46 protein-coding genes (1 of these 46 running past the window's edge) are annotated in these 57,671 nt (G+C 40.2%); 24 read left to right on the plus strand and 22 right to left on the minus strand.

The features are described from left to right. Positions 1-311 precede the first annotated feature (311 nt). Entirely contained in the window at positions 312-827 is a 516-nt protein-coding gene (gene dps, locus CWC16_RS10840; RefSeq protein ID WP_055016379.1) for a DNA starvation/stationary phase protection protein Dps, read from the minus strand. Positions 828-1,427: 600 nt separating this feature from the next. On the opposite strand from dps, the gene CWC16_RS10845 reads away from it, so the two are divergent. Continuing rightward, the gene (locus CWC16_RS10845; RefSeq protein ID WP_138541550.1) at positions 1,428-2,207 is read left to right on the plus strand and encodes a nucleoside-binding protein; all 780 of its coding nucleotides are present in this window, start codon (positions 1,428-1,430) and stop codon (positions 2,205-2,207) included. Between the two features lie 87 nt (positions 2,208-2,294). Here the strand turns inward: CWC16_RS10845 and CWC16_RS10850 are convergent, their stop codons facing one another. Further along, on the minus strand, positions 2,295-3,074 hold the full coding sequence (locus CWC16_RS10850) for a DUF2189 domain-containing protein (RefSeq protein ID WP_138541551.1): 780 nt from the start codon (positions 3,072-3,074) through the stop codon (positions 2,295-2,297). A 256-nt stretch (positions 3,075-3,330) separates the two neighbouring features. On the opposite strand from CWC16_RS10850, the gene CWC16_RS10855 reads away from it, so the two are divergent. The 3 genes from CWC16_RS10855 (at position 3,331) to CWC16_RS10865 (ending at position 7,020) form a co-directional block, all read left to right on the plus strand. Further along, positions 3,331-4,149 carry a mechanosensitive ion channel family protein gene (locus CWC16_RS10855; protein WP_138541552.1) on the plus strand — a complete coding sequence of 273 codons (819 nt, stop codon included), beginning with the start codon at positions 3,331-3,333 and terminating at the stop codon, positions 4,147-4,149. 235 nt (positions 4,150-4,384) lie between these two features. Then, the gene (locus CWC16_RS10860) at positions 4,385-6,457 is read left to right on the plus strand and encodes a catalase (protein ID WP_138541553.1); all 2,073 of its coding nucleotides are present in this window, start codon (positions 4,385-4,387) and stop codon (positions 6,455-6,457) included. Between the two features lie 89 nt (positions 6,458-6,546). After that, positions 6,547-7,020, plus strand: a complete 474-nt coding sequence (locus CWC16_RS10865; protein WP_138541554.1) for a VOC family protein — start codon at positions 6,547-6,549, stop codon at positions 7,018-7,020. Positions 7,021-7,054: 34 nt separating this feature from the next. Here CWC16_RS10865 and CWC16_RS10870 read toward each other — a convergent pair whose 3' ends face one another. After that, a complete protein-coding gene (locus CWC16_RS10870; protein WP_138541555.1) occupies positions 7,055-8,650 on the minus strand; it encodes a nicotinate phosphoribosyltransferase in 1,596 nt (531 codons plus the stop codon). A 10-nt stretch (positions 8,651-8,660) separates the two neighbouring features. Further along, entirely contained in the window at positions 8,661-9,515 is an 855-nt protein-coding gene (prs, locus tag CWC16_RS10875) for a ribose-phosphate diphosphokinase (RefSeq protein WP_138541556.1), read from the minus strand. A gap of 185 nt (positions 9,516-9,700) precedes the next feature. Here prs and CWC16_RS10880 point away from each other — a divergent pair, with 185 nt between their 5' ends. From CWC16_RS10880 to CWC16_RS10890, 3 genes are read left to right on the plus strand one after another with little or no spacing between them, the layout of a single operon-like run. Beyond that, on the plus strand, positions 9,701-10,399 hold the full coding sequence (locus CWC16_RS10880) for an NUDIX hydrolase (RefSeq protein WP_138541557.1): 699 nt from the start codon (positions 9,701-9,703) through the stop codon (positions 10,397-10,399). Between the two features lie 19 nt (positions 10,400-10,418). Continuing rightward, positions 10,419-13,115, plus strand: coding sequence for a DEAD/DEAH box helicase (locus CWC16_RS10885; RefSeq protein ID WP_249929235.1), 2,697 nt, complete (start codon positions 10,419-10,421; stop codon positions 13,113-13,115). Positions 13,116-13,132: 17 nt separating this feature from the next. Beyond that, positions 13,133-13,651, plus strand: coding sequence for a hypothetical protein (locus tag CWC16_RS10890; RefSeq protein WP_138541559.1), 519 nt, complete (start codon positions 13,133-13,135; stop codon positions 13,649-13,651). Between the two features lie 81 nt (positions 13,652-13,732). Here the strand turns inward: CWC16_RS10890 and CWC16_RS10895 are convergent, their stop codons facing one another. From CWC16_RS10895 to CWC16_RS10905, 3 genes are all read right to left on the minus strand, one after another. After that, entirely contained in the window at positions 13,733-14,500 is a 768-nt protein-coding gene (locus CWC16_RS10895; protein ID WP_138541560.1) for a DUF6515 family protein, read from the minus strand. 406 nt (positions 14,501-14,906) lie between these two features. Continuing rightward, complete coding sequence (locus tag CWC16_RS10900; RefSeq protein WP_138541561.1) at positions 14,907-16,205, minus strand: YHYH protein; 1,299 nt, start codon at positions 16,203-16,205, stop codon at positions 14,907-14,909. A 308-nt stretch (positions 16,206-16,513) separates the two neighbouring features. After that, positions 16,514-17,410: a LysR family transcriptional regulator gene (locus CWC16_RS10905; RefSeq protein ID WP_138541562.1), complete on the minus strand. Its 897-nt coding sequence runs from the start codon at positions 17,408-17,410 to the stop codon at positions 16,514-16,516. Positions 17,411-17,567: 157 nt separating this feature from the next. Here CWC16_RS10905 and CWC16_RS10910 point away from each other — a divergent pair, with 157 nt between their 5' ends. The 5 genes from CWC16_RS10910 to CWC16_RS10930 are packed head-to-tail and all read left to right on the plus strand — an operon-like array spanning position 17,568 to position 25,228. Further along, a complete protein-coding gene (locus tag CWC16_RS10910; protein WP_138541563.1) occupies positions 17,568-18,929 on the plus strand; it encodes a TolC family protein in 1,362 nt (453 codons plus the stop codon). Beyond that, positions 18,926-20,071, plus strand: a complete 1,146-nt coding sequence (locus CWC16_RS10915) for an efflux RND transporter periplasmic adaptor subunit (RefSeq protein ID WP_138541564.1) — start codon at positions 18,926-18,928, stop codon at positions 20,069-20,071. The genes CWC16_RS10910 and CWC16_RS10915 overlap by 4 nt, the downstream gene beginning before the upstream one ends. Further along, positions 20,071-23,256 carry an efflux RND transporter permease subunit gene (locus CWC16_RS10920; RefSeq protein ID WP_171037646.1) on the plus strand — a complete coding sequence of 1,062 codons (3,186 nt, stop codon included), beginning with the start codon at positions 20,071-20,073 and terminating at the stop codon, positions 23,254-23,256. Before CWC16_RS10915 ends, CWC16_RS10920 begins: the two co-directional genes overlap by 1 nt. Beyond that, positions 23,256-23,939 (plus strand): response regulator transcription factor, encoded by a 684-nt coding sequence (locus CWC16_RS10925; protein ID WP_138541566.1) that lies wholly within the window; start codon positions 23,256-23,258, stop codon positions 23,937-23,939. Before CWC16_RS10920 ends, CWC16_RS10925 begins: the two co-directional genes overlap by 1 nt. Next, positions 23,936-25,228 carry a sensor histidine kinase gene (locus CWC16_RS10930; RefSeq protein ID WP_138541567.1) on the plus strand — a complete coding sequence of 431 codons (1,293 nt, stop codon included), beginning with the start codon at positions 23,936-23,938 and terminating at the stop codon, positions 25,226-25,228. Before CWC16_RS10925 ends, CWC16_RS10930 begins: the two co-directional genes overlap by 4 nt. Before the next feature lie 214 nt (positions 25,229-25,442). Here CWC16_RS10930 and CWC16_RS10935 read toward each other — a convergent pair whose 3' ends face one another. The 3 genes from CWC16_RS10935 to CWC16_RS10945 all read right to left on the minus strand — a co-directional run bounded on the left by CWC16_RS10935 (position 25,443) and on the right by CWC16_RS10945 (position 28,691). After that, complete coding sequence (locus CWC16_RS10935; protein WP_138541568.1) at positions 25,443-25,673, minus strand: hypothetical protein; 231 nt, start codon at positions 25,671-25,673, stop codon at positions 25,443-25,445. 167 nt (positions 25,674-25,840) lie between these two features. Further along, positions 25,841-26,698 (minus strand): MBL fold metallo-hydrolase, encoded by an 858-nt coding sequence (locus CWC16_RS10940; RefSeq protein WP_138541569.1) that lies wholly within the window; start codon positions 26,696-26,698, stop codon positions 25,841-25,843. Between the two features lie 109 nt (positions 26,699-26,807). Further along, positions 26,808-28,691: an AMP-binding protein gene (locus tag CWC16_RS10945; protein WP_138541586.1), complete on the minus strand. Its 1,884-nt coding sequence runs from the start codon at positions 28,689-28,691 to the stop codon at positions 26,808-26,810. A 184-nt stretch (positions 28,692-28,875) separates the two neighbouring features. Between CWC16_RS10945 and CWC16_RS10950 the strand changes: the two genes are divergently transcribed. Beyond that, positions 28,876-29,280, plus strand: coding sequence for a nucleotide triphosphate diphosphatase NUDT15 (locus tag CWC16_RS10950; RefSeq protein ID WP_055015074.1), 405 nt, complete (start codon positions 28,876-28,878; stop codon positions 29,278-29,280). Here the strand turns inward: CWC16_RS10950 and CWC16_RS10955 are convergent. From CWC16_RS10955 to CWC16_RS10970, 4 genes are all read right to left on the minus strand, one after another. Beyond that, positions 29,270-30,358 (minus strand): polysaccharide lyase family 7 protein, encoded by a 1,089-nt coding sequence (locus CWC16_RS10955; RefSeq protein WP_055018433.1) that lies wholly within the window; start codon positions 30,356-30,358, stop codon positions 29,270-29,272. The genes CWC16_RS10950 and CWC16_RS10955 overlap by 11 nt on opposite strands. Positions 30,359-30,485: 127 nt before the next feature. After that, complete coding sequence (locus CWC16_RS10960; protein WP_138541570.1) at positions 30,486-31,481, minus strand: alpha/beta fold hydrolase; 996 nt, start codon at positions 31,479-31,481, stop codon at positions 30,486-30,488. A gap of 82 nt (positions 31,482-31,563) precedes the next feature. Further along, entirely contained in the window at positions 31,564-32,268 is a 705-nt protein-coding gene (locus tag CWC16_RS10965) for a substrate-binding periplasmic protein (protein ID WP_502705074.1), read from the minus strand. 123 nt (positions 32,269-32,391) lie between these two features. After that, positions 32,392-33,387 carry an AraC family transcriptional regulator gene (locus CWC16_RS10970; protein WP_138541571.1) on the minus strand — a complete coding sequence of 332 codons (996 nt, stop codon included), beginning with the start codon at positions 33,385-33,387 and terminating at the stop codon, positions 32,392-32,394. Positions 33,388-33,484: 97 nt separating this feature from the next. Here CWC16_RS10970 and CWC16_RS10975 point away from each other — a divergent pair, with 97 nt between their 5' ends. Beyond that, entirely contained in the window at positions 33,485-33,931 is a 447-nt protein-coding gene (locus tag CWC16_RS10975) for an SRPBCC family protein (RefSeq protein WP_138541572.1), read from the plus strand. Continuing rightward, positions 33,928-34,773, plus strand: coding sequence for a sterol desaturase family protein (locus tag CWC16_RS10980; protein ID WP_138541573.1), 846 nt, complete (start codon positions 33,928-33,930; stop codon positions 34,771-34,773). Before CWC16_RS10975 ends, CWC16_RS10980 begins: the two co-directional genes overlap by 4 nt. A gap of 42 nt (positions 34,774-34,815) precedes the next feature. On the opposite strand, the gene CWC16_RS10985 is transcribed toward CWC16_RS10980, so the two are convergent. From CWC16_RS10985 to CWC16_RS11010, 5 genes are all read right to left on the minus strand, one after another. Then, a complete protein-coding gene (locus tag CWC16_RS10985; RefSeq protein WP_138541574.1) occupies positions 34,816-37,005 on the minus strand; it encodes a fasciclin domain-containing protein in 2,190 nt (729 codons plus the stop codon). A 1,045-nt stretch (positions 37,006-38,050) separates the two neighbouring features. After that, on the minus strand, positions 38,051-39,883 hold the full coding sequence (locus CWC16_RS10995; protein WP_138541575.1) for an Lnb N-terminal periplasmic domain-containing protein: 1,833 nt from the start codon (positions 39,881-39,883) through the stop codon (positions 38,051-38,053). 80 nt (positions 39,884-39,963) lie between these two features. Further along, entirely contained in the window at positions 39,964-40,446 is a 483-nt protein-coding gene (locus CWC16_RS11000; RefSeq protein WP_138541576.1) for a DUF3015 domain-containing protein, read from the minus strand. Between the two features lie 165 nt (positions 40,447-40,611). Continuing rightward, positions 40,612-40,995, minus strand: a complete 384-nt coding sequence (locus tag CWC16_RS11005) for a hypothetical protein (protein WP_138541577.1) — start codon at positions 40,993-40,995, stop codon at positions 40,612-40,614. Then, positions 40,992-41,297 carry a hypothetical protein gene (locus tag CWC16_RS11010; RefSeq protein ID WP_055018457.1) on the minus strand — a complete coding sequence of 102 codons (306 nt, stop codon included), beginning with the start codon at positions 41,295-41,297 and terminating at the stop codon, positions 40,992-40,994. Before CWC16_RS11010 ends, CWC16_RS11005 begins: the two co-directional genes overlap by 4 nt. A 271-nt stretch (positions 41,298-41,568) precedes the next feature. Between CWC16_RS11010 and CWC16_RS11015 the strand changes: the two genes are divergently transcribed. Further along, positions 41,569-41,988 (plus strand): VOC family protein, encoded by a 420-nt coding sequence (locus tag CWC16_RS11015; RefSeq protein WP_024033213.1) that lies wholly within the window; start codon positions 41,569-41,571, stop codon positions 41,986-41,988. 152 nt (positions 41,989-42,140) lie between these two features. Next, the gene (locus CWC16_RS11020) at positions 42,141-42,926 is read left to right on the plus strand and encodes a hypothetical protein (RefSeq protein ID WP_249929236.1); all 786 of its coding nucleotides are present in this window, start codon (positions 42,141-42,143) and stop codon (positions 42,924-42,926) included. Between the two features lie 25 nt (positions 42,927-42,951). On the opposite strand, the gene CWC16_RS11025 is transcribed toward CWC16_RS11020, so the two are convergent. After that, positions 42,952-44,559, minus strand: coding sequence for a sensor domain-containing diguanylate cyclase (locus CWC16_RS11025; protein WP_138541578.1), 1,608 nt, complete (start codon positions 44,557-44,559; stop codon positions 42,952-42,954). A gap of 277 nt (positions 44,560-44,836) precedes the next feature. Between CWC16_RS11025 and CWC16_RS11030 the strand changes: the two genes are divergently transcribed. Next, complete coding sequence (locus CWC16_RS11030) at positions 44,837-45,283, plus strand: DoxX family protein (RefSeq protein ID WP_138541579.1); 447 nt, start codon at positions 44,837-44,839, stop codon at positions 45,281-45,283. Between the two features lie 69 nt (positions 45,284-45,352). Here CWC16_RS11030 and CWC16_RS11035 read toward each other — a convergent pair whose 3' ends face one another. Continuing rightward, positions 45,353-48,448 carry a beta-galactosidase gene (locus CWC16_RS11035; RefSeq protein ID WP_138541580.1) on the minus strand — a complete coding sequence of 1,032 codons (3,096 nt, stop codon included), beginning with the start codon at positions 48,446-48,448 and terminating at the stop codon, positions 45,353-45,355. Positions 48,449-48,559: 111 nt separating this feature from the next. On the opposite strand from CWC16_RS11035, the gene CWC16_RS11040 reads away from it, so the two are divergent. The 5 genes from CWC16_RS11040 (at position 48,560) to CWC16_RS11060 (ending at position 55,573) form a co-directional block, all read left to right on the plus strand. After that, positions 48,560-49,378 carry an AraC family transcriptional regulator gene (locus tag CWC16_RS11040; protein ID WP_138541581.1) on the plus strand — a complete coding sequence of 273 codons (819 nt, stop codon included), beginning with the start codon at positions 48,560-48,562 and terminating at the stop codon, positions 49,376-49,378. An 80-nt stretch (positions 49,379-49,458) separates the two neighbouring features. Further along, positions 49,459-49,767 carry a hypothetical protein gene (locus CWC16_RS11045; protein WP_055015085.1) on the plus strand — a complete coding sequence of 103 codons (309 nt, stop codon included), beginning with the start codon at positions 49,459-49,461 and terminating at the stop codon, positions 49,765-49,767. 150 nt (positions 49,768-49,917) lie between these two features. After that, a complete protein-coding gene (locus CWC16_RS11050; protein ID WP_138541582.1) occupies positions 49,918-51,180 on the plus strand; it encodes a TolC family protein in 1,263 nt (420 codons plus the stop codon). Then, positions 51,177-52,424, plus strand: a complete 1,248-nt coding sequence (locus CWC16_RS11055) for an efflux RND transporter periplasmic adaptor subunit (RefSeq protein WP_138541583.1) — start codon at positions 51,177-51,179, stop codon at positions 52,422-52,424. Before CWC16_RS11050 ends, CWC16_RS11055 begins: the two co-directional genes overlap by 4 nt. Before the next feature lie 8 nt (positions 52,425-52,432). Continuing rightward, positions 52,433-55,573 (plus strand): efflux RND transporter permease subunit, encoded by a 3,141-nt coding sequence (locus CWC16_RS11060; RefSeq protein ID WP_138541584.1) that lies wholly within the window; start codon positions 52,433-52,435, stop codon positions 55,571-55,573. Between the two features lie 74 nt (positions 55,574-55,647). On the opposite strand, the gene CWC16_RS11065 is transcribed toward CWC16_RS11060, so the two are convergent. Beyond that, positions 55,648-56,883 carry a TMEM143 family protein gene (locus CWC16_RS11065; protein ID WP_138541585.1) on the minus strand — a complete coding sequence of 412 codons (1,236 nt, stop codon included), beginning with the start codon at positions 56,881-56,883 and terminating at the stop codon, positions 55,648-55,650. Positions 56,884-57,226: 343 nt separating this feature from the next. On the opposite strand from CWC16_RS11065, the gene CWC16_RS11070 reads away from it, so the two are divergent. Continuing rightward, positions 57,227-57,671: part of an Ig-like domain-containing protein coding region (locus CWC16_RS11070; protein ID WP_249929237.1), annotated on the plus strand (this coding region is incomplete at its 3' end). The annotated region continues 2,076 nt past the right edge of the window; the window shows 445 of its 2,521 annotated nt.

Raw genomic sequence — 57,671 nt, forward strand, 5'->3', positions numbered from 1 at the left:
CCATGTAGGCAACAAGGAGTTTATCGTCCCTAGAAAGAACCCAAGGGGCAGCGCATGTTTGGCATTTATGCTGCGTTATCGCCTATTTATGGGGAATAACCACACTTCATAGACTCTGCCTTGGCTAAAAACCAAACATGCTGCTGCAAATTCAATCATCCTTGGTGCATTTACTACATCCTTTATATAATAAGTAACGGGTCCTTGTAGTTTGCACTTCATCCTGTACCAACTTATGTAACGTATCCTTGTATGATTATTAGTCCCTTAACACTTATTAACACTCCTTGTATGGCAAAGTAGGTAATCAATTAATGATTTAGTTTACCTGCAGACGATTCAATGTGAGCACGTACAAACCATTGAAATTGCTCCAAATCGCCAAGCTGGCTGGTGATCATGTCTTCAGATACAGGGTCTAATTCAGACAGCGTGCTAATGGCATTACGATGATCGGCGTTTACGCCACTGTATACTTTGTCTAATGCGCCCAAATGTTCAATTACAAAGGCTTTACCTAATGAGTATTCATCCCACGTGCGGCGATCTACAATTGACTTAGGTGTACCTTGTGGCGTACCGCCTAATGTAGCAATACGCTCTGCGATGGTGTCGGTCATTTCGCGAATAGCATCCACCTGCGGGTCTAACATTTCATGAACACCAATAAAACTAGGGCCCACTACATTCCAATGAATATGCTTTAAAGTAAGTTGTAAATCTAAAAGAGATACAAGTCGATTATCGAGTGTTTCAATTGTTTTTTTTGCTGTTTCGTTATCCATACCTGGGGCTGTAAATTCAATTGGGTGTTGTGAGTTACTCATAATGTCTCCCGTTATATAATGTCTTGTATGTAGCCATTGCTACTATTTAACTTGCAATACATGAAGCAAAGCCTATGCCTATTAGATTTGTTTGTATAAACCATTGATAATTAATGTTTTATTTTGGATTCTAGTGTAAGGTGAACAAAAGGAAGGGCGGATATTATGAATTTTATGCACTGATTTTTGTAAATTCTGCATACTAGCAATAAAGTCGGGATGCGTGTGGTACGCGTTTAAATTAGACGGCGTTTAGAAAGGCATAATCGGTGTAGTGCAACTATTTTGCGTACTTAGTAGTTAATTTAGACCCGCATTACATGAGCTTTAAAAGTTAGCTTTAGGGCACACGCGTTTCAATATTTAAGTAAGACATGATTTATAAACTAAGCAGCTATATCTAAAAGGGGCCAATTGTGTACCTATGTTAAATTAGCACTCACACTTTATATTCATACAAAGCCTGTACAGTTCTTTGATTGCTGCACTTAACTGCCTAAATTTAAAAAATCATTCTTTATACTTATTTAATCTCTTTAGTTGGTGAATGCTCACTGATATACTCCTGCCGCATTTTAATTGGGGTTATGTAAATAAATAATGAATTTTTTTAAAGCACTGTTTACAACATCTATACTGCTTTTGTCTCACTCAGCTCTAGCAGAAAATTGGAGCATCACACAGCTTCACACAAACTTTGGCGATGCCTTAAATCCTTTTACTGGGGAGTCGTCATTTACACGCACCTACACCATAGAGCATGCCTCAGAGCATGACTTGGGTGATAACTACTTTTTTATCGATTTTTTAAACGACAGTCTTAGTGATGGTTTTCAAGATACGGGTATTTATGGCGAGTGGTACACAACACTTAGCTTATCAAAAGCCTTAGAGACTTCTTTAAAATACGGACCAATAAAAGACACAGGTTTAGTGTTTGGTATAAATGCCGGTGAAGAGGGATTAATGAAATACACCCCAGGCATAAAGCTCAGCTGGGATGCGCCAGGCTTTGATTTTTTAACAACCACTTTTGCAGGCTATATTGATGCCAATGGTGGCGTTCAAAAAGATCTGTTAGCTAAACAAGATAACAGTATTTTTATAGACCTTGCTTGGGGTGCTCCTTTCTCGTTAGGTAGCCAAGCTTTTTACTTTACCGGCCATGTTGAATACATCTCTGGGCGTAATGATGAGTTAGACAATAAAGTTAATGAATGGCTACTTGCGCAGCCTGCAGTTTATTGGGATGTTGGGCAAAACTTTAATTTAGATGCTAAGCAATTAATGGTGGGAGCTGAATGGCGTTATTGGTACAACAAGCTTGGTACGGCTGACATAGAAAACCAGCCCTTTTTACATGCTATTTGGGTATTTTAAGCAAAGCATGCTTTGCTAGGCTGACAAAAAAATAGCGCCTTTTGGCGCTATTTTTTTCAGTGTGGTTGGAACTATAAATGGTTGGTTTTACTCGTAACCACGAGGTTTTTTGGTTTTTATTACTGCGATGTAAGCATGCCAGCTGGCATAGCTTAGCAAAGGCATAATTACAATAAAGCCCGCGGCGCCGGTAGCAAAGCCGATGGCTACGAGTAAAAATATACAAATAGACCACACCACCATAGCGGCAAAGTTAGTTTTAACAGCGTTCATAGAACTTATGACTGCGGTCATAATATCTACTCGGCGCTCCATCATTATTTGCGGAGCAAAAGCAGAAAGCGAAAATACAGTTACAAGCAATACACCACCTATTAAACTGCCTAGCGATAAAAACGCTGATAATTCTTCAAAGGTGGGATTGGCATGGCTAGGATATAAAGCATGCACAAGCGCGGCTAATCGCATCCAAGCTATCATGATCACCATTAGCATTATTGCAAAACCCCATTCGCCTGCAGGGTTTCTAAACATCGACTTAATAGAGTGGCTTAATGTGGGTTTATGCCCTTTCTCAAGCTCCCATGCTACATCGTAAAGACCTGCCGCAAAGGCAGGGCCTATTAATGCAAATGCCACGGTGGCGGGCAGTATCACTAAATAGGTCCCTGTAAACATTGCCGAGTAAATAATAGCTACAGGAATTAGGGTAAATATAACCCCGTAAATTAGGCTCAATATGGGCGCACGGGTCATGTCTTTAAACGCCAGTGCGAGCCAGTGAAAAGCTGCAAATGTGTTTACCTTATTGCATTCAATGCAGCGGGCAAATTCAGAGTGTTTATTAATCGTATTTGTTGTTGGCATAACAACGCTCCTTAACAAGGTGTCTTTTAAAGGTTTAGAACACATTGGCTTTATTTACAAATAGAACAACATATACGCAACAAAAAATATTTTCGGTCAATTTATATACTAATTTGGTTTTGACAGCTGCTATTGGTGAGAAAAGTTAAAGGCTAATTCAGTAAGTAGGTATAAATTTGCAATTTGGTTAATAAAAAGTTAACAAGCGGTGCTGGTAAGCTTTTTTAATTACAACCAGTCTAACAGGAATAATAAAATGGACGAGATAATACATAATATTGATGTAAATCAGTATTTGCCCGCAGCAATAATGTGGGCAACAAATATTCTAATGGCAATCGTTATATTACTAATAGGTTCATGGCTTGCAGGCAAAGTGCGTAATATGATTGTAAGTTTATGCCATAAATACACTCATTTTGATGACACACTATTTAGGTTTTTAGGTAGCATGGCGCGCTATGTTATTTTAGCGTTTGTATTTATTGCCGTGTTAAACCGCTTTGGTGTGCAAACAGCTTCAATTATTGCACTATTAGGTGCAGCAGGCTTAGCTATAGGGTTAGCACTGCAAGGTGCTATGTCTAACTTGGCTGCTATATTCAGACCTTATAAAGTAAACGACTTTATAGAAGCTGCAGGGCGCTTTGGTAAAGTTACCGAGGTTGATATGTTTACCACTATTTTGCAAACGTTCGATAATCAGCAAGTGATTATCCCCAATAGCCAGATTTGGGGAGCGCAGATTATTAATCATTCGCACCATCCTATTCGCGGCGTAGATATGAATTTTGGTGTGGCATACGATGAAAACACCGATGCGGTTCGCAAGGTTATTGATAGCGTGCTTGAGGCTCACCCACATATTTTAAAAGACCCAGCCCCCTTTGTTGAAGTAGAAACACTTAACAATAGCTCGGTAGACTTTTTAGTAAGGCCGTTTTGTAAAGGTGAGCACTACTTTGAAATTTTATACACAGTGCCCGAGCTGATTAAAAAAGCCCTTGATGATAACAATATCGAAATTCCATTCCCGCATCGTAAAGTTATTTTAGTTAACGAGAATAAAGACTAATATAAATCCTTTTTAAAAAGAGCACTTTTAAGTGCTCTTTTTTTGTCTGAAAAAGTTACATGCTTGTGTAAATTTTACTTTTATAAATTAGCCAAAATACGACTTTGTTACCTTTACCCTCCTTTTTTACTAGGTTAGTAGGCTGGTCTTGATATTGCATTTGCAAGGCCACTTTTAGTTTTAAAGCTTATAAAAACTATTGACCCATTAAATCAAATTGTATGAAGGACTAAACATGGCTGAATCATTTAAATACGCAGGCAATAAAGGGCATGGCGGCGAGTTGCATCAAAAAGCGTCGGATGAACACCCTACCATGACCACCGCGCAGGGCTGCCCTGTAAGCGACGACCAAAATTCATTGCGTGCGGGCAAGCGCGGCCCAGGGCTTCTGGAAGATCACGTAATGCGCGAAAAATTATTTCACTTTGATCACGAACGCATTCCTGAACGTGTGGTCCACGCAAGAGGGTACGGCGCACACGGATATTTTGAAACTTACGACACGCTTGAAGATTTAACCTGTGCAGATATTTTTCAGCGCAAAGGTGAAAAAACTCCAGTGTTTGCACGATTCTCAACTGTGGCAGGAAATAAAGGGTCTCCCGATTTAGCACGTGATGTTCGCGGCTTTGCTGTTAAATTTTACACCAAAGAAGGAAACTGGGATTTAGTGGGTAACAACATACCTGTATTTTTTATTCAGGATGCGATGAAGTTTCCTGATTTAATTCACTCTGCTAAGGCTGAACCAGACCGTGGTTTTCCGCAAGCACAAACCGCGCACGATAACTTTTGGGACTTTGTAAGTTTATCGCCCGAGTCGGTACATATGCTCATGTGGGCCATGTCAGATAGAGCTATACCGCGTTCTTTACGCTTTATGGAAGGCTTTGGTGTTCATACCTTTAAATTTATTAATGCCAAAGGGGATGAGAAATTTGTTAAGTTTCATTGGAAACCAAAAGCCGGCATGCAGTCAGTTGTGTGGAATGAAGCACTTAAACTGAATGGCGCCGATCCTGACTTTCATCGCAGAGACATGTGGGAGTCTATTGGTAAAGGCGACTTCCCAGAGTGGGAGCTAGGCGTACAGGTGTTTGACCAACAATTTGCAGATGAATTTGAATTTGATGTTTTTGATTCCACTAAACTTATACCGGAAGAGCAAGTGCCCGTAAAAATTGTTGGGCGCATGGTACTTGACCGCGTAGTCGACAACTTTTTTGCCGAAACAGAGCAAGTTGCATTTTGTACACAAAACATTGTACCGGGGCTTGATTTTACACCCGACCCATTACTGCAAGGACGTAATTTTTCGTATTTAGATACGCAAACCAAGCGCTTAGGCGGCCCTAACTTTACGCATATTCCGGTTAATGCGCCTAAATGTCCGATGCGCCATTTTCAACAAGATGGTCATATGGCAATGCATAACCCTAAAGGGCGTGTTAACTACGAGCCAAACTCGTGGAGCGGCGATGAACATAACCCACGCGAATGCCCGGTGCATGGCTTTAAAAGCTCAAGCGAGCCAGAAGTAAGCGGTGGAGATAAGCTGCGTTATCGCTCAGAAACATTTAGCGATCACTACAGTCAAGCTCGCCAATTTTACTTAAGCCAAACAGAAGTAGAGCAAGCGCACATTCAATATGCGTTTGTATTTGAGCTTTCAAAAGTAGAGCATGTGCCGATCCGTGAGCGAGTGGTTTCGCATTTATTAAACGTAGACAAAACATTAGCGCAAGAAGTGGCTAAAGGTCTCCGCCTGCAAGACATGCCAGAGCCTGCAGAAGCGGCTATGCCAACGCGTAACGATTTACCTGTGTCGGATGCACTTAGTATTTTAAAAAATGCGCCTAATACCTTTAAAGGTCGTAAATTAGGTATTTTAGTAAGCGATGGTTTTGATGCCGATATTTTCAACTCAGTTATAAATGCCTTAGACGCTGAAGGCGCTAACTACGAAATTGTGGCCGCACAAGTGGGTGGAGCATGTTGTAGTAAAGGTAAGCATGTAGCAGCTGATCAAGTAATTAATGGCGGCCCTTCGGTACTTTACGATGCGGTGATGGTACTTGCAACGCAAGAAGGCGCTAAGAAGCTTGCCGGTATTCCTGAGGCTAAGGACTTTGTAAGCGATGCATTCGCGCATATGAAATACATTGGCTTTACGCCAAACGCGGATCCGCTGTTTAAAGCTGCAGGGCTTGAGAATAAAAAAGATGAAGGATGGATTGATTTAGATAAAGTATCTAGCGATGGCTTTGTTAAATCGTTGCGTAATCTTCGCTTTTGGAAGCGTTAAGTAAAATTTTGCGCATTGTTTAATGTTAGTTAATCTCAGTTCAGGTTAACTAACATACCTAAATTAGCGCAAAACAAAGGATAACTGTTATGACCTTTTCAGCCATGTCAAAAGAGCACAATACGATAATACCTTTTTTAATTATGGATGATGCACAGCAAGCCATTAGTTTTTACAAGAAGGTATTTAATGCCGAGCTAATTTCGCAAATGCCTTTGCCTGAAGGGGGTATAGCGCAGGCTGAAATAGCTATTGGTAATACACCATTAGTTGTAGCTGACGCTTGTCCACTAGAAGGCCACCACAGCCCGCATAAAATTGGAGGCTCACCCGTAAACCTAATACTTTATGTTAAAGATGTTGATAGTGTATTTAGTCGCGCGCTAACGCTAGGCTCTAAGCTCGTTAGACCCATACACACGCAATTTTATGGTGATCGTGCTGGCACATTTGAAGATCCGTTTGGCCATATATGGACAGTGGCAAATCAAAAAAAAGATGTGAAGAAGGAAAGTATTGAACAACGAATGGCTAATTTAATGACAAAAGAGCAAGACGCCTAATACGGCTTGCTCTTTAAAGTTAAAAGTAATCTAATTAAATTTGTTGATCTATAATCGCTCTAATTTCACTAAGCGTGGTTTCTTTTTCAAGTTTGCCATCTTCAAAAACAACCTCTAACAGTCCCTGTGCTTCTTCTTGTTCGGTTACGTCATCAAATAAAGTGAGCTCGCCATTAACTCGCTCTATTTTTAGAAGCCCTTTTGCCGACTTTTTCTTTGAATCAGTTTTTGGGTCTTTAAAAATAGCCAAGCGTTCACCTGCTTTAACTACGCTAGTGGCTTTTACAGCTGAGCCATGAGTATCACGCGTTACATATTGATAGCTGTAAGAGCCAATTCCAAGCACTACTTTTGATGCAAACCCTTTATCCATTAGGCGTTGTAGTATTTGGCGCTGACGTGTAAGAGTAATAGCATCGCCGTAAATAGCGCCAATGTGGTCATCGAGCAATTTATAGCCTTTTGATGTTGTTGTACCGCCAAATATATCCCATAGACACTCTATAAGCCCTTTAACTTCACATTCCGTAAGTTCAATGGTGTTGTTATCTTCAAAACCATAATAGTGTCCGTTAAACCGGTATGCTTCATAGCCATTTTGAATTACTTCTTTTTCAGCTTCTTTTTGTGTTTCGTGTAACTCATTGTAATCAGATACAGGTGAAATATTATAACCTGTTAATACTTTAACTGGGTCACCCGAGTCAGGACGAATAACTAAGGTCCCGTCTCGTGCCATTATTTCATTTTTTAGTTGCGGTAAATAATCAGTCACTAATGTCCAAAAATCCCACGTGTCAGATACAACACTTAAGATGCCTTTAGGTGATTGTTCTTTCATTAAATATTTGAAAAACTCAATTTCACCTTCCATTATCCAAGAGCACGTAACTGAGTGCTCTGTTGCGTCTACAGAGCAGCCCACGAGTTCTTTATCAACATTTGCACCATAGTATTTTTCTGCAAATAAGACCGCCGGAATAGTGTCTGTCCCTACAAGCCCAGATGCTAAGTGACCAAATCCACTCATTGCTGCAGCGTGTTTTCCAAACATTCCTCTAAAGCTAAAGTCATGCCCTTGAAACGGCACAAACTCCATAGGCATTCCTGTTTTTTGTGCAAACTCTTTAAACACTTTTAAGTAGGCAACAGAGGTTGTTGTGCTGGTTTGTATAGGCCAGTTCTCACAACTTAATACGGTTTCAATCATATTTGTTAACCATTGAAAACCCGCTTTGGTGTTTACAATAGTCATGGGTGGTACTAAGTAAGGTACCAATGTTCCCTCTGGTAAGGCTTTAATTTTTAATGGTAAGTAACCTAAGTCATGTAAGTCTTCTAAGTATTTTACATCAACTGTATAGCCAAGCATTGAGCTCATAATACGTTTGTGATTGGCAACGGCTGTTGCTCTGTCTGCTTTAAAAAACTCACTCCATTCTTCTAAAAGATAACTTTTAATAAAGTATTGAAGACCAACAAACGCCACCTTATCGTTATTTTCTACGTTGCTCAGTTTTCCGCTACGTGATGTGAAGTTTGCATATACTTCACTTACATCAGGGTGATAAGCACGGCTATGAAATTCTTTATAAACATCTTTTTGCATGCTTGCAGCTGTAATAGTCATCGTGTTTTCCTTACATCTCAATTACTGTTAAATCTATTTTTGAATTAGCTTGGTATTCATAAGCCGGTTTGAATGAGTCAGTTGTATAAATTTTATCTATGAGACCTTCAAATACATCAAGTCCTTTTGAAAAAATGCCATGAGTAATAAAGAGAGAAATCTCAACAGCACCATTATTTTTTAAGACTTTAGCCAGTTCGATAAAGGTCCTACCGCCATCACATATATCATCGGCAATAAGTACGCTTTTACCTTTAACGTCACCAATAATTTCTGTTTTTACTATTTCACCTGTTTTTAAATTTCTTACTTTTTGAGCTTGAATAACCTCAGGCATACCATCGAATTTTTCTGAAATTTTAATGGTTTTTTTACTTGCTCCAGCATCTGGAGAAATAAGCGTAAGTTCACCATTTGATAAACGTTGGCTAAGCTCTTGGCAGCGCGCAAGTAACGAAATCTGTTCAACATTAGTTACTCTATTAATTAAAGCGGGAGATACATCGCTATGCGCATCCCAAATAGTTACCTTTGAAAAATTTAAGCTATTAACAAAGTTTGCCATAACAGCTGCACCTAGCGCTTCGCCTTCAACGCATACTCGGTCTTGTCGTGCGTAAGGGAAGTAGGGAATAACAAGCTCGATAGGCGTACTTTCATTGGTTAATCTTTTTAGTGCATCGACAGCAATCATTAATCTAACCATTTTTGTAGAGTTGGTTAGTCGTTCAAAAATCTCTATTTTAGTAGAGCCAGAAAAAGTAGTTGAGTTGAATCTCACGTGCTCTTCACCACCAGAAAAAGTAAAGTGCTCATAATCGACTAACGATTTACTTCCAGTTGAGTCATAACTATATATTTTCATTTTTTGTCCTTATTAATGTTTGTGTCTTAGCGACACAAATAAATTATCAAATGTATTTTTAGTAATCAAGCTATTTTTTAACTAAACATCTGAATTTATTACAAGCTTGCAGTCGTTCGGCAGGTTGAAATTAAAATACGTTTGATTTATTGTGTCACTAAGACATTAAATCTGTTGGGCGTGCAATGACTAATCATTACGATATTAGCGAATATAAAAATCCATTATTTACAGTCGACAGTGTACTGTTTACGGTTAAAGACGGTACTTTAAAAGTGCTCATGGTAAAGCGGGCAAGTGAGCCTTTTGCTAGTCGCTGGGGATTGCCAGGTGGGTTCGTTGATGTAGATATTGACGATAGTGTAAGCATGACGGCACTTAGAAAGCTCAAAGAAAAAACCAGTGTCGCACCTCAATATTTAGAGCAGTTGCAAACATACTCCGGTATTAATCGTGATCCGAGAGGGTTTAGTGTCACTTTGGTCTATTTTGCCTTAGTTGCCGAGGCGCAAGTATCAACTCACATTGAAACAGTTGATGATGCTAAATGGATAGATTTAGATGAAGTAAATAATCTCCCTGTGGCTTTTGATCACAAGTATATTATTGAGCAAGCTAAAGCGCGTTTAAAACAAAAAGCATTATACTCAATGGCGCCGGTTTTTTGTTTGCCAGAGCACTTTACTGTAGGGCAGTTTAAGTCCGTAATTGAAACCATTATAGGTAAGCCTGTTCAACGTAAAAGTATTATTAGACGTATTGAAGCTGCTGATATGTTTGAAGCACTCGATGAAAAAGTTAAATCGGGCGGACGCTTAGCGCAGTTATACAAGGTAAAAGACGGTGTTGATATTGTTAATTTTGAGCGTAATTTAAGTGTTTAATTTTAAATGGAATTAAATTTTGAGCAGTAAAGATGTACTTTCTTATTATCGTGATTGCTATAGAGAAGATAGCGCGGATTTAAATTTATGGAATTTAAATAAATTAAAAAAAGAAGATCGTCTGGTGCTTGAAGGGCGTGATGATTTAGGTTCAGGCTTTTTGCCACGCCTGCCGCTTCCTTTAGAATTTGCTGAGCAAATGATGAAACGTGTTGAGGTATATCAGCGAGAACGAGTGTTACTTTATGCTCGTTTTATATTCATAGGCAACATAGAAGTTAAAGGTGAGGTAAAACAGGTTGTTTCACCTATCTTATTTAATGAAGCTGTTATAGAAAAAGAACAGGGTGACTATTACTTTTCTTTAAATGAACATCACCCCGATATAAACGAATCATTAACGTCGCTTTTAATACCAGATGTGAATAAGCTTACACGTATAGATGAAACGGATGACATTCAATCTGCTTATTTTTGGACTTCATTATTAAAAGAAAGCCCAGTAAACATAAACGTACTTGAGCTTTTAAGCTACCCCGAACTTGCTAATTACGACGAAATAAAAAAAGCAATAAAAAGTAATAAAGCGACACTACTGCCCGTCTCTATGCTCGTTTTTGTTGAGCGTTCAAGCAGTAGTCGTGGTGTACTTCATGAGTTAGAAGAGATTATTGAAACAAATAAACTACCGCCTCCTATAAATGGTTTAATTGCGGCTGTGCAGCCAATAATCGAAAATAAAAAACTAAAGTATGATTACTTACCGGGTTTACTGTCGGGTCCGCAAAAGAAAGTAATTTCGACGGCTGCAAATATTAGTTTAGGGTGTGTTTCAGGACCGCCCGGTACAGGTAAGAGTTACACCATTGCGGCGATTGCGGCTGAGCATATGGCGCGAGGAGAGTCGGTGCTTATTGTTGCAAACAACAACCCCGCACTGGATGTAATAGCCGATAAATTAGATAAAAGTTTTGGGTTAAGCGACGTGTCTATTCGCGCTGGGCAAAAAGAGTTTTTAAAAAAATTAAAAGATTATATTGCCGATTTATTAGCAGGGTACTTAGTGGATGAACAAGATAACCCCGCGCTTATTGAGTCTGAACTAAACGAATTAAATACCTCATTAAATGAATTAGAACTGCGCTTTAGTCAGTTTTGCCACCGAGCCATAATTAGAGGTAAAAGACTTAAAAACCTTGAAGATAAGAATATCGAATGGCTTAGCAATTTATACATTAAATTTGCTCGTCGTGGTATTAAACAATTAGCAAAGCAGTGGTCTTCGTTAGAGCAAATAAATACTCAACAACTTAAAAGAGAAAAATTGGCGAGTAGTTATTTAAATGCCTTAAAAAATAAAAATCTTAACTCTTTGATTAATACACAGCGTAAATCGCTCAACGCTTTTAACCAAGCTATTCGCAGTCGTACATCTAAAAGGCAGTTTGAGCTTTTTGATAATATAGAATATGAGTCTTTATTATCAGCTTTTCCGGTGTGGTTGGTTAGTTTAAATGCTTTGTATAGAGTATTACCGTTAAACGCTGAAATGTTCGACTTAATTATTATTGACGAAGCGACACAATGTAACATCAGTAGTTGTTTACCTGCACTTTATCGCGCAAAAAGAGCGATTATTGTCGGTGATACTAAGCAGTTAAAACATTACTCTTTTTTGGCAAAAAACAAAGAAGCCCAGCTTATGTCTAAGAATAATGTGAGCTTTAGCGATAAAGGCGTTATGAGCTATCGTGATAACTCTATTCTAGATCTGACCTTAAATGCATTAAACGATAATAAACAACTGGCATTTTTAGATGAACATTTTAGAAGTAAGCCTGAGTTAATTAATTTTAGTAACGAACATTTTTATCAATCAAAGTTAAAAATAATGCAGCACAGACCTTGTACAAGTACGGGTAACTTACTGGTACAACGCGTTAATGGAACTCGAGATAGTTCAGGTATTAATCATCTTGAGGCGGACAGTATTATAAACACGATTAAGCAACAAATTGATGATGATAAAAGCGCAGGGATCAGCCATAGCATTGGGGTTGTTTCGCCTTTTAGAAACCAAGCTGATTATATTACCAAAGAGATAGAAATTCACTTTAATGAAGCTGAGATAATAAAGTATAAACTGAGATCTGCCACTCCATTCGGTTTTCAAGGCGAGGAGCGAGACATTATGCTTATCTCTTTTGCGCTAGATAATAATGCTAAAAGAGCTGCGGCTTATATTAATAAAGCAGATGTATTTAATGTGTGTATTACACGAGCGAGGCAAAAACAATGTGTATTTTTATCAATAGATGAAACGCAATTGCCAGCGCATTATTTACTAAGACGTTATATAAGTTCAATAACGCAGTTTGAAGCAACTCACAATGTAACCTCTGATATTGATAAATTTCAGCAAAGTGTTATCTGTGAATTAACTAGTTTAAAAATAGAAACGTGGGCTGGTTACACGATAGCGGGAACGGATGTTGATATTTTTTGTCGGTATAATGGTCGATATCTTGCGATTAATTTAATTGGCTTTCCAGGGCCATGGGCTGATTTTTTTGAGCTCGATACCTATAAATTATTTAGCCGCGCTAACATTAATATACTGCCAATAAGTTATGGATTATGGGTTGTAGATAAAAGTACGTGTGTACAGCACATTATTAGTAAGCTTAGGGTGTGTGGAACGTACTCAATAATGTAAAAGGAATTAAAATGTTTATGTCTTTGTTTAAGCCTGAGTATGGGTACTATGGATTTTTATTTATGACCTTATTGACTTTGTGTGGGGCAATAGAAGGATATTTACTGTCTTACAAGCAAAAAATTATAGATAAAAGTATTTCTAATAACGCTAAAAAGATGAACATATCATTAGAGGAATCCACACAGCAAGATAATATAAAATACCGCAGGAAATTGGCTAAACGAGGGTGGGGGAAAGCATCACTAATATTTATATACGAAACAAGCTCATATCTTTTTGTTCTTTTTTTGTTGATATTTCCTTTTATTTTAGCAGCTTATATCCCCATAGTTTTATTTCTTGTAGATAATTACTTTTATCAATTTTTCATTTACTTTATTATTTGGGTGGCTTATTTTTTTCTATTCGTTTTATATTTAAAGTTAAATGATAGTGGTGGAATTCTTCTTATTACAGGCATTACGGCATTTGCGGGCTTTTTTCTAGCTAGTGCATTAGCTGTCGCAGTTAGGTGGCTAATGGGCGTGATTTAGTAATTAAGGTGCACCCTAGATCGGGTTACATTAAATAAAAAGCTCAGCAGTTAAGTGCTGAGCTTTTAAAGTTTATTACAATTAACCTAAATTTATAGCTAAATATTTTATTTGGTCACCATTTATTTGCGGTAAAAAATAAATATCTTGGTACTTAAAATATTGTTGCCTGTTAATAGTGACAGCCTCTGCCGAAATAGGGAGAGTATCGTAGGTTTGACCTAAATCGTAATTTTTAGCACTGCCTACTTTTATAGCCTGATTAACAACTATTTTAGGCTCATCAACTACTCTATAACCATTATTGTCTGCCACGTAATATACATTTTGGTAGGTGTAGTAAGTGGTATTATGGAGCTTAAAATGCGAGTAGTGCCTAGGTAATGAGCGTATTCTTAAACCTCTTGGTGGCTTAACAACATGGTAGCCTCTTTTCGCTTTACGATAATAAATACCGTCACTAAAGGTAAACGAAATACCATTAAATCTAATTGATGCACTGTTACGCGGTAAATGATTAAAGTAGCGCCCTGGTCTGTAGGTAACTACATTGTGGCGGTTATTTTTTATGTAGGTACGTTTGCGTTTTTCTTGCTTGTAATGCACTACTTTGCGTTTTGTTTCTTTACGCTTTTCGCGTTTCTCTTGTTTGCGATCTTCTCTTTTGTTTTGTTTATATTCAATTCGTCGCTTTTTATCTTCACGGCGTTCATCGCGTTTGTACTGAATACGTTTAGCACGGTCGTTATTAAAATTTTTGTTGTTCTCTCGCTCGTTTGGTGCTCCAAGCGCAGAGCCAGATACTGCGCCTAATGCAAGTAGGGCTGGGAGTAAAAAAGTGAGTTTCATAATATTGCCTCGTGTATGTTTTTACATAACTGGGTTCAATACTAGCGCTTTAAACTGAATGGTAACTGATATGTAACGGCTAATAAGGGGATGTTTACAGCTTTTTACTAACGTTTACTATTCTTGACAAAAGCCAACGCTTTCTCACATTTTTGGCGATTTTAGGAACTTTTGTAGGCTATAAGTCGCGTAACTAATTGTTACAGCAAGTGCTTTTAACACTTGCCGTAATTTGTATTTAACCTGAACTTTAGATAATAAATTTATCGCGAGCAGCTATTTTCAGCGCTAACAGCGTTGAATTTACTGAAAATCTCTGGCTAGAGAGTAAACCTAAATATCATCATGGTTCAATATGTTAGTAAATCTCTTAACCAGAGTTTAGGTTAATTAGCGTTTTGGTTAATTAGCGTTTTGGTTTTTCGGGTAGGGCTGCTTTTAATTGCTCCAATGGTACGTTAAGTGCTTTTGCTACAACCGCTAAATCAGCATTGGGGCCGCCAGCGTCTTGCATAGCTTGATTAAGCGCCTTTTCGCTAACGTCTAGCTCTTTAGCTGCTTGTGCAAACCCAGGTGGTGACATGCCGCCGCCATTAGGACCACCTGCTTTTGGGCCACCGCCACCAGGTGGTTCATGGCGAGTTATTTCAGTACCTTCAGGCGGTTTAGCACCTACGCCAGCTTGTGCTGTGGTAGTAAAGTTGTTTTGTGCAACCACGCCTTTTAAGCACTTAGGTAAATTAGGGAACGTATTACTGGCATGATAGTGGTAAGTAACTATGCCGTTTTCACCCGTAGGGCCTGTGTGGCCATTACAGCTATCTAGCTCGGCAGGTGTTGTACCATCAACTTCTTGGCTTCCGTAAATTGGGTAGCCATCAAAGCCATAACCAAATAGGGCGCTTGGCTTTTGCGCTAAGTTATTACAGTTAGCGTTTACATGTTCGTGTTTGTATACGCTATCTATATCACTTGCTGTGCCGTGATAGTGGTACCAACCACCAGGGTCAATATGGCCTGCGCAGGTGTCTAGCGCTGGTAAATGCCCAGTTCGCTGCACACTTGGCGCATCTGAAAATATAGGTACACCCGCAAGCGCTATACCCACCTTAGATACTGTGCCCAACGCTGTTGATTGCTCAGACATAACAGGGTACAGTGGTAAAAGGGCGGTAATTTCTACGCTTTTATCTACCGATACATTAATACATGCATGATCAACTGTTGGGCGAATAGTCGCGTTATCAACAATATGCACGTTGCCGTCTTCATCGTAAAAGGTAAAGCCTTGCTCGTTAAGCATGGTTAAAAATGCGTTATCTAATCTGTATAGGCCTGCGTCTGTGCCATCCCAATCCCAAATTCCGCCAACGTCGTCGAGCGTTTCTGGGCAAAAAGGGCCGACTTCAATGTTGTCGGGCTGATATTTTAAAACAACTTGGGCACACTGGGTTTGTAAGCCGTTTTCAAGCGTACACCCAACAGTTTGTGGCAGCTTTACCATGGCTTTAATATTAAAATCATCGGTATTAATAAGTGTGTTTTTGGCCGTTTTTTCTTGGGAGGTAGCTGCAGTATTATCGTTTTGGGCGTGTTCGCCACATGCAGATAAAAGTACAGCGCTACTTAATATACAAAGTGTTAGCTTAGCTTTTTTTGCGTTAATGCTACTTGCCACCGTTTGAGTGACTTTGGTTAAGCTCATACTTACCCCAAATACTGTTTAATTTCGTGTACCTAAGTATGGCAATAAATTGTGCAAATAAAATGAAAGTTTTAAAAGAGTTATTGATATGTCTAAGATGCATGGCTGGCTTTTAATTAACATTATTGAGCGTGGTTATTAAGTTATTCAATAAAATTACACGATTAAATACAAAGTATAAAAGTACAAGTTAATTACTGCTGTTTTTACTTGCCCAAGGTTTACCTAATAAAGCTCCTTATAATTAGAGTTCAAAACGCAAAAAGCACAAACCTAGGTTTGTGCTTTTATATTTTACGGTTAAATAATTATATTTTTTCCCAGTAGGGGTCGTCACCAAAGTAACCGCTAAAGTAGTCTATAAAGGCCCTTACTTTTGGCGCTAATAAACGCGAACTAGGGTAAACACTCCAAATAGCGGTGTCGGATGCAAGTGGGTAGTTTTCTAAAATTTGTACTAGTTCGCCACGTTGTAATTTTTTATACGCACACCAGCTCGACATTAAGGTAATACCTAAGCCTTGAGCGCAAGCGTCGCGCACAGCTTCACCGTTATCAGCGAGTAATACATTGTTAGTTTTTATATTTTGTAAACCTCGGTCTGTATTGAACGACCATGTTGTTAAGCTATGCAAATTAACACAGGTATGATTTTTTAAATCTTGTGGTGTTTTAGGCGTGCCATGCTTGGCAAGGTACTTAGGGGAGGCACAAATTAAGCGTTTATCGCGTGTTATTTTTTTGGCTATAAGTGTTGAATCTTCCAATGCGGCATCGCGTATTGCTATATCAAACCCTCCAGCCACCATATCAATAATGCTATCGCTTAGGCGCAAATCTATAGTTAGATCGGGGTATTGAGTAATAAACCCTTCTAACGCAGGAATAATATGCATTCGTCCAAATGAGGCTGGGGCGGTGATGCGTAATTTTCCTTGCGGCGTAATACTGCCAATACCGACCGATGCACGGGCTAATTCTACATTAGCTAACACTTCTTCAGCATGAGGTAAAAAAGCTTGCCCTTCTTCGGTTAATGACACTTTTCGGGTGGTGCGGTGCATTAACTTAACGCCTAAGGTTTCTTCGAGTTTGTTCATTTGTGCGCTAGATACCGCAGCAGAAAGCCCAAGCTCTTTTCCTGCAAGGCTAATATTATGCGTGTTAGCAATTCTGACAAATAGATTTAAATGGGCAATATTCATTATCAATTTTTTTTATAAAAAATAGTGTAAATTAATATATTATCAAAGAGGAGTGCAGTAAACGTTACCTTACTATTTTTTGATTAATCCCTGTTAACCCACTCTTAACCCTCGCCTTAATATACTGCGTGCAATGATGTAAATTAGGCATAATTAAATGGTTTATTTTAAAAAGCACTCAACAGTTTTATTGCTTGCACTTAGCTGTACGCTTGCCGCGTGTAGTAGCCAGCCAAGCTATACAGGTAATAGCACCGAGCAATCGCTAAAGCAGCATTCAAATTGGCAATACACACAAGATGATGCAACCGAGGTGAGTTATATTACTGATTTAGTGAATATAGCGGGGCTTGATGCGCTTATAGAGCAAGCCGTTGCAAATAACCCATCATTTAATCAAGTGTATGTTGCTTTAAAACTTGCTTATGCGCAGCGCGATGTCACTGCTGCAAGCCAGTGGTTTAGCGTTAGTGCTGATTTTGATGCACAGCGCAATGAAACTACCGGCACGCAGTACAGTTCATCGGTAGGTGTGAGCTGGGAGGCCGACGTGTGGCAAAAAATTGCAGATAATGTGGCCGCGCAAGATATGAACATAGCCAGTAATCAAGCAGCATATCAAAGCGCTAAAGATACATTAGTAGCAAGTGTCATTCGTACTTATTTAAATATTATTTTGCAGCAAGATTTACTCAACATAGAGCAGCAGCGTTTAACGGTTTTAGAAAATAACGAACAAAATATCGTAGAGCGTTACCAATATGGATTAGGCGATTTAGAGGCTTTAGATACCGCACGTACCAATACCGCCTCTACCCGAGCCACTATTGCCGATTACCAAGAGCAAATAGCCCAAGCTAAACGAGCACTCGTTTTATTAGTAGGCGTTGATAAACTTAAAAACTTACCGACAACATCAACGTTTCCTGACGTTATTGAGCCACTTAGCGCCTTACCAGTGCAAGATTTAGCACGCCGGCCTGATTTACAAAGTGCTTATTATAATATTCAAGCAAAACGTTATTTAGTTGATGTGGCCTACAAAGACTTACTGCCAAGTATTTCGCTTTCAGCTTCTTTGAGTGATTTGGCCACAACACCAAGCCAAGTATTGTTAACAAGCCCTGTGTGGAATTTATTAGGCAGCTTAAGTGCGCCATTATTTGAAGGCGGAGCACTGCGTGCGCAAGTTGATGTAGCTAAACTCAATGCTGAGCAAGCTTATTGGCAATACCAAGACACGCTACTCAGTGCGGTAAACGAAGTAGAAAACGCGTTGGGTCAAGAGCAGTCATTAACGCAGCAGCAACTTCAAATAAGCAAAGCACTTACCAGCGCAAAGCGCAGCTTTAGTAATTACCAAAGTAAGTATCAACAAGGTTTGGTTGATATTTTAGACTTACTCACCGTGCAACAACAAGTGTACGACCTGCAAGCTCAGCTTAGCCAAATAAATTACACTCTTTTAACTAACCGTATCGATTTAGGTCTTGCTTTAGGCCTTGGAGTATCATCATGAAAATTTCCCCAATACCTGTTGTTGTAACCCTTATTGCAGTGGTATCTATAGGGATTGCTGTGGCATATAACAGTCATAAAATTGCGCAGCAAGCACGTGGCTCTAAACCTGCTCAAGTTGATGCTATAGCACCGAATGTGTCGGTAATTAACGCGATACCCGGTACTTATCAGGCATATGTTAGTGGCCACGGTGAAGCAAAAGCACACTGGACATTAACGTTAAAAGCGCAAGTTAAAGGCGAAGTCATCAATATGAGTGAGCAATTTGCCACTGGTAATTTAATTGCTAAAGACCAAGAGTTTGCACAAATTGATAACACCGAATACCTACAAGCCCTCGCAAGTACTAAAGCCGCACTTGCTGATGCAAAATTAGCGTTACAAGAAGAGCAAGATTTAGGAAGCCAAGCAAAGCGGGAGTGGGAACGCTCAGGGGTAACACAAGCACCTAGCTCGCCACTGGTATTTAGAACGCTTCAGCTAGAGGCCGCACAAGCCACACTTGATAACGCCCAATATGCACTGCAAACCGCCCAGCGTGATGAGAAAAACACCCATATAAGTGCGCCATTTGATGCTGTGGTATTGTCTCGCGATATTGACCTTGGAACATACGTAAATATTGGCGATACCCTCGCTACATTAAACAGTACCGACAAAGTAGAGATTAGCGTGCCGCTTTCATTGAATCAGTGGCAAAACCTAGCAAGTGATAAAAGCAAAGAGGTTATTTTAAGTGATGTCACAACCCAAAATCAGTGGCAAGGTTATATTGCACGATTTGAGCAGCACCTTGATGATAGTTCACGCCAGCGCAGCGTAGTAGTTGCCCTCGATAAACCTTTTGAACAAGCAACTCCTTTGTTACCCGGTACTTTTTTAGCGGTACAAATTGCCGGTAAAACGCTTGATAATGTTATTAAACTGCCAGCATCGGCTATTTCACAAGAAGGCTTAATTTGGTATGTCAGTGAACAAAATACATTAGTAAGTACCACTGCAAATAAGGTTTTTGAGCGCGATGATTATGTTTATATATCGCCAATTGATGGGCAAAGTAATTTACGTGTAGTGGCGCGCCCATTAGTGAGCTACCTAAACGAAATGCGGGTAAACCCCATTGTTGAGGAGATGCCATAATGAGCCCGCATCAAGCACCACAATCGCCTAACTCACATAACCCGCTGCATGGCATTATTAATTGGTTTGCAAATAACTCAGTGGCTGCCAACTTATTACTGATAAGTGTTATTGTTATGGGGGTTATGTCTTTATCTACCTTACGTAAAGAGGCATTTCCTAGCCTTGAGCCTGATACCATTTCGGTATCTGTGGTTTATGATAGCGGTGATGCCCTGCAAGCAGAAGAAGGCATAGCCCTAAAAGTAGAAGAAGCACTCGAAACCGTACCCGGTATTAAGCGTATTACCTCAACATCAGATGCTAGTGGCAGCCATGTAAGTATTGAGAAAAAAACGGATTACTCGCTTGATGAGCTACTTACTGATGTAAAAACCCAAGTTGATGCTATAAACAACTTTCCGGTAGATGCCGAGCAACCTGTTATAGATAAAGCTCGTAGGCAAGATCACGCATTATCGTTACAATTATTTGGTGATGCCGATCGTCATACGTTACAAACCTTAGGTGAACAGCTTAAAGCCGATTTACTTGCTGAGTCAGGAATAAGTGACGTTACGCAGTCAGGTGTATTAGATCCTATGATGTCGATAGAAATCGACGAAGGTAAATTACAAGCCTACGGCTTAACTATCAGTGATGTAAGCGAAGTGATTAATAACGAATCATCAAGTCCGCTTTCAACAAGTCTACGTGATAGTAATAAGATTATTCGTTTAAAAGCAGCTGAGCAAGCTTATTGGCAGCGTGACTTTGCTGATATCGTTTTACTTACAACGCCTGCTGGCGCGCAAATTAAACTCGGAGATGTAGCAACTGTTACCGACAGTTTTGCTGAGGATACCAACTCACTAAGTCGTTATAATCAACAAAATGCCATAGGTATTGAAATACTTATGGATGAAAATAGCGATATAACCAGCATTGTTGAGCAAGCACAAAGTGTCATTGATAAATGGCACGAACGCGGGTTGTTGCCGCAAAATGTAGAGCTTGAAAGCTGGCAAGATAAAAGCACTATGATCACTGAGCGCTTATCGTTGCTCACCAAAAATGCCGTAACCGGTATTATTATGGTGTTTGTTATTTTAGCCATATTTTTGAACGTACGCGTTGCCTTGTGGGTTGCTGGTGGTTTGCCATTTGTGTTTTTTGGTACGCTATATTTTATGACCGACAGCTATACCGCACTTACCATTAACGAAATGACCACCTTTGGTTTTATTATGGCGCTGGGTATCGTAGTGGATGACGCCGTGGTCGTCGGGGAGAGTATTTACACGACTCGTAAAAAGCATGGTGATACGCTCAATAATACTGTTTTAGGCACTATGAAAGTAGCCGTCCCTACTATTTTTGGTGTACTAACGACGGTTGCTGCATTTATGGCGCTTTCTAATGTGTCGGGGAATTTAGGTAAAATATATGCGCAATTTGCAACCGTGGTCACCATTTGTTTGTTGCTGTCAGTGGTTGAGTCAAAGCTTATTTTACCCTCTCATTTGGCGCATATTAGTACCAAACGCCAGCTTAAATCGGGCATTAGTGGTTTATGGTCTAAAGTACAACACGGCGCAGACAGTGGCTTAAACTGGTTTAGTGCGCATATCTATCGCCGTGTTATTGAATACTCACTGCGCTTTAGGTATGCAGTAGTGGCTGCGTTTATTGCCTTTTTTATATTGGTTATAGGCATGCCAATGACTGGTACGGTTAAAGTGGGATTTTTCCCAAGTATTCCTGGCGATACTGTTAGTGCTGAGCTGGTTATGCAAAATGATGTGGCTTACGGGCAAACTAATAAAAACTTGTTAGCGCTTGAGCAAAGTGCCTTAAAAGCACAGCAAAATTTAATGGATAAGTATGACTCACAAGAAAGCGAAATTACTAGTTTACAAGTATTAAGTAGCAGCGATACCAGCGGCTCTGTAAGTGTTGAGTTATTAAATGAAGGTGAGTTTACCGCGACCGAATTTGCACAAGAATGGCAGCGTGTAGCAGGTACTCCCGAGGGCAGTAAAAAACTACAAGTATTAGCCACGCGCAAAATGGTCGATAACTTTAAAGTAGAGCTAAAAGCGTGGGATGACGAAACCGTTATGGCAGCAGGCGCTATTTTTAAAGAGCGCTTAGAAGGTATTGCAGGCGTTAATGGTATAGACGACAACTTTAACCCAGGGCAACCGCAACTTAAATTTACCCTTAATGCACAAGGGCGCGCACTAGGTATGGATACCGCAAGCTTATCACAGCAAGTGTTGCAAGCCTTTGGTGGAGCGATTGTACAGCGATACCAGCGCAATAAAGACGAAATTAAAGTACGTGTACGTTATCCTGAAAACGCCCGTAAAACACCTGCCGATATTATGCAATCTCGTATACGTTTGCCCGATGGTACAATTGTACCGCTGGTTAACGTAGCAAGTATTAGTAGCGAATACCAACAAGATGAAATAACCCGTATCGACGGCCTACGTGCTATTTATTTAAGTGCCCAAGTAGATAAAAATGTTATAGCACCTAATGAATTAGTAGACAGCTTAACCCGCGACTTAGTACCGGAGTTAACTGCGCAGTTTCCAAACTTAAGTATTCACTTTGCAGGCGAAGCCGAAGAGCAAGACGAAACCACAGGCTCTATGAGCTCCATGTTTATAGCGGCATTACTGGTTATTTACGTGTTGTTGGCGATTCCACTTAAATCATATATTCAACCGGTGCTAATTATGGTGGCTATTCCATTTGGTATTGTGGGGGCTATTTTAGGTCATTGGTGGAACGACTTAACCATTAGTATTTTATCGCTCAACGGTATTTTGGCGCTAAGTGGAGTTGTAGTAAACGACAGCTTATTACTTGTTTCGCGCTTTAACGAGTTAACAAAAGAAGAGGGTATGAACACGCACGATGCTATTGTTGAGTCGTGTACAAGCCGCTTGCGTGCTGTAATGCTTACCTCAGTAACAACGTACGCAGGCTTGATCCCACTGTTAAGCGAGACCTCTTTGCAGGCGCAGTTTTTAATCCCTGCAGCGGCATCATTAGGCTACGGTATTTTGTTTGCCACTGTGATTACTCTCATCCTTATACCTGCATTATTAATGATTCAAACAGACATTAAGCGCCTACTTACCAATGTGTTACACTTTTTAAGTGGTAAGCGTACCCAAGGAGCCGCCTCTTAATGATAAACGTACTACTGGTTGAAGATGATATAGACCTAGCCACTACGATTGTTGATTATCTCGATATAGAAGACATATCGTGTGACCATGCAAGTAACGGTGTAATGGGGCTAAATTTAATAGAGAATAATCAATACCAAATGATTATTCTCGATATTAATATGCCCAAAATGGACGGCTTAACACTGTGCAAAAAGTTGCGTGAACAAGGCAAAAATACGCCCGTGTTAATGCTTACAGCACGCGATAGCCTTGATAATAAGCTAGAAGGCTTTGCCGCCGGCAGTGACGATTATTTAGTAAAGCCCTTTGCCATGAAAGAGCTGGTAGCACGGGTGCAAGTACTCGCAAAGCGTAAAAGCGGTGAGGTAAAACGCCTTACTTTAGCCAATTTACAGTTAGACTTGGCCAAGCACTGTGCCATGGTAGAGGGGATTACTTTAAAGCTCTCGCCTATTGCTTTTAAGCTACTTGAAACGCTCGTGCGCGAAGCGCCACAGCCAGTTACACGTAGTGTCATTATGCAAGCCATTTGGGGAGAAGAGCAGCCCGACAGTAATAGTTTAAAAGTGCATATTTACCACTTACGCAAGCAGCTAGAAGCTGCGACCCAGCAAGTAAAGCTAGAAACCATCCCCAATATTGGCTTTGCGATAAAAACAGTGCAGGGAGATGCACAATGAAAATAAGACCCAGCTTGAGGCTTTATTTTTTTGCCAGCATGCTGGTATTAAGTTCGATTATGGCTATCGGTTTTTCCTTTTTGAGTGTTAACTATTTTGTTGATGGTTTAGATAAAGGCTTAAATGGTGTTATGTTTGCGCTTTCGCAAACGGCAGAGGTTGAAGATGGGCAACCAATTGAAATGGTTGGGTTTAGCATAGCGAGTCGCTGGGAAGATATGCCAAAGGAGATAAAGCAACGATTTATAAAACCAACTCATAATGGTGTACTTCAAAAGAAAGCCGACAAGCCATCTTTTTTTTCGATGCCCGAAAACCTATTTTTTGCCGTGTATTATCAAAACGAAGCTGGAGAGTCGCGTTATGTATCGCGCATCATGCTCGAAAAAGAGCGCCCCAAAAAACAAGTCACTGATAAAAAGCCAATACAAAGGGTGTTTTGGGTAGCCTTAACGGCACTTGCAGCTATTACATTGTTTGCATTTTTTTTATTTATGATTATGAAAAAAATAGCTAAGCCAATTGAGTCATTAAAAAAGTGGGCTAAATCGCTTAGCCAAGCTAATTTGCAACAAACGCCACCGGATTTTACTTACAACGAACTAAATACACTGGCCACACTAATACGCAGTAGTTTGCTTTCAGCACACGAAAGTGTAGATCGCGAACAGCGCTTTTTAAGCTATGCAAGTCACGAGTTGCGTACGCCTATTTCGGTTATTCGTAGCAATGTTGAGCTACTCAATCGTTTAAGCGAAAAAGCGCCATTAAGTGATAAACAACAGCTTACCCTCGAGCGAATAGAGCGCGCCGGTTTAACCATGAGCGATTTAACGAATACGCTACTTTGGCTTAGCAGAGGTGATGAACAGCAAGGTGAAATTGAGCAGGTCGATCTCAGTGAAAAAATAACTACATTAAGTAACGAACTTGGTTATTTATTAAATGCTAAAGAGGTTACTGTACTTATAAGTTCAGACCAACAACACAGTGTAGTTAGTACGGAGCCTACAGCTTGTCATATTGTGCTAACTAATTTAATTCGTAACGCTTATCAGCATACGCAAAATGGGCAGGTGCATATTACGCAACAAGGCAGCAAGGTTACGGTAGTAAATTGCAGCACTCAAAACGAGGAAACTTTTACAACTGACGACACCACAAAAAACGCCAGTATAGGTTACGGGCTTGGTTTGCAGTTAAGTGAAAAAGTAATAAAGCGACATGGCTGGTTTTATGAGGTAAACGACCTACCAGGGCGCTATGAGGTTGTGGTTGACTTTAGCTAGGGCGTGTTCAACTTAGTAGATTGAGCGCTAAATGGTAGCGCATGTTTGGTTTTATGTTGCGTCATAGCTTATTTATAGGGAATAATCATACTACTTAGGCTTGCCTTGCCTAAAAAAACAATAATGCTACTGCAAATCCAATCACCAAAGGTCACATGCCCTAATGTGGGGTTATTTAACATTATAAATAACCTTGCTACCGCATAGTGGTTAGTTAGCGTTTACAGTGCCAATGATCTTTGTGCTTAGTGCAGGCTTTTTTTGCCGGTTTTGTTTTAACTATTATGATGTTAGGCGAGTTGTGCTCAGCAACCGGTAAAGGAGCGACCACTTTAACCGTTTTTTTATAAGGTTTATGCACCACTGGTGCTTTTTGATAGACAGTACACCCACTCATGGTTATTGCCATAGTTGCTATACCAATAATTTTTAAAGATAAGTTCATAGGTATTTATCCTCTTTCGGCTTTTTGTCAGCTTTAAGATAAACCTTTTTTTGTATAGTGCTGTCAATAAACGTAAGGGAAGTGTAAAAAGGGGGGATTACAAAGGCAGTAGCGCCCTAATGCCTTTGTATTTAATGTTTAATTTGAAAAAAGACCGGTTTCAAAGCCTATAAATCGCTGCGCCAACCCATGCCAGATTCTTCCATTAAACGCTCGTATACCCCTTCAATATTAAGTGGCAGCCACGCTTTGTATTGCTTTAAATCTGAAAATTCATCGAGTTTAACGTTTTGTTTTATTTGCTTTAGGCTTTGCCCTGCAAGTGCACCTGCGGTTACTTGGCTATAAAGCTGCTCTATATAGCTTAAATAACGTGCTACATCCGCTTTACTTCCAACATCAGCGTGCCCGCCCACAAAAGTATCAAAGTCATATTGGAGTACCGCTTGGGTTGAGTTAATCATACCTTGAATATCGTAGCTCCATAGTTTTTGCCAAGGCATTCTGCCAATGACTATCCAATCAACAACAAATAAGGTTTTTTGCTTTTCGAACAGCATGCTTACAGAGCCTCTTCCATCATTTGGCCCGTGGTAATTAAGCTTTACAGTTGAACCGCCCAAATTAAGAGTCAACTCGTCATCAAAAGTGAGGGTGGGCATAACCGTGGTCATATGTGTATTTTTTATGTCTTGCGCAGCGAGTTTATGTGCAACAAAGGTTGTATGCGGGCTTTTAAATGCTTCAGCACCATAAATGTGGTCACTGTGGTTATGGCTATAAACAACATATTTAACTGGCACATTAAAACGCGTTTCAATTTGCTTATTTAGCCATGTGGCGGCTTTTTTATTAAGTGGGTCGGTAACGATTGCGCCTTGTGGGGTAATTAAGAATACCGAACGATGCCTGTCGTCAATAAAGCGATGAAGGCCATCCCCTAAATCTTCTATTTGGTAACTTTGTGCCATAAAACCCATAAATAGTAGGCTGGTGGCAAGTAGTGTTTGTAATAAGCGAGGCATGCACATTCCTGTTTAATGTTCTTAGTATTAAGTAAGAAAGTACAAGTAAGGAATAAATTTCAGTAAAAGCCACTTTATATAAATATAAAATGGCTTTATTAGGTTGGATTTAGCGCTGGGTGAGTTGTTGATTTATTTCGTCAAAAATACCGGCATCGTCTATGGTTGATGGTATTTGTAGCTCGTCGCCATCGACTAGTTGGCGCAAATTTTTACGTAGTATTTTACCTGAACGAGTTTTTGGTAATCGCTCTACGCTTACTATTGTTTTAAGGCAGGCTATAGCGCCTATTTGGTTGCGTACTGTTTGCACAAGCGCTTGCTCTACATCGGTAGGGGAACCGGTAAAGTCGTTTTTAAGTACGATCATGGCCATCGGCAATTGGCCCTTTAGTGTATCGGTAATCCCAAACACGGCACACTCAGCAACGGCGGGGTGGGATGCGACTATTTCTTCCATTTCGCCGGTTGAAAGCCTGTGGCCTGCAACATTTATAACATCGTCTGTACGTCCCATTATAAATAAGTAGCCATCGTCATCTATGTAACCACCATCGCCGGAAAGATAGTAGCCTGGGTATTGAGATAAATAACCGGTTTTAAAGCGCGCTGTGTTTTGCCAAATGGTGGGCAAGCAACCCGGTGGCAGTGGCAATTTTATAGCCACCACGCCTTGCTCGTTTGGTGCGCATTGCTTGCCTTGCATATTCAATATTTGCACATCAAACCCAGGGGTTGGCACGGTTGAGCTACCTGGTTTTGTTACTAATTCTTCTATGCCTACGGGGTTACAGGCTATAGCCCAGCCGGTTTCTGTTTGCCACCAATGATCGAGTATGGGCAGCTTTGTTTTTTCTTTAAGCCAGCTATACGTTGGCGGGTCGAGCCGCTCGCCTGCTAAAAATATGCGCTTTAAACTACGGGTGTTGTATTGTTTAAAGCCCTCTGCATTTGGGTCTTCTTTTTTAATGGCTCTAAAGGCGGTGGGCGCTGTAAATAATGCATTTACTTGGTACTGCTCTACTACACGCCAAAATGCACTGGCATCAGGTGTGCGAACTGGTTTGCCTTCGTATAATATTGTTGTACAGCGATAAATTAGCGGTGCATACACTATGTATGAATGCCCAACTACCCAGCCTATGTCTGAGGCAGCCCAAAACACGTCGCCGGGCTGCATACCGTAAACGGTTTCCATGCTGTAGTGCATAGCAACGCCATGGCCGCCGTTTTCACGCACTACGCCTTTAGGCGTACCTGTGGTGCCTGATGTATATAAAATATAAAGTGGATCACTGCCACTTACAGGCACTGGTTCCACTGCAGTGGCTGTTTGCATTGCCTCATCCCAGTTAATATCCCTTGAGGGGATAAGCGTGGCAGCTACTTGTTCGCGTTGGTAAATAACGCAGTGATCTATTTTATGATTGGCAAGATCTATGGCGTGATCAATCAGCGGTTTATATTCTATTACGTTATCTACCTCTACACCGCACGAAGCGCTTAGTATGAGTTTAGGCTTTGCATCGTTAATGCGTATGGCAAGTTCATGTGCTGCAAAGCCGCCAAATACCACAGAATGTATAGCACCTAATCGGGCGCAGGCCAGCATGCCAATTACAGCTTGGGGGATCATGGGCATATAAATAACAACACGGTCGCCTTTACTAACGCCTAACGATTGCATTACACCGGCAAATTTAGCTACCTCTTGCTGTAGCTGGTAGTAGCTATACTTTTGCTGCGTGTTGGTAACGGGGGAGTCGTAAATAAGCGCGGTTTGCTCGCCAAACCCGGCAATAACGTGTTGGTCGAGCGCTAAAAAACTGGTGTTTAGTTGGCCATCATCAAACCAATGGTAAAGGCCGTCAGTGTCTTGTGTGTAGGCGTGTTCAGGCTTTTTATACCAAGGTAGGCGCTTTGCTTGTTCAAGCCAAAATTGTGCTGGGTTTTGTTTAAAGCTTTCGTATTGTTGTTTATATGGGCCTAACATCATGGGCTCCTAATACTAAATGTGTGTGAGAGACCCTACAAAAGGTAGGCTTTTTTTTAACCGATAGGTATTCGACTATGGTCGGCTAAAAGTTAATCAACAATTTGGGTTTAAAAATACAAAATTGACAATACAAAGCGTGTAGCGCAGCATGGCGTGCGATTAAAATAAGTGAAAATAATTTATGAGTAACACAGTACGAGTAGGCGTGGCGGTTATTATTATGCGCCAAAACACTATTTTATTAGGTGAGCGAATAGGTGCACATGGTGCAAATACATGGGCAACGCCTGGCGGGCATTTAGAGTTTGGTGAAAGTGTTGAGCAATGCGCAATACGCGAGGTATTTGAGGAAACAGGGTTAAATGTGAGTAAAATTACTAAGCTTGATTTTACTAACGATATTTTTAGTGCTGACAATAAACACTACATTACTTTATACGTAAAAGCCGATTACGAAGGCGGCGAGCCTGTGCTAAACGAGCCAAATAAATGTATGCAGTGGCGTTGGTGCGATATTAATAATTTACCATCGCCACTGTTTACATCACTTAAAAACTACTTAACGACAACAACCCTTACGGCTTAGTTGACGGGCTTAATACTAATTTTTTAAAGCTCACTTGGGCGTAATCACCATTTTGTTTGTCGGTGGCCCAATCGCCAGTGCCTAAACAACCTGGGTACCAAATACCTTTAGCACTTTTGGTGCTACATTGGTTATAAGCACCCGCTTTAAAGTAATGCCAATCGGCAGCATAGCCATTAGGGTGATCTTTTTCATCTACTTTGCCATAGGCATCTACGTTATTGCCCAAGTTAATTGCGTAGTTAACGTCTTTTTTGCCTTGTGCGCTAAAGGTTAAGTACATCACGTTTTTATGTACGTTTACTGTGTAGCTAAAGTCTTCGCCAAGCGCTATGCCTGCCGCACCGGGATCGTTTGGGTTTTCCCACGTGTTACCCCAAACAGGGTATGTAATGTCGGTACGGTTAGGATCTTTTTTTGGTAGGTTACGCTCGTAGTTCCAAAAAACAGATCCGGTTTTATGCCCTGGCCATTTTTTATAATAAATTTTAAGCGGTTCGTTACCCCAGCCAAAACCTAGTTTTGTGTCGATTAAGGCTTGATCTTTACCTGCGTGAATTTGCCCCACAACTACAGAATACGCAGCTTTTTTATTAGGATCGTTAGCGCGCAGTGCAACATGATCCACCTTTAGGGTGGCTTCCATTTTTCCGCCTACCGAGCCAAAACGCTCCGATAGCGGGTGTACAGCTAAGGCAAAGTTATTTTTTGAATTTTTAGTTTTTATTTTGGTATTTGTGCCGCGGATCATTTGTCTTAACTCACTGCGGGTATTGGTTGAGTTGGCGCTGGTAAGCGCTTTATTTGGCGAGGTAAATACCATATAGCCCTGATCATCAAGGTAGAAAAAATCAGGGTGTGCATAGGTTTGAATCTCTTCAACGTCGATTGTATCTATTTTTCCATCGTTATTAAGATCGACAGGAACGTTAATTTTCCATTGTGATAAATCAAATTTTGACGCAGGTACTGCGACATTACTATCAACAGGTGTAGTAGTACTGGCACAGCCCATAAATAACAAAGGGGTAACAGCAGCCAGTGCTGTGAGTTTAAAAGTAGATGTTAGATTTTTCATTGTTGTCTCTGTGTGATGATTTTAAAATGAACGATATTAACGTCGCTTAACTTTAATCTAACATACCAATTTAGAATATCAACATTACCAATTTTGTATTTATGTAATTTTTATAGTGCTCTTTTGGTTATACCAATGTGGTTTTTTGTTGATTTTGTTGATTTTGTTGATTTTGTTGATTTTGTTGATTTTGTTGATTTTGTTTTTTACGTTTTTTATTTTGATGTTTGCGCTGCGATTTTTTTACATGCTTAACTATCCACTTTGTCATAAGCGGCATGAGTTCTGGCGCAAAGTTATGACCCATCCCCGGGACTACTCTTAACTTGGCTTTTTTTATAAGGCTTGCCGTTTTTTTGCCTGCACTTACGGGTATTACTACATCATCGCTGCCATGAATTACTAAAGTGGGTGTTTTAATTTTACGAATTAAATGTTGTCTATCTTTACTCGCAGCCATAGCAATCAGTTGGCGTTTGTAGCCATTTGGATTATGCGCGCGTTCTACAATTTGTATTGCATGTTGACGAAGTGCGTCTTCTGATTGAGGGTAGTCGGGGCTGCCAATAAGTTGATTAAGTTTTATGTTGTAGTTTATTGCCTCATCAAGGCTGGATGTTTTGGGCTTTAATTTGGCAAGCTTTATAAATACGCCAATGCTTTTAGCGCTAAGGCGGGGTAAGCTTGAGCTTGACATAATCGTGGTTAAACTTAGCACCTTTTTTTTATGCTGAGCCGCAATGAGTTGAGCAATCATACCGCCCATAGAAGCACCTACAAAATGCGCTTTTTTAATTTTAAGCGCCGCCATAAGCGCTAATACATCGTTTGCCATATCATCAAGTAAATAGGGCGTTTGAGTGCGTATGGGCAGGCGTTTACTTAACCACGATTTAAATAAACTCGGGCTAGAGTGATGCTCTAAGTGGGTAGACAGGCCAGTATCGCGGTTATCAAAGCGTATAACCCTAAACCCTTTTTTTACTAAGGTGTAGTAAAGCGAGTCAGGCCACACGGTCATTTGTGCGCCTAAACCCATAACAAGTATGATTGTGGGGGCTTTTTTAGCGCCTTCGTCTTGGTAACTGAGTTTTATGCCTTGAGGTGTTTTAATTAATCGCATAGCCAAATAGCAGTGTTTGCGTTGCTAAAATTGTAGACCCTGTTTGTTACAATTTGTTGGCAGTCGCCGGAAGCGGTAGTTGCTACTTGGTTAAAATAGCCTGATATTCACCGTTTTCTTTTAGCGTGTTAAGTGCATCGCTAATAGCGCGTGCGGTGTGTTTATCTAGCGCTTTGCTGGCACTAAAATATAATTTTGAAGGGTAGTCGGTTAAATGGATGCGTTTAGTTATTAAACTCGGATTAAGGCCTGAATGCTTTAGCTCGTTATTTAATGTAAGTGTATTGGTTAATACAAAATCGATGCGTTTTTTATAAAGCATTTGCCATAGTTGTTGATAGTAGCTTACAAGAACTAGGTTTTCACCTTCTACAAAACCGGCATTTTTTAAATAGTTTGCACTAGAATAGCCACGTATGGTGGCTACTTGGTAAAATTTTGCATGGTTAAGGTGGGTAACTTCGTCGGTACGGTTTTTTAAACTAACTAAATACGCATCAGCGAAGTATGATTCACCTAACCAGGTGTACTGGCTTGCCCTAATGGGGGTTTTTAAAAGAGACAACGCAATTGCATTTGGGTTGTTTTTAAGCATTGTAAAAATACGCGCCATCGGGATTATTTCAAACTTGGCGGATAGCTTTGTGTGTTTAATGGTGGCTTTGGCTAAATCGATTAATGCGCCGTCAGGTTGGTTATTTTCATTTATAAAATGATAAGGCGGCAGGTCTTCTGCGATAAAGGTAATGGTCTGTGCGTTGCACATAACGCTATAAAGCATAAACATACAAATACTCATAACAACACGCACAAATATAACCCACATTTTTATTATTATGTGCCCTAGTTTAAAGAGTGTTGATTAAAAGGTATACCATTAATGTTTATTTAATGTGAGTGGCTATGCCGATTATTTACTTTTTATAAACTGTGTGGGTGTGCAATGGTGCCATCGTAAAAAGGCGCGATTAAACGAGCTTTGATCTTTAAAGCCTAACAGGTTAGCGAGTTCGCTAAGTGGGAGCGTGCCAATTAACGTGTGGGAGCGGTTTTTTCTTTCTTGTTCTAGTAATTGCGCAAAGGTTACATGTTGTTTTTTTAAATGGCGTTGTAGCGTGCGTGGTGTTACGTTTAATGCGCTTGCAACACTCATAAGCTGGCAATTTTGTAGCGTTGTTTTAGTAGAAAGTAACTGTTTAACTTTTTCTACAAGGCTTTGATGGCTTTTAAAGTGTGATAACTGCTGCTGTGAAAGCTGATTAAATGTAGCATTTACAATGGCGTTGTCGGTTTTAAAGGCAAGGTCTAAATAACGACTGGGAAAGTTGATTTGATTATGTGCTGTACCGCTTGTAACAGGGCACTTAAACCACGTCTCTAACTGATGTGTATGCTTTTTAGGCCAATTATGTATAAAGCTGATACTGCTTGGGCAAAGTGATGCGTTTATTAGCTGGCGAATAACGCTTACCCACGCGGTCATGTTTCGTAGTACAACTTGTTCATTACAATGAGGGTGAGCATGCCAGCGAACCGTGGCGGTGTTTGCAGTTTGCAAAAACTGCGCTTTACCAATATCTGCCACTAAGCTGTCGTAATTTAATAGTGCCTTTATAGCGCTACTTAGCGTATCGCTCGATTCAATTAAATAGCCCAATATACCGTAATCAGCGGGGCGAATGTGCATACCCAAAGTAAAACCAAACAGCGGATCGTTTAGCGCTTTTTGCCCATACTCAAGCAGCGCATTGTAACTTTGTAAGCTAATACGCGGTGCTAGTTGCTGACTACGCTTACGACTAAATTCAGTAAACCCGATGGCGTTAAGAGCTGTACTAGAATCAATACCTTGGGTTTGCAAGTAATCTAAAATGCTCGAAAAATAATGATCAGCCAGTGTATGCATTTGTCGTCTAAAGCTAAAAAATGGTCGTGTATGAGCAAGCTTGCCATGTTCAATTTTTATATGCTAGTTACATGAGTAATTATCTTCGCTGTAACTAATGATCTTTATATCAATAAAACAAACGCTTAACGCAGAACCTTTGCAAATAATAACCACCTTGTTGGATCATCAGCAGTTAGATCGTTTTTTTAATGCCAAGTTTGAGCTAATACAAACACAAAATAGTGGTGAGCTAAAAGGCGGTAAAGGCGCCATTAGGCAAGTAAAAATGGCAAATGCCACGTTTAATGAGCGTATAATAATGGCTAACCCCAGCCATATTTGCTATCAAATAATCGGTGATAAGCCTGTGGCACACCATCAAGGTGATATTTATTTAGTTGCTAATGTAGGCGCTAAAAGCAGCACTACCGAGCTTACTTATTGTATACGCTGTAAAGCGCCGTGGTGGCTGCCAAATGCTTTGCTAAAACACCTAATTAGTAAAGATATAACCCAGGCATTAATTAAACTGCAGCATTACTTTATGGCGGGCAAAGTATGAACTCAGAAATTATTTTACTTGCCCTAAGCCCTGTGTTTTTAGTATTTGTGTGCTTTGAATTTGTAAAATTTAAACGCTATTACAATATAAAAGATAGCCTAGCAAACACTGTTTTAGCCTTGCTGCACCAAGGCGCGGATGCAATAGCATTGCTGCTACTTATGCCATTTTTTTATATGCTTTACGAATACCGCTTATTTGATATAAAGCTAAGTGTATTAAGTGTTGCTTTTGCATTTTTGCTGCAAGATTTTTTGTACTATTGGTTTCATCGTGCATCGCACCATATTCATTGGTTGTGGGCGGCCCATGTGGTGCACCACAGCTCCACTAAGATGAATTTTACCACTGCATTTAGGCAAAGCATAATGTACCCAGTAGCCGGCATGTGGGTATTTTGGCTGCCTATGATACTGCTTGGCTTTGACCCTTTGACCGTATTTAGCGTAGTGGCCCTTAATTTGGCGTATCAATTTTTTGTGCATACGCAAATCGTAGGCAAGTTAGGCTGGTTTGAAAGCGTATTTAATACGCCATCGCATCATCGTGTTCATCACGCTATAAACCGAAAATACTTGGATAAAAATTTTGCAGGCGTACTTATAATCTGGGATAAGTTGTTTGGTACATTTGTTGAAGAAGACTCTAATAAGCGATGTAAGTATGGCATTGTGGGGCAGTTAAATAGCAATAATCCAGTCACAATTACATTTCATCAATGGTGGCATTTAATTAAACAAACTTATACAGCAAAAGGGTTTAAAGCTAAGCTAAGTATTTTATTTGGCTACCCAACTAGTTCGCAGAAAAACAATGATAATTGCGTGAAATGTAAAAGTTAAGAGTGGTTATCCACTCTTAACTTTGTTGTCTAAGGAAAGAAACTATTGTGCAGTAGTAATGACTGTATCAATCAAATGAACCACGCCATTGCTAGTGTATATGTCGGTAGTTGTTACGTTACTACCAGCAACTTGCAATGAAGTTGCAGGTAAGCTTACTTGCCACCAAACATTGCCTACACCTTGGCCATTTTCATCGCCAAGAGCGGTATCGCCTGAGTAGGTGTATAATGGACGACCTAGATATGCAACCTGCATAGTGCTGTCTGCACGAGCAATAAGTGATAAACCCGGTATGTTTTCAATAGAGTCCGCTGTGCCCAGCACTGGTGGCCACGTTGTAGCACATGTATCTTCACATGCGCTCATTGACTCACCTAAATCGTTGTCAAAAACGTAAAGCGTTTTACCCGCAGTGCTATCAGCCATGCCTGTTACTAAGCGTGCATTGTTTGCATCGTATGCAACACTGTCTGTTGTAGCATTGGTGGTACTAGTAAAGTCGACAATGTTTACACTTATCATGTTTTCAGCAAGCGTAGTGACCATTTTACCGTTTGTTGCAAACGCATCTGTACTACCTACTTGAGCACCTAAAACGTGCTGCGTTAATACGCCGGTTAATGCATCTGTATCAGCGAGTAGCGCGTTTAAGGTATCAGTTGGGATTTTATTAAATGCGGCATTTGTTGGAGCAAATACGGTGAACGATTTTGTTGTATCATTAAACGTATCAACTAAGTCAGCAGCTTGTAAGGCTGTTACTAATGTTGAAAGTGCGTCTGTTTCTGTTGCAACAGTAGCAATAGTTTTGGTAGGTGTGCCTACTTCGGCTGGTGGCATAATGACATTATTGAGTACATGAATTACACCATTATCGGCTGTTACATTTGCCGCAGTGACGGCAGAGTCGTTGATAAACAGTACGCTGTCTACGTACGATAGGGCGGCCATATCGCCATTTGCCATTTCCACTTTATTATTTTCGCTATTTGCAATGGTGACTGCTGCGTCAGATAAAACGCTTACATCAGCAACTACCTGGTAGAGTAAAATATCGCGAAGTGTATCAGTGTCTGCAAGTAGTGCATCAATAGTGTCTTGCCCAAGCGCTGCAAAAGCGTCATCGGTAGGAGCAAATACTGTAAATGTATTGGTAGGGTCAGTAATTAACGTGTCTAGCCCTGTTGCACCTAGTGCGGCAATCAGTGTTGTAAAGTTACCATTATCGCTGGCAACATCAGCAATTGTACCAAAGCTTTCTGGTAGTGTTACATCAGCCACAATAACTGAATCGATTACATGAATTACCCCATTAGTTGTAGCAATGTCTTTAACCACAATATTGGCACCACCAAACATTAACATGTCTGTTTCGGCATTAATTGTAATTGGAAGAGAGTTGCCTAGCAGCGTTTCTGCAGATTGACCATTTAATGACATAGCAGTTACCGAATCAACCGCGCCAGTCAAAACATGTTGCTTTAAAATGTCGCCAAGTACATCTGGGTTTGCTAAAAGCGTATTGATCATTTTGCTACCAACGGCTTCAAAGGCCGCGTCGGTGGGTGCAAAAACAGTGAACTGTGCTGATTCGTCGCTTAATGCTGCTGTTAAACCCGCAGCGTCTAATGCAGCAAGTAACGTGGTGAATCCACCTGCCTGTTGTGCTGTTTCGACGATATTGGTAGTTGGTGCTGCTTCAGCTGTGGCGATAGGCATAAGTACTGCATCAATTACATGAATGATGCCGTTGTCAGTTGCAATGTCAGTCATGGTTACTGTGCTTGTGTTTATTAACAAGCTATCGCCATTTAACGATAAAGCGACTTTGCCGCCGTTTACAGTGTCAACCGTTGTACCAGCAAGACCAATTGCTGCTTCAGCGTTAACGCTACCTGAAACTACGTGATAAGTAAGTATTGAACTAAGTGTATCTGTATCTGCTAGCAATCCGTTTATTGTGTCTTCGCCAAGAAGCGCAAAGGCATCATCGGTAGGAGCGAAAACAGTAAATTCTTGGCTAGTGTCGGCAAGAGTATCATCTAAACCTGTTGCCTCTAATGCTGCAACTAAAGTAGTAAAGTTACCCGCGTCTCTTGCTACATCAACAATGGTTGAAGATGATTCGGGCTCAACTTTTACAGGGGTGTTATCGTCATCATCGTCATTACAACCTTGTGCTAGCAACAAGGGAAATGTAATGAGGCATACCTTCAGTAATTTGTTCATGATCTGATCCTTCTGTGTGAGATCTAATTAACAATCTCGTAACTTTACGGGAGTTTTTTTACAAGGGATCAGATTTATTTGAGCTATTTTTTGAACTACGGAATTTTAAATTTAAAAGGTATTCATATTATATATTACCTATTACTACGTGGTGCACTTAATAAATGAAAATATGACAAGTACATGCAGACAAAATGCATAGTGCCTAGTGTTCCACCGTTGTTACTTATTTAGGGACTAAATATTCAAATAGGATCGCAAAAATTACTACAATGCTGGTCATTGTATACAGACCAAAACGCTTAGGTGTACTCATATTAATAAACGTACCAGCAAAAAATGACATTGTTAAGCTCGTGTTGTAAGTTAAAACTATAAAAAATGCGGTAAGCAAATATAGATAAACCCGAAGAGGCACTAGTAGCACTAATAGGCTTATACTTGGCAAGTAGAAAAGCTAATAAAGCGCTGAAAAACACAATTGCTGGGTATTAAATTGCCATACAAATACTCTCTTAGCTAAGACAAATAATTCAACACATTACAAATGCAATACTTCCTAATTTCCTCCAAAGCCAGAAAATAAATTTAAAGTAAGCATATACAAACAAGCGCTTAAGAATCAAATAAAACCAAGTTTTCAGTAACTGTTAATTAAGCTAGAAGAACGCATACCCACAAAATTTCCTGCGTTAATAACAGCGTTTGGATGGGTTTTAAAAGACTTCGGAAAAGGGATAAAAGGGTCAAAAAGGCTAATTACTCACGTAGCAATAATAACAGGTAAATTAAATTCAGTGTGTATCACAAAGTACAGCAAACAGCACAGCATCTTACAAAAAATTATGCATAGTTAGCTAGTTTAAGGTAACTCGGAAGTGTTTAACCGCAGCGAATGGGCTTACTGGCAAAGACCTAAAAGTTTCTGTTTCAAAGCAACAGTGTATTTTTAGCTGATTGGTAATTTTGTAACTAAGGGCAGTTAATTAAAAAATTTATATAGAGCGGTAGGGCAGCCTCACTCAAGTAAGGCTGTTGCTTGTAGTTAGAAGTAGAACTGCAAAGCTAAGGTTGCAGATGTATTGGTAGCATGCCATTTTTCATGCTTAATTTGAGCGCGAAGCGAAAAGTTTTGTACAAAAGCATAATTCCATGTCAGAGCGATTTCACTATGGCTACTTGCTGCATTATCGCTTAGCCAAAACACATTGCCTGTAAGTACTAATTTATGGTTATTGTTTGCCTGCCAAATTACGCCCGCCTCACTACCTATTCCAACACTTAGTTGATTAGTTATATCGCCAGAATTTAGCTCCAATTGCCCTAAAACATAGCCATGCACACTGTTTGGGTTGCCATAAGACTTACCATATCCACCTTTGGTAAAAAAACGGCCAGAGCGTTTGTTTGGGCTTGGTTGCCTATTAAAGCCCATTTTTATGTTCCACGACCAGCTATCAAATACACGATTATCGGGGGCAAGCGACATAGCATCAAGTAAGTAAAAATGCTCAATCTGGCTATTACCGCTATCTGATAGGTTGGCTGCTAAGTCAAAAAAGCTAATTTGAGCACCGGGTATAAAGCCTGCGGGTCTGTCGAGTAAATCATGATAAGCAAGGCGATAAGCTAAATTGGTGGTGTTTTGCTGGTTATTATTTTGCACTCTTTTTGCTGTTAGCCTTGAAGAACCATGGCCTTGTTCTGGTGACGCCTTAGGCCTTGCTGGTTTAGACAAAGGTGAAGGAAGCGCATACTTACTGCGCATTATTAATAGCTTGGTAAGCCTTGGGGCTATTTCTTCACGATTAAGGGCTTTGTCGTAAAATTCAAAATTTAACCATTCGTACGCCATTTCTAATAGGGCAATAAGTTCTTGTTGTGAGTAATTACGTGTATTTAATGGCTTGCCTTGCATAAGGGCTCTGGCATCAGTTAGTTGTTGGTCACTCAATTGCGTTGAATAGTGAAATAACTTAGTGCCAAAGGCAGGACGATAATGTGGTGTTTGCAATAAATTGTTATCCCTCAACACGGCAACAGTGTCTGAAGGAATAGCCTGCATATTAAATTGTGAGGTTAAGTTAAGCTCCTCATTTGCTAATTGCAGTAACGCGAGTAACTGATAGGAGCAATTCTCGTCGATAAAAAAGTAATCAAAAGTGGCGTGTTGTAACTCCCATAAATGCAGTAATACCCGCTCAACTTGTTGCTCAGTTAAGTTGAGTTTGTATTCCCAAATATCGCGTGATTCTAAATCATTATATTCGCGTACTTTTTTATAATACGGCATAAGTGAAAACTTACCCGGATAGCTACCAACAAGGCCTTTAAGTGCATACATGGCGGCGTTATCTGAGTCATCAGGTTCTGCCGCAAAGTTTACAGCAAAGGCAATCAGTTCTTTACTACGGGTTTGATCTTTAGCGTCGATGCGCAGTAAAGTGTGCCCAAACATTGATGAAGGGCTGTTCATAAATGCGGTAGGGAATACAAGCGTAACCCCTTTAGGATTAATGACTTGCTGCCAGGTTTTAAGCTCAGCGCAATCAAGAGCAGGCCAATTGTTTTTAATTTTTGATTTTAGCCATGTGTAGCGAGCTGGAAATTGACAGCTGTATTTTTGTTGACTGCTTTTACTGGTATTAAATGCGCTAATGGTGGCATTTAACTCATCTACTGGGCTGGTTTTTCCTGTAGGCGATAAAAAAAACTCGGCGCTATCCACCTCGCTTTTCCAGCTTTTGAAGGTTGTATTGCGGTAGTGGCCCAGTTTAAGCCAATAAGGGTGTGTGGCTAAGGTACTTTTTTCAATACTTTTAGCATTTGAATGCATACTAAAAAGTATGGCTAGCAAGGTAAATAATATTTTTTTCATAATCACTAAATCATAAAAAAGCCGCTAGAGGATACTCTAGCGGCTTTATTTATACATATAAAACCGGCTAATTTAGCTGATTAAGAAAGCGTATAAGAAGCTAGTTGTGCGTCGCTTGCTACAACAGCGTTTAGGTTTTCTAACACTGTTTGTGATGTTACGTTCTCAGAAGTAAATACTGAAGAAAACTGTGCTTGAGCAAGTTTGTTGAATGCTGCTTTATCTTGTTCTGCAACGCCCCAAACCTCAGCAAGTGTTGCTAAAGTTTCGCCTTCACCTTGAGACATATCACGAGCAAGTTGCTCCATGTTGCCATCGATGAATAATGCGATTTTTTCAGAAGAAGTAACTGTACCAGTACCGTCACAACCTAAAGTACCGAAAGTAATACCGAAAGTTTGGTTACCAGAAGTACCATTAGTTGTAGCGCCCAAAATTTTAACGCCTTTACCTTGCTGACCAGCAAATAACATAGAGCCTAGGCCACAACCAATATCTTGGTCAGCCATAGCATTCGAGAAAGGAAGTAAAGAAAGTGCTGCTACTGCGATTATTTTTTTCATATTCATAAATCCATATACGATTAGTCTTTATTTAGGGTAAACAAAGATCGCGGAGGATTCTAACAGAGTTGTAGAAAAAAGGAACATAACAAGCTATGAATTTTTTCATGTTGCGCTTACTTTAATTAATAAAATAAACACGTTACTTACTGGTTTGAGCTAGCTTTAAGAGCTTTGCTTTTTACTTCTTGGCGCGCCGAGTAAAATAAACATATGGCAAATACAAATAGATAAAAACGCACTCACCCCTAGCGCACCGCCATAACCATCAAGCTTTGGGACTAGGTATTCAAATAAAAGCGAAAATAAAATAGATGAGCTGGTAACGGTATAAATACCAAACCTATGTGGGGCACTCATGCCTATAAATGTGCCGCCAAAAAATACGACTGAGTATAAGTCGGGGTTTAGGTTTAAAGCAGTTAATAGTAAATAAGCAATAATAGAAAGCGACGCCGAGGCTCGTATGCCGTCAAAACGATTATGTTTGGCTAAGAAAAACGTTAAAAATGCACCTAATAAGGCTATAAATGGGTATTCTAAATTCATAAAACCACTCCTTTAGCCAACATAAATAAAGCCACGCTTGCAAAAGCAACACTGCCAAGCTTACCGCCAAATCCGGTAAACATATTTATGGTAAGCACATATAAACTGGCGCCAATAACTGAAATTATGGCTATTTCCCAATAGCTTGTAATCAAATGCGTAGAACACATGCCGGCAAAGCTACCTGCGTAAATAGCCGCATAAGGGTGGTTTTTAAATTGTTTAGGAAAAGGAATAAACGAGCCAATAAGCCCCGTTAGCGCCGCCGAAATAACTAAAGGCAGAGCAAACGTAGTGTGCATGGCAAAGCAGGCAACAAAGCCTAAAAAGAAAGTTATAAACTTTAAAAATAAGAATTTAATCATAGTGGTGCATTTTAAACTAATCCTTTTACGCTTTCTAACTATCTCTAATAAATAAAATGTGGGGGCTAGCGTTAATTGTTATTAAGACTATTTTTTAAGCTTTGGTGGTATTAACTATGCTTATTTTTGGCTGTTAATGTTTCATAAATTATATTTTATGTATAATAGAGGTTATTAATATACAAATTTAAAAGATTAAAGGTAATTTATGTCTAACTGTTTGCACTTAGCTATACCCGCGGGCGATCTAAAAGTGGCTAAAACGTTTTACTGTGATGTGCTTGGCTGTAAAACAGGGAACAGCGAAGAAGGGCGCTGGGTAGACATAGACTTTTGGGGTAATGAGCTCACATTACACCAAAGCGAAGAGCGCCTACCCACTGTGCGCCATGATGTAGATATGGGGGCTGTGGCGGTACCGCACTTTGGTATTCACTTATCAGAAGACGAATTTAACGGTTTAAAAAAACGTATAGAAGATGCAGGGCTTGAATACCTAGACAAACCTTATCGTCGTTTTGTTGGTGATGAGTTTGAACAAGAAACCTTTTTTATCGAAGATCCAAACGGCAATGTGCTTGAAATGAAAACCATGGTAAACCCTGAGGTTTTATTTAAAAAAGCATAAGCAATATTTATTAAAAATTAGGCCACTTTTTAGTGGCCTTTTCTGTACCTATAGATGAAAATAATTACACCGTATGAATGATATTTACTCACTCTACAGTACGGATTTTAAAACGTAGACTAACACGCAACTCTCATACTTTATGGTTGTTTATGTTGCTGTTAAAACTCACCATTGCGCCGGTACTTTTATTTTTTATTCACTATGCCCAAAAACACTTTGGCAGCTTTGTAAGTGGTATTATTCCTGGGTTACCTATCACATCAGGCCCTATTAGTTATTTCATTGCGCTTGAGCAAGGTAAGCTATTTGCGAGCAATTCAGCTGTGGCGTCGCTGTATGGCATGAGCGGTATTGGCTTATTTTGCTTTTGTTATGCTGCCATGCTTGCAAAATATAGGGTGGTTAAAGCGTTGTTTGCTGCATTAATACTGTGGTGTACTTTTAGTGCATTTACCTTGTTATTGCCAGTGAATATTGCCTTTGCATCGCTGCTTTCGCTAGGAACTTTATGGGTGCTTGCGCTGGCCTCAAGTAAGTTAAAGTGTGCGCCCGATGCTAAACCTTTTCTCGCGGCCTGGGAGCTGCCTGTAAAAATGCTATTGGTCAGCTGCTTTATTGTTTTAGTTACGTTTTTATCAGCAAACATAGGCGCTATGTGGAGTGGTTTGCTATCTACCTTCCCGGTGATATTAGCGGTAATGGGGAGTATTGCGCATGCTAGTAATAAAAAATACTCAGCGTATAAGGTGCTTAACGGTGGCATTATTGGCTCGTTAGGCGGATGCGTATTTTTTGCTGTAATTGCACTGGCGCTTAAGTTTGAATTTGTGATTTGGCAGGTATACGCTGCGGCAGCAGTGTGCTCAACGTTGTTTACCATTATTATGAGCCACTATGTAAACCGTAAACAATTTGCAAAGCCGGTTACGGTTTAATAGTAATAAGCTATATTGCTTAAAATTAGCCATCTACTAATGTGAGTGGCTTAACTTTTCGTTGTAACTTTTCATGGTACATGGCAGTGTCGCCCGCTTTTAAAATTTCATCAATAGAGTGGGGCGGTTCACTAAATATGGTGGTTCCCACGCTGGCTTTAATGGTAATAGGGTCGTTGTTGTGATTTATTGTGAGCCTATTCAAGGTGGTTTTTAAATGATGAGTTTTAGGGCTTACCTGCGCATTTTTATAAAAGTGCGCTAGCACTACAAATTCATCACCGCCTAAACGCCCTACAGCATCGTTGCTGCGAACACTGCTTTTTAAGCAAGTGGCGACTTTGCATAAAGCATCGTCACCTACAGCGTGGCCGTAGGTGTCATTTATTTGTTTAAAGTCATCTAAATCTATATACATTAAGCACAATACACCGCCTTTTTTAGTGTGCAAATCTAGAAGCGAAGATGATTTTTTAGCCCAGCCTCTGCGGTTTAAAATACTACAAAGAGGGTCGTAGTCGGCTTCGGTCTCGGCGCGCTTTTGTGCGATTCGCATTCGGCTAATACGCCTTGATACCGCAACGGCTAACAAAAATGATTCAACCGCAAATGCTAACACAAACCCATAACGCTGCATAAACGGGCTTTGGTTTATAAGCAGCACCCTAAAGATCATACTGACTAACACAAGGCTAAGCGCTACAAAAACGAGTGTTGCTTCACGTACACCCTTGAAAGCTTGCATAGCTGCCAATGTAAAAATAACAGCCACAATAAAGAGTGAACAATAAGACATCACATACCCTGCTATTGTCCAAAAAAACAGGTTTGTAAATAGCATTTTAAGTACTGCACTTATCATGACAGCACAGGCTAATGCTTTGAGTAACTTAGTTAATCTAGGCCAGCGTTTGTTTGTTTCTAGCAAAGCGAGCATAAACCATGTGGCACTTAGCACAGTTAAACCAATACTGAGCAGATATAAATTAAAAATAACGCCAGATACATGCTGTGTTACAAATAAATACAGTTGCCCTTCTTGTAATAAAATAAAGCTACCAATACAAAAAATATAAATGCTGTAGAGCTTAAACACACTTTCGTTAAGCCTGTGCCCCATTATCAATACATAAAAAATAAGCGTTATGCATAGCCCATAAAATGATCCCATAATCAGCGAATGTTGCTGCGTTTTTTCAAAATAAGTATGGGCGTGTTGCCATTTAAATCGCGGTGTGTAATTAAGCTTTGACTCTAATGTTATTGTGGCTGTAAAGGTACCTGAGTCCATTAAATAGGCGACTTGCCCTGATTTTAATGGCGCTTTTACCGTATTTTTTTGCTGCCAAGTAAAGCTATCAAGTCCTGGGCGCAAAAAACTGAGTACGCCACCGTTTTCAAGTGAGCAATTAATTTGGTATTGATTAACACCGCGCTGAGCTGTCAGTTCAGAAGGAGTATTTACCTTCAGCACAGAGGCCGGCGTGGGTGAATTTAAGTGCTTTATTTTGCATACATCGGCAGCATGAGAATCAAAAGTAATAAATAATGCGAGCAAAAGAATAAAAATAAAAAAGAACGCTTCTTTATTTTTAGGTGGGAAAAAAGTCAATCTATTACTTTCATAGCTCATAAGCGGATCCAATTTTTTACTACTTTTTTATACTAGCAGAGCCGCACTATTTAGCTATCAGTTTACTGTTTAATAAGGTTTAAAACTGCGCGATTAAAATCACTTTTACATGTGTAAGTGCTCTATGTCCAAAATAACACGCTCAACAACTCAATTTTAAACGTAGTGTTTATAATTAACCAATAATATCGATATTAATGTTTTTAAATGATGATAGTAAACTGTGTTCATCGGTTAGCAAAACTAACACCATATAAATTTACGCAGGATAAAACGCATGACACTACTACAAAAAATATTAAACTCTAAAGCAGGTGCAGCAGCACTTGTTTTACGTGTACCAGTTGGCTTAATTTTAGCAGCGCACGGCGCGCAAAAATTATTTGCTTGGTTTGGCGGTTACGGCCTTGAAGGCACAGGGCAGTGGATGGCAAATATTGGCTTAGAACCTGGATACTGGTTGGCTTTAATGGCAGGCAGCGCTGAATTTTTTGGCGGTATTGCATTAGCACTTGGTTTATTAACACGCCCAGCAGCCCTAGTTACGGCGTTTACAATGTTGATTGCTATATTTAGCGTACACATTAACAATGGTTTATTTATGGCTAACAACGGTTACGAATACGCACTTACTTTATTAGTTGTAACTGCAGCGCTTGCTGTGCAAGGGGCTGGTAGCTTTTCGGTTGATAGTGTTATTGCTAAAAAGCTAGCTGATAAATAACTCCAGGAATTTATAGTTAAAAAATAGCGGCTAATTTAGCCGCTATTTTTGTTTGAGTTGAGGGCTATATTATTTAGTCAAAAAAGTTAAAGAGTAGTTGTACTGCGTTTGCTCAAGTAAATATTCTTTATGGGTACTTGGGCTCCACGAATCATCGCCGCCAACACCCATATGTTGATGATCAATATGGATATGTAAGCAATCATCAGCTACTAGCTCATTAGTGTGCTTTGCTTGCGATAACATATTTTGTGAGTACTCACTGGCAGCAAATAAAAATGCACCAGTGACGGTTAAATTATTAACGCTAAGTAATTGGCAATCACTACGCACGCCGTTATCGGTTGGGAATATATACGGTGTATGTAGCTCATTTAAGCTCAAGCTGTAATAACCTAAACGCGCAGCTGCTTTGCGATCTGGGTAGTTTTCAAATGGGCCTAAACCAAGCCAATTTACTAGAGTATCGCTTTGTTTATTAAGCGTTGTGCTTAATCCTATACGCGGCATGGGCGGCAAAGCATCGTTTAGTTGCACATCAACATTTAAGTTAATTGTACCTGTATTATTAAGCGTATAAAGCCATGTTGTTTTTGCTTGTACTGCGCCATTAAATTCATAACTAAATACACAGGTAATACGTATATCTACTTTTGATTGCACAACTTCAAACGAGCGACATGTACGCTGCCACTGCCCAATACCCGCTCTTAGCCAGCGCGCTTCCCATGCGTTAGGATCTAAGTTGTCTACCTCGCTTACGCCTATGTCGTTATCAAGCGGGGCGCGGTAAAAATTATCAACTAATGGGCTTTTAATAACTTGGATTTGATTGTGTAGCCATTGCTCAATAAGGCCTGTTTGGCTATTAAACACAAGTTTAAAGGTATCGCCTTCAATACTAAGCTGTGTGTTGGTTTCGCTAATATTTAGCGCACCATGTGCTGAGGCTACAAAAGTGGGCTTAAATGCATCAGCGCTTAAACTTTGGCTATTTATAAGCTTAAATTGCTCGGTGTTTAATACATGCTCGGCACTTGCAAAGCTTGAGTCGTTAATCAATGCTACATCTAAATTAAGGTGATATTGCGCACCAGCTTTAAACACCGTTTTTGTATTAACAGTGATTGTTTGCGTACTTTGCGGAGCAATATTAATAACTTGCTCGCCTTGCTCTATACATCGCCCATTTTCTATTAACTGCCAAACCAGTTTTTCGTTATCTGTGTGTCTAAATACGTAATCGCTAAATACATCAATGCTGTATTGATTTTTAGTTTGCTCACGCAATGTAAATTGTAAATGCTGTTGGCTGTATTTAGCTTCAAACAGACTAGGATGGGGCGTGCGGTCTGGGAACAATAAGCCGTTAATACAAAATTGGCGGTCATTTAGTTCATCACCAAAATCGCCGCCGTAAGCCCAATAATGCTTACCGTTTTCATCAGTTTTAGATAAACCTTGGTCTACCCAATCCCAAATAAAGCCACCTTGTAAGCGCGGGTACTCTCTAAACGCCTGCCAGTAATCGTCAAAACTACCTAGGCTGTTACCCATTGCATGGGCGTACTCGCATAAAATAAGTGGGCGTGTTTCACCCGGTAGGCTTAACCATTTTTTAATTGAATATTTTGGTACGGCGTCATCGGCAACATGGGTATCTACACGAGCATACATAGGGCAAATAATGTCGGTTGCGGTGGTATTTGCGCCGCCGCCTTCGTATTGCACAGGGCGCGAAGGGTCAAAGCTTTTTGACCATCCGTACATGGCATCGTGGTTTGCGCCGTGTCCGCATTCGTTACCCAATGACCAAATAATAATAGAGGCGTGGTTTTTATCGCGCTCAACCATTTGCGTATAGCGCGACATAAATGCACCAGCCCATTGCGGATCGCTGGCTAAACGCCCCATAGGGAACATGCCATGGGTTTCTATGTTTGCTTCGTCCACTACGTATAAGCCTAGCTCGTCACACAGCTCGTAAAAACGAGGGTGGTTAGGATAGTGGGCAGTACGTACAGCATTAAAGTTATTTTGCTTCATAAGCTTAATATCTTCAATCATGTCGGCGGTGCTTACTGTGTGGCCGTTTTCAGGGTGGTGTTCGTGGCGGTTAACACCGCGTATGAGTAGCGGCTTGCCGTTTAAGCAAAGCTGACCGTTAAGCATTTCTACTTTTCTAAAGCCAATGTTGTAGGCTTCTGCGTCTACTATGTTGCCTTGCTCATTTAACAAGCTTACAACACAGCGGTATAAATAAGGGGTCTCGGCGGTCCATTTTTTAGGATTTTGTATATCAATTGTTTGAAATACAACATCGCTCCAGCCGCCTTTTTCATCCACACGTTTATTGTTAGTGCTTTGTATTTGTGGCTCACACAGTGCTTGTTCACCATCAAAAACCTGTACGGCTACTTGGTAGTTATTTGGCGCATCTATCGCGGTTTTAATATATAAAGTCGCATCGCGGTAGCAGGCGTCTAAATCGGGGGTTATAAATACATCGCGTATTTGGTTTTGTGGTTTGGTAAGTAAATTAACATCGCGGAATATACCGCTTAGCCACCACATGTCTTGATCTTCTAAGTAACTACCATCGCTCCAGCGAATAACCATAACGGCAATACGGTTGGTGCCAGCCACTAAAAGCTCGCTTAAATCAAATTCGCTGGGTAAGCGGCTATCCTGCGAGTAGCCTACCCATTGGCCATTACACCAAAGGTGAAACGCCGAGTTAACGCCTTCAAAAATAATATGGTTACGCTGCGCTAATTGATCCGCCGTAACAGTAAATTCAGTGCGGTAACAGCCTGTTGGGTTATCGCTTGGTACAAATGGCGGGTTAACTGCAAATGGGTATTTAACATTACAATAAATAGGTTTATCAAAGCCGTGCACTTGCCAGTTAGAAGGCACTGGAATACGTTGCCAGCTGTTGGCGAGTGTTTCACTTAGCAATGACTCATCAACCGCTTCGGGTTTATCAAATAATTTAAAATCCCACTGACCGTTTAAACTTTGTTTTTGTGATTGTGTGTTTTTACGGGCATGCTCAACCGTTTTAAAACCATTAAGTGGGCTGTGCGCTTTTACTTGATTAACTTGCACCGAAATTGGATTCTCCCAATCGCGGCGGTTAATTATGTGCTGAAGTGAGTTCATTTGTGTCCTATTGCATGTGTGGCAATTATAGTGGCTTAAATATAGCTAAAATAATGCATTGAGGTTATGCTTAAAGCTCTCTTGTATTTATCCAAAACTATCATTTAAATTATGCGCAACACCATTGTAGATGTACTTGATATTGGCCCTGAGTGTACAGAGCGGTTTATTGACGTAGCGGCACTTGCTCAAGCCCCAGAACTGCAAATAACACTAGCAGGGTGTTCTAATTTATCGGGGCGATATTGTGTTGCGCGCTCATCGCCTTTAGAGCACACCCTGTTTTATACATTGTCAGGCCAAGGAAAGCTTACGACAGAACATAACAAATATACGTTGACAGAAAATACGCTGATTGTGTTACCTGCTAAGCAAGGCTTTGAAGTGAAAATTGATGCTCCGCATTGGGATGTTATTTGGTTAAACCTTGCAAATACTCATCGTTGGAAGCACTTAAATTTGACTGAGGCGCTTGTACTTTATGAACAAAAATTAGAGTCATTGCATTTAGCTATGGAGCTTTTATACAGTGAGAAAAGCGCTACTTTACGTGAAGGCGTTATGCCTATTTTAAGCCATTATTTAAACACTACGCTGCAAAGCGAAGCGCAAATAGGCGGGCAAAACAGGTTAACCAGCTTGTTTTTAGAGATAGAAGAACGCTTACAGTTTGATTGGACAATAGAGGCTATGTGCGAACACGTGCATTACTCAGCGCCGCATTTACATAGGTTATGCCAAGCACAATATGCCAAAAGCCCAATGCAGCAGCTAATTTATTTACGTATTAAACGAGCTAAAAGCTTACTACTAAATACCCGCTGGCCTGTTGCTCATATTGCCGCTTATGTGGGGTATCCTAATATATTTAATTTTTCTAAACGGTTTAAAAAATCAGTGGGTGTATCACCAAGTGAATTTAGAAAATAACGTGAGCGGCTCTCTACATTTGAATAAATTTAATGTATTGTGCGCTTTCTTAAATTGCATTTTATAGTTTTAGGTAGGTAATGCGCTCAAACTACTTTTTAGTTGTGATACTTTTAGTGCTTGTGCATAGCTTTATTAGCTGTGACGCTGCTGCGTATCATTTACAAGAAGAAGTAGATCATGCCACGCATATTCACGCTCATAGCGATACCAATGACGATGATGCGCAATCACCTACTGAAATTCATGCCCATCAGCACTGCCACTGTGGCTACTACAGTACAATAAATCATTCTATAAGTCCTGAGCAAAGCCAAGCCACAAATACTGCCTGTTACAATGGTTTAAATTACCCACCAGATGTTCCGCCACCCAATTTTTATAGCTAGATTCTAACTTTAAATACTTTTGTACATTACAGTCTGCGCATAAGCGTTGTTAGGCTAGTTGTGTGCATATTTAGGTTGCTTGATTGCGCTTGTTATTAAGACAAGCACTGTGATTAAGCCAACTCTGTTTGTTAAAAACGGACCTGCTATATGAATAAAAAAACACTAATGCTGGTGGCGCTACTGTGCGCACTACCAGTTCATAACGTTTTGGCAAAAAAAGCGCCTCAAAACGTATTAACGCTACAACAAGCGCTTAAAAATACCGAGCAGCAAAATGCCCTGCTTAAACGTTACCCGTACCATAAAAAAATATTAACAGCGCTTAAAAACCAAGCTGCGCTTTCGCCAAACCCTGAGCTGAGTTTTGAAGCTGAAAATTTTTTAGGAACTCACAGCTTTAATGCCTTTTCGGGGGCGCAGTACACACTGGCTTTAAGCCAATTAATAGAGCTGGGCGACAAACGCCAAAACCGTATTAATTACGCTACTGCAAATATTAAAGCGCAAACAATTGAGTATAAAAACACTCGGTTAGCACTTTTAGCCACCACCGCTGAGCGTTATTACCAAGTACTAAAATTTCAAGCGTTAATTACGTTAAACAGTGAGCGTAAACACACTGTTGAGCAGGCGCTTAACGCAATTGAAAAGCGCGCTAAAGCAGGTGCTGCCTCAAGTGCTGATGTAACTCGTATGCGCTATGCATTAAGCCAAGTAGATCTAAATATGCTCATGTTAAAAAGTGAATTTGAGCGTGCCCGTTTAGCGCTTAATGAGCTTTGGCAAAAACAGGTATATAGCGATTATTATGCCGGTGATTTAAGTTTCATTACCCCTCTTAAAAGCGAGCAAGCACTGCTTGATGCGGTTAATAGTGCACCTGAGTTTGCATTGTTACAGCAACAATATGTGCAACAAACTGCCAACTTGGCACTGCAAAAATCAACGGGTCAAAGTGATTTAACGCTAGGCGGCGGTGTGCGTTATAACCAACAAGCTGACGCCAGCTCGTTTGTGTTTTCGTTTTCAATGCCGCTGCAATTAAGTAATTCTAATAGCGGTAATATTGAGGCGGCGCAGCATCAACTTACCTTACTTAATGAGCAACAAGGGCTATTGCGTATTCAGTTGCGCCAACAAATACGCACGCTGTATGCGTACTACCAAGGTAAAACTGAGCAGGCACAACTTTTAACGCAGCACGTTATTCCTCAAGCAAAAAAGCTTATAGAACAAAGCTTAAAGAGCTATCAACAAGGGCAAATATCGGTATTGCAATTGCTAGACGCGCAGCAAGCTTTATTTGATTCTAAACGCGCACTTATCAACACCCATAGCGAACTATATCAAGTACTACTTACTCTTGAGCGCTTAACTGGCCAATCTTTAATTGAGACTCATCAATCATGAACAAAACACTTATCGCATTATTAGTTACGCAATTTTTTGCATTCCCATTATTAAGTAGCAAGGCTATGGCGTCGGCTAATCATCACGCAGAAGGTCATGAAGAAGGCCATGAAGATGAACACCAAGAAAAAGGCCCTCATGGCGGGTTTTTACTCACCAATAACGCGCTTGATTTAGAGCTTAAATTAACTCAGTTTGCTGGTAATACCGAGCTACGAATATACGGGTATGATAACGAAAATGCTGTGGATATAAATCAGTTGGACGTAACCATAAACGTACAGCGTTTAAGTGAAAAACCACAGCTAATTCGCTTTAAAGCCGAAGATGACTATTTGGTCAGTACCGTAAGCGTGAATGAGCCGCACTCGTTTAAGCTTGATGTAATGGCACGTTATAAAGGGCAAAAAATTAATTACCACCACGAGCAAGAAGAAGGGCGTACAACCCTAAGCGAAGCAGCAATTGAACGTGCTGGTATTAAAACCGACATTGCAAAAGCGGGTAGCGTTGAACTAACCGATACTTTATTTGGTGTTATTGCCCCCACAGCTCAAGGAACTGTTGAAGTAATGGCGCCTTACACCGGTTTAGTTAACAATATTTTTGTAAGCATTGGTCAAAACGTTAAAAAAGGCGAGAAGCTTGCAAGTATCACCAACCGCGAAACACTGCAAAATTACACCATAAAAAGCCCAATGACAGGCGTTATTACCGAGCAATATTTAAAACGCGGTGAGCTTGCCAATAGCGCGTTAATGCAAATAGTCAACCTTGAAACTGTATGGGTTGAGCTCTCTGCGTTTCCTGAAAATATTGAAAAACTTGCCATAGGACAAAACGCCAAAGTGTACGACTTACATCATCATTTACACGCACAGGGTAAGGTGTTTTTTATCGCACCTATGATGACGGGTGGACATATTGCACGTGCGCGTATTGCGCTTAAAAATCCAGACGGCCATTGGCGCCCAGGCATGCACGTAAATAGCGACGTTAGTATCGCAAATGTTAATGCTGCAGTTCGAGTAAAGGCTACTGCTGTGCAAGAGTTTAACGGTAAACCGAGTGTGTTTATTAAAAATGGCAATGTGTTTGAAGTACGCCCTGTAAAATTAGGTGCTAAAAACAGCGAGTGGGTTGAGGTACTTGAGGGGCTGTCGTCAAACAGTGAGTATGTAACGCAAAACAGTTATGTAATTAAAGCCGATATATTAAAAAGCGGCGCAAGCCACTCACATTAGGAGGCAGCATGATTAACTGGATAGTTTCGTTTGCGGTTAAACGCCGCATGATGGTGCTTGCGCTCACGCTTTTATTTGCAGGCTTTGGCGTATATAACACCCAAAATTTAGCGGTGGATGCCGTACCTGATATAACTAATGTGCAAGTGCAAATTAATACTAAAGCTCCCGGGTTTACCCCGCTTGAAGCAGAGCAGCGTATAACCTATTTAATTGAAACCGCAATGGCAGGTATACCTAAGCTTGATTACACCCGCTCGATTTCGCGTTATGGGCTTTCTCAAGTAACTGTTATTTTTAACGAAGGTACCGATATTTACTGGGCGCGCCAGCAAATATCAGAGCGCATTCAAAGCATTCGATCTGATTTGCCTGCCAATATTGAGCCAAATTTAGGACCAATTGCCAGCGGCCTTGGGGAGATTTTTACTTACTCTGTGCATGCAAATAAAGGTGTGCTCAAAGACGATGGCACGCCATTTAACGCAGAAGATTTACGTACTTTGCAAGATTGGGTTATTCGCCCGCAGCTTTTAAAAGTAAAAGGTGTTACCGAAATAAACAGCCAAGGCGGCTTTGAGCGCCAGTACCAAGTAGCGCCAATACCTGAAAAGCTACTGGCTTATAAGCTTACGCTCAGCGATGTAATTACGGCACTTAAATTAAATAATAGTAACCAAGGCGCAGGGTTTATTGAGCGTTTTGATGGGCAATACTTAGTACGCTCGCCAGGACAATTAAAAACCATTGATGATATAGCCAATACCGTGGTTGCAAAGCGTGATGATGCGCCTGTACGCATTAAAGATGTCGCAAATGTGCGTTTAGGCAAAGAGCTTAGAACAGGGGCTGCTACTTATAACGGCAAGGAAACTGTGCTTGGCACCGCCATGATGCTTATTGGCGAAAACAGTCGTGTAGTGGCAAAAGCTATGGCCGATAAACTCAAAGATGTACAACTTAGCCTACCAGCGGGTGTAGTGGTTGAGCCTGTATATGACCGTACAAGCCTTGTAGATAAAACCATCGAAACCGTAAAAACCAATTTGTTTGAAGGCGCAGTGTTAGTCATTGTTATTTTACTGCTGTTACTGGGTAACGTAACCGGCGCGCTTATTACGGCAATGGTTATTCCGCTTAGTATGTTATTTGCTATTACCGGTATGGTTGGTAATCGGGTGTCGGGTAATTTAATGAGTTTAGGCGCAATCGACTTTGGTTTAATTGTTGATGGTGCTGTAATAGTCGTCGAAAACTGTTTAAGGCAACTTGGCCTTGCGCAGCACAAACATGGCAGGCTACTTACATTAAATGAGCGTTTAAGTGTGGTAACCGCCGCCACTAAAGAAGTGTTCAGCCCAGCAGTATTTGGCATTTTAATTATTATGCTGGTGTATTTACCGCTATTTGCATTAAGTGGTGTTGAGGGCAAAATGTTTCAGCCAATGGCATTTACAGTGGTTGCTGCATTAGTTGGCGCACTTATTTTTGCAGTAACTTTTGTACCTGCCGCTATTGCGGTATTTGTACGCGCTAAGGTAAGTGAGAGCGAAAATGCGGTTATGCGCGGTATTAAAAAAGGCTATAAACCGTTACTTGGCTTATCGCTTAAGTTACCGTGGGTAATGCTAAGCATGGCTGCTGTGCTTGTAATTACACTTGGCTTTAAAGTGAAAAACATGGGGGCTGAGTTTTTACCACAGCTTGATGAGGGCGATATTGCTATGCATGCACTGCGCATTACCGGTACCGGTATTGAGCAATCGGTAAAAATGCAAAAAGAGTTAGAGCAAGCCATTTTAGACATACCTGAAGTTGAAAAGGTATTTTCAAAAATTGGTACGCCCGATGTAGCAAACGATCCTATGCCACCTAACGTTGCCGATACATTCTTAATGTTAAAGCCACGCGAACAATGGCCTAATCCTGCTTTAAGTAAAGAAGAACTGGTTAAGCAAATTCGCCATTTAGTAAATGAAGTACCTGGTAATAACTATGAGTTTACGCAACCAATAGAAATGCGCTTTAACGAGCTAATAGCAGGCGTGCGGGCCGATGTAGCAGTACGTATTTATGGTGATGACTTATCAACATTAAAACAGTACGGGGAAAAAGCTACAACACTTGTGCGAAGCATTACGGGTGCAACTGATGTACGCCTTGAGCAAATGGAAGGCTTGCCTACGCTTTCGGTTACGCCGCTTCGCGACCATATGGCGCTGTTAGGCTTAACCGTAACCGATATACAGCAAAGTGTAAGTGCTGCAGTAGGCGGTGTACAAACTGGGCTTATTTACGAAGGTGATAAACGTTTTTCGTTATTAGTGCGTTTAGATGAGCGTTGGTCTAGCGATGTAACACAGCTGGCTCGTTTGCCTGTGGCTGTGCCAAAAAGTGCTAATCCCGACCTTGCGTTTGTACCGCTTGGCGAAGTAGCGACAATTAGTATTGATAAAGGGCCTAATCAAGTAAACCGTGAAAGCGGTAAGCGTAACGTTGTAGTCACTGCAAATGTAGAAGGGCGTGATTTAGCAAGCTTTGTAAGTGATGCACAAGCCGCTTTAAATTCAGATCTTAATTTACCAAGTGGTTATTGGATTGAATACGGCGGCACATTTGAGCAGTTAGAATCGGCAAGTAAGCGTTTATCGCTGGTGGTGCCGGTTACTCTATTGCTTATATTTGGCTTGCTTTATAGCGCGTTTAATTCGCTGCGTGATTCGTTAATAATATTTAGCGGCGTACCACTTGCTCTGACAGGTGGCGTGCTTGCGTTATTATTACGCGACATGCCGCTGTCAATATCAGCAGGCGTTGGCTTTATTGCGCTAAGCGGTGTAGCGGTATTAAATGGTGTGGTGATGCTGTCGTTTATTAAACAGTTAAGAGCCGACGGCCTTAGTTTAATAGACGCGATACAAACCGGTGCACTTTCGCGCCTACGCCCAGTACTTATGACCGCTTTAGTGGCAAGTTTAGGGTTTATTCCTATGGCGCTAAATACAGGTACTGGCGCTGAGCTACAAAGGCCATTGGCGACGGTAGTGGTGGGCGGTATTATTTCATCAACTTTACTTACGCTATTAATATTGCCTGCACTTTATAAGTTAGTGCATACAAAGTTTACTAGGCAGCAAGCCGCTGAGTAATTGCACCTAGTTAAGTAACGTAAAAAGCAGCTGAAACTTCAGCTGCTTTTTTGTTGTTAAGTAAACCATGCAGGTTAATTATATTGAAAAAGATTATCCCAGCGCTTATCCAAAACGGTTTTTGCTTGCTCTAAACTGATTGCGTTATACACCTCATTACTGCACGTGACTAAATGCATACGCTCCAATTTTGCAAGCGCATCGCTAATTTCAAAGTCGAGTTCGCATTTATACTTTGTTTTAAACCACGCCTCTATTTGCTCATCAAGCATTTGTGCGCTTAGGCCATTTGTAGATTTAAGTAAAAATGTATAAGCAAGCAGAGCTTCTTTTATGTCCTCTTCTTCGGCGGCGTCTATAAGGGTATGAAAAACACCGGCGTTATTATCGAGGTTTTTAAAGTAAAGGTTATCGCTAAGCGCTTTCATAAATTTAATTTTACGATTTTTAAATTTACTCCACTCTTTAAAAATAAAGCTGCCAAATACCCCCATACCAATAGCAAAGGTAATAAAGTGCTGCTGGGTCATTTCTACGGCCTCATTTCTAAAACCACCCCAATAAGCAATCAACGCAAATAACAATAAAATGGATGCGCCTAGCTTTGTAATTAAAACCACGGCACCGCCAATTAAAGCTGATGAGCCAATAATCACTTTATCAATAGGGCGCATACGTACTTCGCTATTAGGGAATAGCATTTCAAGGTCGGCTTTTGGTACATTTTGAAACAGCTTTACTATGGTCGAGCTTGGTTCAAACCCTAAAGGTATTTTATTTTTAGCTTCAAAGTGGGCTTTATCTTTAAAACGAATAAACACCGCCACGCGGTCGTAATTAGTAAAATGCAGCTTTTTTTTACGAAGGCCCCAAAGGCTGGTAATGGTTTCGGTGAGTTGCGACTCGCCACGGCGATAAAAAACCACTTCTTCAAAGTCGTCAAACTCTACCTCAAGGCGCACTTTAAATAGTGACTCTTCGTTTAATGCATCTTGTAAATCTTGATTAGTGATCACTTCAAAGTTAGCGGCGTTTAAAACCTTTGCAAAATCTTTTGCAAAATCACGTTGGCACTGCGCTTTTTTATCATGTGAAACCGGCGCTAAAGATCGCGTGTCACTATTTGGATCAAAAGGGGCGTAGTTATTTTTAAGCGACTCAAGTGTTGCGTGATAATCGTAATGAATAAGGCTTGCTAATAAGTCACAAAATTGTTTAAACGATGTTTGCTCTGAGCCGTTGGCCAACTCATCACTACACATATCAACAATATCTTGTTTTCGAAAGGGAATAAAACGTGCATTTTGCATTTTCTTGACTAATTTGGAAATGAAACTACCTTTAAGGATGTTAATTTATTCCCCGCCGAAATGCTAACTTATAGATTTACAAATAAATAAACTTTATTGAATCCAACTCGTCCTTTCATACGTTGTATTAATACAGTAACCATATATTGCTAGTTATTTTGTATTATTAATATTGATATTTAATTGTGATTAAGTATTATTATTTTAATCTGCCAATAATTAAACCAGTAAAAATGCATTGATTAATGTTAATATTTTGTTTTAATTACTGGATTTTATAATAATTAGATCTATTTTTAGCTAAGCCGCTGTTTACTCTCATTAACTATTTAGGATATTCACTTTGGAAAATATAAGTAAAGCTGTTGTTATTGTCGAACTACTAAGTGATGTATGGGTTGTTATGGATAATGGAGATTGGGTCAAGGTAGACTCTGTACCAGAGCAGTTTGCCGATCTACCCGTATTAAACAGCAGTGATATTGCACTTGAAGAAAATAAGCTTGTTTTCTCTGAAGCGAATGAACAGCTTGTGGTCCCGCAGGATATTATTTCGCAGCTTGTATCCGATTTAAGCCAAAATAGTACATTTGAAGCCCGTAGTAATACAAGTAGTGTTACTTCTTTATCATCAAATGATGCCAATGACGCACAAGTGGCTTATCAACTTATTGCCCGCCAAGGGCAAGAGCTAGTTCCTGAATCTGGCTACGAAACCACACCCGTTGCTGATGCTGAGGTAGAAGATCCTGACTTTCTTGAATTTACACCTGATCCTGTTTTCACTG

Source organism: Pseudoalteromonas sp. S3776 (assembly GCF_005886915.1).
In the GTDB taxonomy this organism is placed as follows: domain Bacteria; phylum Pseudomonadota; class Gammaproteobacteria; order Enterobacterales; family Alteromonadaceae; genus Pseudoalteromonas.

Coding starts and splice junctions, on each gene's coding strand:
- CWC16_RS10935 (WP_138541568.1), bottom strand. CDS start 25,673: ATGAACTTATCTTTAAAAATTATTGGTATAGCAACTATGGCAATAACC.
- CWC16_RS10845 (WP_138541550.1), top strand. CDS start 1,428: ATGAATTTTTTTAAAGCACTGTTTACAACATCTATACTGCTTTTGTCT.
- CWC16_RS10870 (WP_138541555.1), bottom strand. CDS start 8,650: ATGACTATTACAGCTGCAAGCATGCAAAAAGATGTTTATAAAGAATTT.
- CWC16_RS10860 (WP_138541553.1), top strand. CDS start 4,385: ATGGCTGAATCATTTAAATACGCAGGCAATAAAGGGCATGGCGGCGAG.
- CWC16_RS10895 (WP_138541560.1), bottom strand. CDS start 14,500: ATGAAACTCACTTTTTTACTCCCAGCCCTACTTGCATTAGGCGCAGTA.
- CWC16_RS10985 (WP_138541574.1), bottom strand. CDS start 37,005: ATGAACAAATTACTGAAGGTATGCCTCATTACATTTCCCTTGTTGCTA.
- CWC16_RS10995 (WP_138541575.1), bottom strand. CDS start 39,883: ATGAAAAAAATATTATTTACCTTGCTAGCCATACTTTTTAGTATGCAT.
- CWC16_RS10880 (WP_138541557.1), top strand. CDS start 9,701: ATGACTAATCATTACGATATTAGCGAATATAAAAATCCATTATTTACA.
- CWC16_RS10965 (WP_502705074.1), bottom strand. CDS start 32,268: ATGTTTATGCTTTATAGCGTTATGTGCAACGCACAGACCATTACCTTT.
- CWC16_RS10925 (WP_138541566.1), top strand. CDS start 23,256: ATGATAAACGTACTACTGGTTGAAGATGATATAGACCTAGCCACTACG.
- CWC16_RS10905 (WP_138541562.1), bottom strand. CDS start 17,410: ATGAATATTGCCCATTTAAATCTATTTGTCAGAATTGCTAACACGCAT.
- CWC16_RS10900 (WP_138541561.1), bottom strand. CDS start 16,205: ATGAGCTTAACCAAAGTCACTCAAACGGTGGCAAGTAGCATTAACGCA.
- CWC16_RS11045 (WP_055015085.1), top strand. CDS start 49,459: ATGCGCTCAAACTACTTTTTAGTTGTGATACTTTTAGTGCTTGTGCAT.
- CWC16_RS10920 (WP_171037646.1), top strand. CDS start 20,071: ATGAGCCCGCATCAAGCACCACAATCGCCTAACTCACATAACCCGCTG.
- CWC16_RS10945 (WP_138541586.1), bottom strand. CDS start 28,691: ATGTTAGGCCCATATAAACAACAATACGAAAGCTTTAAACAAAACCCA.
- CWC16_RS11015 (WP_024033213.1), top strand. CDS start 41,569: ATGTCTAACTGTTTGCACTTAGCTATACCCGCGGGCGATCTAAAAGTG.
- CWC16_RS10910 (WP_138541563.1), top strand. CDS start 17,568: ATGGTTTATTTTAAAAAGCACTCAACAGTTTTATTGCTTGCACTTAGC.
- CWC16_RS10970 (WP_138541571.1), bottom strand. CDS start 33,387: ATGCATACACTGGCTGATCATTATTTTTCGAGCATTTTAGATTACTTG.
- CWC16_RS11050 (WP_138541582.1), top strand. CDS start 49,918: ATGAATAAAAAAACACTAATGCTGGTGGCGCTACTGTGCGCACTACCA.
- CWC16_RS11005 (WP_138541577.1), bottom strand. CDS start 40,995: ATGAATTTAGAATACCCATTTATAGCCTTATTAGGTGCATTTTTAACG.
- CWC16_RS11060 (WP_138541584.1), top strand. CDS start 52,433: ATGATTAACTGGATAGTTTCGTTTGCGGTTAAACGCCGCATGATGGTG.
- CWC16_RS11040 (WP_138541581.1), top strand. CDS start 48,560: ATGCGCAACACCATTGTAGATGTACTTGATATTGGCCCTGAGTGTACA.
- CWC16_RS11065 (WP_138541585.1), bottom strand. CDS start 56,883: ATGCAAAATGCACGTTTTATTCCCTTTCGAAAACAAGATATTGTTGAT.
- CWC16_RS10930 (WP_138541567.1), top strand. CDS start 23,936: ATGAAAATAAGACCCAGCTTGAGGCTTTATTTTTTTGCCAGCATGCTG.
- CWC16_RS10955 (WP_055018433.1), bottom strand. CDS start 30,358: ATGAAAAATCTAACATCTACTTTTAAACTCACAGCACTGGCTGCTGTT.
- CWC16_RS10950 (WP_055015074.1), top strand. CDS start 28,876: ATGAGTAACACAGTACGAGTAGGCGTGGCGGTTATTATTATGCGCCAA.
- CWC16_RS10940 (WP_138541569.1), bottom strand. CDS start 26,698: ATGCCTCGCTTATTACAAACACTACTTGCCACCAGCCTACTATTTATG.
- CWC16_RS11030 (WP_138541579.1), top strand. CDS start 44,837: ATGACACTACTACAAAAAATATTAAACTCTAAAGCAGGTGCAGCAGCA.
- CWC16_RS10890 (WP_138541559.1), top strand. CDS start 13,133: ATGTCTTTGTTTAAGCCTGAGTATGGGTACTATGGATTTTTATTTATG.
- CWC16_RS10855 (WP_138541552.1), top strand. CDS start 3,331: ATGGACGAGATAATACATAATATTGATGTAAATCAGTATTTGCCCGCA.
- CWC16_RS10975 (WP_138541572.1), top strand. CDS start 33,485: ATGATCTTTATATCAATAAAACAAACGCTTAACGCAGAACCTTTGCAA.
- prs (WP_138541556.1), bottom strand. CDS start 9,515: ATGAAAATATATAGTTATGACTCAACTGGAAGTAAATCGTTAGTCGAT.
- CWC16_RS11055 (WP_138541583.1), top strand. CDS start 51,177: ATGAACAAAACACTTATCGCATTATTAGTTACGCAATTTTTTGCATTC.
- CWC16_RS10850 (WP_138541551.1), bottom strand. CDS start 3,074: ATGCCAACAACAAATACGATTAATAAACACTCTGAATTTGCCCGCTGC.
- CWC16_RS10915 (WP_138541564.1), top strand. CDS start 18,926: ATGAAAATTTCCCCAATACCTGTTGTTGTAACCCTTATTGCAGTGGTA.
- CWC16_RS11035 (WP_138541580.1), bottom strand. CDS start 48,448: ATGAACTCACTTCAGCACATAATTAACCGCCGCGATTGGGAGAATCCA.
- CWC16_RS11025 (WP_138541578.1), bottom strand. CDS start 44,559: ATGAGCTATGAAAGTAATAGATTGACTTTTTTCCCACCTAAAAATAAA.
- CWC16_RS10960 (WP_138541570.1), bottom strand. CDS start 31,481: ATGCGATTAATTAAAACACCTCAAGGCATAAAACTCAGTTACCAAGAC.
- CWC16_RS10865 (WP_138541554.1), top strand. CDS start 6,547: ATGACCTTTTCAGCCATGTCAAAAGAGCACAATACGATAATACCTTTT.
- dps (WP_055016379.1), bottom strand. CDS start 827: ATGAGTAACTCACAACACCCAATTGAATTTACAGCCCCAGGTATGGAT.
- CWC16_RS11000 (WP_138541576.1), bottom strand. CDS start 40,446: ATGAAAAAAATAATCGCAGTAGCAGCACTTTCTTTACTTCCTTTCTCG.
- CWC16_RS11020 (WP_249929236.1), top strand. CDS start 42,141: ATGTTGCTGTTAAAACTCACCATTGCGCCGGTACTTTTATTTTTTATT.
- CWC16_RS10980 (WP_138541573.1), top strand. CDS start 33,928: ATGAACTCAGAAATTATTTTACTTGCCCTAAGCCCTGTGTTTTTAGTA.
- CWC16_RS11010 (WP_055018457.1), bottom strand. CDS start 41,297: ATGCACACTACGTTTGCTCTGCCTTTAGTTATTTCGGCGGCGCTAACG.